At 44.1% G+C, this 55,208-nt stretch carries 56 protein-coding genes, 1 tRNA gene and 1 other RNA gene; 33 read left to right on the plus strand and 25 right to left on the minus strand.

All coding sequences use genetic code 11. The features are described 5' to 3' along the window. Nucleotides 1-205: 205 nt before the first annotated feature. Nucleotides 206-625, minus strand: a complete 420-nt coding sequence (locus HYU97_03960; GenBank protein ID MBI2335899.1) for a septal ring lytic transglycosylase RlpA family protein — start codon at nucleotides 623-625, stop codon at nucleotides 206-208. A 515-nt stretch (nucleotides 626-1,140) separates the two neighbouring features. Between HYU97_03960 and HYU97_03965 the strand changes: the two genes are divergently transcribed. Beyond that, entirely contained in the window at nucleotides 1,141-2,382 is a 1,242-nt protein-coding gene (locus tag HYU97_03965) for a TolC family protein (protein MBI2335900.1), read from the plus strand. Between the two features lie 14 nt (nucleotides 2,383-2,396). After that, the gene (locus HYU97_03970; GenBank protein ID MBI2335901.1) at nucleotides 2,397-5,606 is read left to right on the plus strand and encodes an efflux RND transporter permease subunit; all 3,210 of its coding nucleotides are present in this window, start codon (nucleotides 2,397-2,399) and stop codon (nucleotides 5,604-5,606) included. Here HYU97_03970 and HYU97_03975 read toward each other — a convergent pair. From HYU97_03975 to HYU97_04000, 6 genes are read right to left on the minus strand one after another with little or no spacing between them, the layout of a single operon-like run. Beyond that, entirely contained in the window at nucleotides 5,536-6,192 is a 657-nt protein-coding gene (locus tag HYU97_03975; protein MBI2335902.1) for a 4'-phosphopantetheinyl transferase superfamily protein, read from the minus strand. The genes HYU97_03970 and HYU97_03975 overlap by 71 nt on opposite strands. A gap of 10 nt (nucleotides 6,193-6,202) precedes the next feature. Beyond that, the gene (locus tag HYU97_03980; protein MBI2335903.1) at nucleotides 6,203-7,219 is read right to left on the minus strand and encodes a hypothetical protein; all 1,017 of its coding nucleotides are present in this window, start codon (nucleotides 7,217-7,219) and stop codon (nucleotides 6,203-6,205) included. Between the two features lie 8 nt (nucleotides 7,220-7,227). Further along, on the minus strand, nucleotides 7,228-8,787 hold the full coding sequence (locus tag HYU97_03985) for an RDD family protein (protein ID MBI2335904.1): 1,560 nt from the start codon (nucleotides 8,785-8,787) through the stop codon (nucleotides 7,228-7,230). After that, nucleotides 8,748-9,530, minus strand: a complete 783-nt coding sequence (locus tag HYU97_03990; protein MBI2335905.1) for a hypothetical protein — start codon at nucleotides 9,528-9,530, stop codon at nucleotides 8,748-8,750. Before HYU97_03990 ends, HYU97_03985 begins: the two co-directional genes overlap by 40 nt. Then, nucleotides 9,517-10,239 carry a 16S rRNA (uracil(1498)-N(3))-methyltransferase gene (locus HYU97_03995; protein ID MBI2335906.1) on the minus strand — a complete coding sequence of 241 codons (723 nt, stop codon included), beginning with the start codon at nucleotides 10,237-10,239 and terminating at the stop codon, nucleotides 9,517-9,519. Before HYU97_03995 ends, HYU97_03990 begins: the two co-directional genes overlap by 14 nt. Nucleotides 10,240-10,249: 10 nt before the next feature. Next, a complete protein-coding gene (locus HYU97_04000) occupies nucleotides 10,250-11,263 on the minus strand; it encodes a 50S ribosomal protein L11 methyltransferase (protein ID MBI2335907.1) in 1,014 nt (337 codons plus the stop codon). Nucleotides 11,264-11,286: 23 nt separating this feature from the next. Between HYU97_04000 and HYU97_04005 the strand changes: the two genes are divergently transcribed. After that, nucleotides 11,287-11,952: a YIP1 family protein gene (locus HYU97_04005; protein ID MBI2335908.1), complete on the plus strand. Its 666-nt coding sequence runs from the start codon at nucleotides 11,287-11,289 to the stop codon at nucleotides 11,950-11,952. Nucleotides 11,953-12,147: 195 nt separating this feature from the next. Here the strand turns inward: HYU97_04005 and aceE are convergent, their stop codons facing one another. Then, nucleotides 12,148-14,802 (minus strand): pyruvate dehydrogenase (acetyl-transferring), homodimeric type, encoded by a 2,655-nt coding sequence (gene aceE, locus HYU97_04010; protein MBI2335909.1) that lies wholly within the window; start codon nucleotides 14,800-14,802, stop codon nucleotides 12,148-12,150. Between the two features lie 20 nt (nucleotides 14,803-14,822). Continuing rightward, nucleotides 14,823-16,553: a PQQ-binding-like beta-propeller repeat protein gene (locus tag HYU97_04015; protein MBI2335910.1), complete on the minus strand. Its 1,731-nt coding sequence runs from the start codon at nucleotides 16,551-16,553 to the stop codon at nucleotides 14,823-14,825. A 188-nt stretch (nucleotides 16,554-16,741) separates the two neighbouring features. Here HYU97_04015 and HYU97_04020 point away from each other — a divergent pair, with 188 nt between their 5' ends. Further along, nucleotides 16,742-17,125 (plus strand): hypothetical protein, encoded by a 384-nt coding sequence (locus HYU97_04020; protein ID MBI2335911.1) that lies wholly within the window; start codon nucleotides 16,742-16,744, stop codon nucleotides 17,123-17,125. Here the strand turns inward: HYU97_04020 and HYU97_04025 are convergent, their stop codons facing one another. From HYU97_04025 to HYU97_04035, 3 genes are all read right to left on the minus strand, one after another. Next, entirely contained in the window at nucleotides 17,126-17,494 is a 369-nt protein-coding gene (locus HYU97_04025) for a type II toxin-antitoxin system PemK/MazF family toxin (protein ID MBI2335912.1), read from the minus strand. After that, nucleotides 17,460-17,693 carry a hypothetical protein gene (locus HYU97_04030; protein MBI2335913.1) on the minus strand — a complete coding sequence of 78 codons (234 nt, stop codon included), beginning with the start codon at nucleotides 17,691-17,693 and terminating at the stop codon, nucleotides 17,460-17,462. Before HYU97_04030 ends, HYU97_04025 begins: the two co-directional genes overlap by 35 nt. An 89-nt stretch (nucleotides 17,694-17,782) precedes the next feature. Then, nucleotides 17,783-17,865: transfer RNA gene (locus HYU97_04035), tRNA-Leu, on the minus strand. 200 nt (nucleotides 17,866-18,065) lie between these two features. Here HYU97_04035 and HYU97_04040 point away from each other — a divergent pair. The 13 genes from HYU97_04040 to HYU97_04100 all read left to right on the plus strand — a co-directional run bounded on the left by HYU97_04040 (nucleotide 18,066) and on the right by HYU97_04100 (nucleotide 27,710). Beyond that, nucleotides 18,066-18,500, plus strand: coding sequence for a winged helix-turn-helix transcriptional regulator (locus HYU97_04040; protein MBI2335914.1), 435 nt, complete (start codon nucleotides 18,066-18,068; stop codon nucleotides 18,498-18,500). Then, on the plus strand, nucleotides 18,497-19,069 hold the full coding sequence (locus tag HYU97_04045; GenBank protein MBI2335915.1) for a hypothetical protein: 573 nt from the start codon (nucleotides 18,497-18,499) through the stop codon (nucleotides 19,067-19,069). The genes HYU97_04040 and HYU97_04045 overlap by 4 nt, the downstream gene beginning before the upstream one ends. Continuing rightward, nucleotides 19,056-21,068 (plus strand): ribonuclease R, encoded by a 2,013-nt coding sequence (gene rnr / locus HYU97_04050; protein MBI2335916.1) that lies wholly within the window; start codon nucleotides 19,056-19,058, stop codon nucleotides 21,066-21,068. The genes HYU97_04045 and rnr overlap by 14 nt, the downstream gene beginning before the upstream one ends. Nucleotides 21,069-21,163: 95 nt before the next feature. Continuing rightward, entirely contained in the window at nucleotides 21,164-22,675 is a 1,512-nt protein-coding gene (locus HYU97_04055; protein MBI2335917.1) for a glycosyltransferase, read from the plus strand. A 223-nt stretch (nucleotides 22,676-22,898) separates the two neighbouring features. After that, the gene (locus tag HYU97_04060) at nucleotides 22,899-23,189 is read left to right on the plus strand and encodes a cell division protein ZapA (protein MBI2335918.1); all 291 of its coding nucleotides are present in this window, start codon (nucleotides 22,899-22,901) and stop codon (nucleotides 23,187-23,189) included. A 159-nt stretch (nucleotides 23,190-23,348) separates the two neighbouring features. Next, nucleotides 23,349-23,561: non-coding RNA, 6S RNA (ssrS, locus tag HYU97_04065), on the plus strand. Between the two features lie 7 nt (nucleotides 23,562-23,568). Next, nucleotides 23,569-24,132 carry a 5-formyltetrahydrofolate cyclo-ligase gene (locus HYU97_04070; protein ID MBI2335919.1) on the plus strand — a complete coding sequence of 188 codons (564 nt, stop codon included), beginning with the start codon at nucleotides 23,569-23,571 and terminating at the stop codon, nucleotides 24,130-24,132. 26 nt (nucleotides 24,133-24,158) lie between these two features. Then, on the plus strand, nucleotides 24,159-24,377 hold the full coding sequence (locus HYU97_04075) for a hypothetical protein (GenBank protein ID MBI2335920.1): 219 nt from the start codon (nucleotides 24,159-24,161) through the stop codon (nucleotides 24,375-24,377). Further along, nucleotides 24,355-24,708 (plus strand): type II toxin-antitoxin system PemK/MazF family toxin, encoded by a 354-nt coding sequence (locus tag HYU97_04080; GenBank protein MBI2335921.1) that lies wholly within the window; start codon nucleotides 24,355-24,357, stop codon nucleotides 24,706-24,708. The genes HYU97_04075 and HYU97_04080 overlap by 23 nt, the downstream gene beginning before the upstream one ends. Before the next feature lie 256 nt (nucleotides 24,709-24,964). Continuing rightward, on the plus strand, nucleotides 24,965-25,750 hold the full coding sequence (locus HYU97_04085) for a TIGR00282 family metallophosphoesterase (protein ID MBI2335922.1): 786 nt from the start codon (nucleotides 24,965-24,967) through the stop codon (nucleotides 25,748-25,750). 31 nt (nucleotides 25,751-25,781) lie between these two features. Next, the gene (locus tag HYU97_04090) at nucleotides 25,782-26,990 is read left to right on the plus strand and encodes a tyrosine--tRNA ligase (GenBank protein ID MBI2335923.1); all 1,209 of its coding nucleotides are present in this window, start codon (nucleotides 25,782-25,784) and stop codon (nucleotides 26,988-26,990) included. 96 nt (nucleotides 26,991-27,086) lie between these two features. Further along, nucleotides 27,087-27,323 carry a prevent-host-death protein gene (locus HYU97_04095; protein MBI2335924.1) on the plus strand — a complete coding sequence of 79 codons (237 nt, stop codon included), beginning with the start codon at nucleotides 27,087-27,089 and terminating at the stop codon, nucleotides 27,321-27,323. A gap of 3 nt (nucleotides 27,324-27,326) precedes the next feature. Continuing rightward, nucleotides 27,327-27,710, plus strand: a complete 384-nt coding sequence (locus HYU97_04100; protein MBI2335925.1) for a type II toxin-antitoxin system VapC family toxin — start codon at nucleotides 27,327-27,329, stop codon at nucleotides 27,708-27,710. A 215-nt stretch (nucleotides 27,711-27,925) separates the two neighbouring features. Here HYU97_04100 and HYU97_04105 read toward each other — a convergent pair whose 3' ends face one another. Then, the gene (locus HYU97_04105; GenBank protein ID MBI2335926.1) at nucleotides 27,926-28,657 is read right to left on the minus strand and encodes a hypothetical protein; all 732 of its coding nucleotides are present in this window, start codon (nucleotides 28,655-28,657) and stop codon (nucleotides 27,926-27,928) included. Nucleotides 28,658-28,814: 157 nt separating this feature from the next. Here HYU97_04105 and HYU97_04110 point away from each other — a divergent pair, with 157 nt between their 5' ends. The 7 genes from HYU97_04110 to HYU97_04140 all read left to right on the plus strand — a co-directional run bounded on the left by HYU97_04110 (nucleotide 28,815) and on the right by HYU97_04140 (nucleotide 36,939). After that, the gene (locus HYU97_04110) at nucleotides 28,815-30,131 is read left to right on the plus strand and encodes a hypothetical protein (protein MBI2335927.1); all 1,317 of its coding nucleotides are present in this window, start codon (nucleotides 28,815-28,817) and stop codon (nucleotides 30,129-30,131) included. Between the two features lie 100 nt (nucleotides 30,132-30,231). Continuing rightward, nucleotides 30,232-31,527 carry an adenylosuccinate lyase gene (locus tag HYU97_04115; GenBank protein MBI2335928.1) on the plus strand — a complete coding sequence of 432 codons (1,296 nt, stop codon included), beginning with the start codon at nucleotides 30,232-30,234 and terminating at the stop codon, nucleotides 31,525-31,527. 7 nt (nucleotides 31,528-31,534) lie between these two features. Continuing rightward, nucleotides 31,535-32,251, plus strand: a complete 717-nt coding sequence (locus tag HYU97_04120; GenBank protein MBI2335929.1) for a phosphoribosylaminoimidazolesuccinocarboxamide synthase — start codon at nucleotides 31,535-31,537, stop codon at nucleotides 32,249-32,251. Further along, the gene (gene purS, locus HYU97_04125; protein MBI2335930.1) at nucleotides 32,248-32,475 is read left to right on the plus strand and encodes a phosphoribosylformylglycinamidine synthase subunit PurS; all 228 of its coding nucleotides are present in this window, start codon (nucleotides 32,248-32,250) and stop codon (nucleotides 32,473-32,475) included. The genes HYU97_04120 and purS overlap by 4 nt, the downstream gene beginning before the upstream one ends. A gap of 90 nt (nucleotides 32,476-32,565) precedes the next feature. Next, nucleotides 32,566-33,246 (plus strand): phosphoribosylformylglycinamidine synthase subunit PurQ, encoded by a 681-nt coding sequence (gene purQ, locus HYU97_04130; protein ID MBI2335931.1) that lies wholly within the window; start codon nucleotides 32,566-32,568, stop codon nucleotides 33,244-33,246. A gap of 103 nt (nucleotides 33,247-33,349) precedes the next feature. Next, a complete protein-coding gene (gene purL / locus HYU97_04135) occupies nucleotides 33,350-35,578 on the plus strand; it encodes a phosphoribosylformylglycinamidine synthase subunit PurL (GenBank protein ID MBI2335932.1) in 2,229 nt (742 codons plus the stop codon). Continuing rightward, on the plus strand, nucleotides 35,563-36,939 hold the full coding sequence (locus HYU97_04140; GenBank protein MBI2335933.1) for an amidophosphoribosyltransferase: 1,377 nt from the start codon (nucleotides 35,563-35,565) through the stop codon (nucleotides 36,937-36,939). The genes purL and HYU97_04140 overlap by 16 nt, the downstream gene beginning before the upstream one ends. Before the next feature lie 14 nt (nucleotides 36,940-36,953). On the opposite strand, the gene HYU97_04145 is transcribed toward HYU97_04140, so the two are convergent. Genes HYU97_04145 through HYU97_04155 form a run of 3 tightly spaced genes read right to left on the minus strand, consistent with a single transcriptional unit; the run spans nucleotide 36,954 to nucleotide 39,031 of the window. Next, the gene (locus HYU97_04145; protein ID MBI2335934.1) at nucleotides 36,954-37,346 is read right to left on the minus strand and encodes a hypothetical protein; all 393 of its coding nucleotides are present in this window, start codon (nucleotides 37,344-37,346) and stop codon (nucleotides 36,954-36,956) included. Continuing rightward, nucleotides 37,343-37,558 (minus strand): hypothetical protein, encoded by a 216-nt coding sequence (locus tag HYU97_04150; GenBank protein MBI2335935.1) that lies wholly within the window; start codon nucleotides 37,556-37,558, stop codon nucleotides 37,343-37,345. The genes HYU97_04145 and HYU97_04150 overlap by 4 nt, the downstream gene beginning before the upstream one ends. A 42-nt stretch (nucleotides 37,559-37,600) precedes the next feature. Continuing rightward, nucleotides 37,601-39,031 carry a hypothetical protein gene (locus tag HYU97_04155; protein MBI2335936.1) on the minus strand — a complete coding sequence of 477 codons (1,431 nt, stop codon included), beginning with the start codon at nucleotides 39,029-39,031 and terminating at the stop codon, nucleotides 37,601-37,603. A 255-nt stretch (nucleotides 39,032-39,286) separates the two neighbouring features. On the opposite strand from HYU97_04155, the gene HYU97_04160 reads away from it, so the two are divergent. Genes HYU97_04160 through HYU97_04180 form a run of 5 tightly spaced genes read left to right on the plus strand, consistent with a single transcriptional unit; the run spans nucleotide 39,287 to nucleotide 42,665 of the window. Then, nucleotides 39,287-39,565 carry a type II toxin-antitoxin system Phd/YefM family antitoxin gene (locus HYU97_04160; GenBank protein MBI2335937.1) on the plus strand — a complete coding sequence of 93 codons (279 nt, stop codon included), beginning with the start codon at nucleotides 39,287-39,289 and terminating at the stop codon, nucleotides 39,563-39,565. Continuing rightward, nucleotides 39,549-39,863, plus strand: coding sequence for a type II toxin-antitoxin system RelE/ParE family toxin (locus tag HYU97_04165; GenBank protein MBI2335938.1), 315 nt, complete (start codon nucleotides 39,549-39,551; stop codon nucleotides 39,861-39,863). Before HYU97_04160 ends, HYU97_04165 begins: the two co-directional genes overlap by 17 nt. Before the next feature lie 50 nt (nucleotides 39,864-39,913). Next, nucleotides 39,914-41,062, plus strand: a complete 1,149-nt coding sequence (locus HYU97_04170; GenBank protein ID MBI2335939.1) for an iron-containing alcohol dehydrogenase — start codon at nucleotides 39,914-39,916, stop codon at nucleotides 41,060-41,062. Nucleotides 41,063-41,087: 25 nt separating this feature from the next. Further along, the gene (locus HYU97_04175) at nucleotides 41,088-41,501 is read left to right on the plus strand and encodes an SCP2 sterol-binding domain-containing protein (protein MBI2335940.1); all 414 of its coding nucleotides are present in this window, start codon (nucleotides 41,088-41,090) and stop codon (nucleotides 41,499-41,501) included. 15 nt (nucleotides 41,502-41,516) lie between these two features. Next, nucleotides 41,517-42,665, plus strand: a complete 1,149-nt coding sequence (locus tag HYU97_04180; GenBank protein MBI2335941.1) for an acyl-CoA dehydrogenase family protein — start codon at nucleotides 41,517-41,519, stop codon at nucleotides 42,663-42,665. Nucleotides 42,666-42,667: 2 nt separating this feature from the next. Here HYU97_04180 and HYU97_04185 read toward each other — a convergent pair whose 3' ends face one another. The 3 genes from HYU97_04185 to HYU97_04195 all read right to left on the minus strand — a co-directional run bounded on the left by HYU97_04185 (nucleotide 42,668) and on the right by HYU97_04195 (nucleotide 45,600). Next, a complete protein-coding gene (locus tag HYU97_04185) occupies nucleotides 42,668-43,231 on the minus strand; it encodes a hypothetical protein (protein MBI2335942.1) in 564 nt (187 codons plus the stop codon). After that, nucleotides 43,228-43,815, minus strand: a complete 588-nt coding sequence (locus HYU97_04190; GenBank protein ID MBI2335943.1) for a hypothetical protein — start codon at nucleotides 43,813-43,815, stop codon at nucleotides 43,228-43,230. The genes HYU97_04185 and HYU97_04190 overlap by 4 nt, the downstream gene beginning before the upstream one ends. Nucleotides 43,816-43,983: 168 nt before the next feature. Beyond that, a complete protein-coding gene (locus tag HYU97_04195) occupies nucleotides 43,984-45,600 on the minus strand; it encodes a hypothetical protein (GenBank protein MBI2335944.1) in 1,617 nt (538 codons plus the stop codon). A 248-nt stretch (nucleotides 45,601-45,848) separates the two neighbouring features. Between HYU97_04195 and HYU97_04200 the strand changes: the two genes are divergently transcribed. Next, on the plus strand, nucleotides 45,849-46,055 hold the full coding sequence (locus tag HYU97_04200) for a hypothetical protein (GenBank protein ID MBI2335945.1): 207 nt from the start codon (nucleotides 45,849-45,851) through the stop codon (nucleotides 46,053-46,055). Then, entirely contained in the window at nucleotides 46,039-46,437 is a 399-nt protein-coding gene (locus tag HYU97_04205) for a PIN domain-containing protein (protein MBI2335946.1), read from the plus strand. The genes HYU97_04200 and HYU97_04205 overlap by 17 nt, the downstream gene beginning before the upstream one ends. Nucleotides 46,438-46,695: 258 nt before the next feature. Here the strand turns inward: HYU97_04205 and HYU97_04210 are convergent, their stop codons facing one another. Next, the gene (locus HYU97_04210) at nucleotides 46,696-47,895 is read right to left on the minus strand and encodes a hypothetical protein (protein ID MBI2335947.1); all 1,200 of its coding nucleotides are present in this window, start codon (nucleotides 47,893-47,895) and stop codon (nucleotides 46,696-46,698) included. A gap of 605 nt (nucleotides 47,896-48,500) precedes the next feature. Then, entirely contained in the window at nucleotides 48,501-48,668 is a 168-nt protein-coding gene (locus HYU97_04215) for a hypothetical protein (protein MBI2335948.1), read from the minus strand. Nucleotides 48,669-48,791: 123 nt separating this feature from the next. On the opposite strand from HYU97_04215, the gene HYU97_04220 reads away from it, so the two are divergent. After that, complete coding sequence (locus HYU97_04220) at nucleotides 48,792-49,328, plus strand: hypothetical protein (GenBank protein ID MBI2335949.1); 537 nt, start codon at nucleotides 48,792-48,794, stop codon at nucleotides 49,326-49,328. Here HYU97_04220 and HYU97_04225 read toward each other — a convergent pair. Both HYU97_04225 and HYU97_04230 read right to left on the minus strand, forming a co-directional pair. Next, the gene (locus HYU97_04225; GenBank protein ID MBI2335950.1) at nucleotides 49,279-50,214 is read right to left on the minus strand and encodes a DUF882 domain-containing protein; all 936 of its coding nucleotides are present in this window, start codon (nucleotides 50,212-50,214) and stop codon (nucleotides 49,279-49,281) included. The two genes, HYU97_04220 and HYU97_04225, sit on opposite strands and share 50 nt — an antisense overlap. Then, complete coding sequence (locus HYU97_04230) at nucleotides 50,159-51,061, minus strand: L,D-transpeptidase (protein ID MBI2335951.1); 903 nt, start codon at nucleotides 51,059-51,061, stop codon at nucleotides 50,159-50,161. Before HYU97_04230 ends, HYU97_04225 begins: the two co-directional genes overlap by 56 nt. Before the next feature lie 265 nt (nucleotides 51,062-51,326). On the opposite strand from HYU97_04230, the gene HYU97_04235 reads away from it, so the two are divergent. Continuing rightward, nucleotides 51,327-52,298 (plus strand): hypothetical protein, encoded by a 972-nt coding sequence (locus HYU97_04235; GenBank protein ID MBI2335952.1) that lies wholly within the window; start codon nucleotides 51,327-51,329, stop codon nucleotides 52,296-52,298. Nucleotides 52,299-52,366: 68 nt separating this feature from the next. On the opposite strand, the gene HYU97_04240 is transcribed toward HYU97_04235, so the two are convergent. Continuing rightward, entirely contained in the window at nucleotides 52,367-53,560 is a 1,194-nt protein-coding gene (locus HYU97_04240) for an acyltransferase family protein (protein ID MBI2335953.1), read from the minus strand. A 6-nt stretch (nucleotides 53,561-53,566) separates the two neighbouring features. Further along, nucleotides 53,567-54,562, minus strand: a complete 996-nt coding sequence (locus HYU97_04245; GenBank protein ID MBI2335954.1) for an NAD-dependent epimerase/dehydratase family protein — start codon at nucleotides 54,560-54,562, stop codon at nucleotides 53,567-53,569. Nucleotides 54,563-55,208: the final 646 nt, after the last annotated feature.

Genomic DNA, 55,208 nt, shown 5'->3' on the forward strand with positions numbered 1-55,208 from the left:
CTCTTATTGGGCTAACCAGCGCCCGGTGGCAAGTGCTGAGGTCATCCATATCTTCTCATGGGGCTAGCCGGCACGGAAGCCTTCCGCGTTCCCGCCTGCGGCGGGCCTCGGCTTTCCATGCCGGCTAGCCCGCATGGGGGCCCCGCCGCTTCAGCGATGGCTTCCTCAACAACCCAAGCGCTCTCCCTGCAAGACTGAAGCATTACTACTGGGTGATTTGGAGCGAGACGGGTGCGGTGCCAGAGCGTAGCATTCCGATTTGTTTGGCAGCGGCGTAAGATAGGTCAACGATTCTTCGCTTAACAAAGGGCCCACGATCATTCACTACTACCATCACGGTTTTCCCGTTATTTTGGTGGGTGACTTTTAGCCTGGTGCCAAAGGGCAAAGTAGGGTGTGCACACGTGAGGTCGTGTTTGTTAAATCTCTTCCCAGAAGCCGTTCTTTTGCCATGAAAGCCAGGCCCATACCAAGAGGCTAGCCCCACTTGGGTCGGTTCAAGTTCCATCGCATTTTCTATAGCCGGCGATAGGTTGAGTTTAGCCTTGCTGTGTTGTGAAGTGGCACAAGAGATTAAAGTCACGGCTAGTCCACAGCAGACTAGGCACCTATAAGCATTTTTCATGAGTTTCATTTGCATCCGACGGTTTCTATTCTAAGAAAGCGAGTTTTAACAAGAGGCTTTTTATGACTTTGAAACTCTATTTCAAATGATGTGGTAAATTCTTGAAATCCATTTATTTTAGTGCCATCGTGAAGAACAATGGTTTTCCTGAAAAAAACTCTACCAAAAGTCGCAATGATTCTTCTCATCGCGTTTTCTTGCATGTCGGTTGAATGGTGCTGCGATCATGAACTAAATGCTCAGATACCAGCCCAACAGCATAGCTGCCTTCAATGTTGCCTCTCTCATAACCTGGCACCTTTGTCGAGCCCTGGTGTTTGCTTGAGTGCTCCACCCGTAGTGATCGGATTAGTTGAGTGGATCAATTCTTTCCACCAAGATCCTATTTCTTCCCAAATTTATCGGCCTCCTATTGGCTGATTTTTACTAATCTCTCTCTTAACGCTGACCCAAGACAACATTGTTTGTAGAGTCGGTGTCTTTCTGCATCAAAATTTTACTGGAAAGGTCTTTATATGGGACGATCCATCGTTTTGGCCGTCTTTATCATGATTTTTCAGGCATCGATATCCTTTGCGGAAGAAGAATGTCTTGTGTTGAGTGCTCAGGATATTTTGCGATGTGCGCTGAACCAACATCCCGATGTGCTCAATTCTCAGGCTGAAAAATTTCGCGATGAGAAACTTGTGGATATTGCCAAACAGCGGCCCAACCCTGAACTACAAAGCCGTATTCTGGAAGGACAAAGCGCTGACGATACTCATCTAAACACCGAAACCTCTCTCCTGCATACACTGGAGTTGGGAGGCAAGCGAAAATCTCGGATTCTCCAAGCCAAGGTGCTTGCTGAAAAATCGGGTATTGAGGTGAAGCGTAATAAAGAAGAAGTGGCTCTTCAAACTGTTTTGGCCTTGTATCGGCTCCGGCAGATGAGGTCGGAGCTGGGTCGGGTTGAGGAAACCATCTTGACCTTCGGCAAAATCCTTTCCGCACTCAAGTCCCGCCCCAAACTGACACCGGAACAAGAAGTTTCCCAAGCCTCCTTCAGCCTTGCCAGGGAGGATTATAAGCTCAAGAAGATTGCATTGACGCAAGAACAGGCGGGTCTTATCGCTTGGCTCGAAGTGGCAACCGTGGTTTCTTCCCAAACCATTCTGCGGCACTTGCCTTCTCCCAAAACCAAGTGGCCCGATTTTCCCGCAGCAATGGAAACGGAAAAGTTGTCTAATTCCACCCTTGAACTTGCGCATTCCGAAAAAAATATTGCGGATAAAAACCTGGGCCTTGCGAAATCCAAAGCCTGGCCGGATTTAAAAATCGGTCCCAGCTTCGATACCGAAGCCCTGGATAACGGCGGGACGAGATGGTTGGGCGGTGTTAACTTTTCAATTCCACTTCCCATCTTGAACCTCAATCGCGGAGAAAAAGCCTTTGCCAAGGCAGACCAGTTTCGCGCCCAAACCAATTTGGAACTGACTATCAGAAAAACAGAGTCGGAAAGAATTCTACAATTGAAACGGTACCAAGCCTCCCTCAAGGCCTTGCGTTCCAGTCGATCGATAAGCGGCTTGGCGGTCGAGCATCAAAACATCGAAGCCTACTTTGAAAAAGGGTTGGTGCCCAGTACCCTGGTCATCGAAATCCACAACCAATTGTATGACATCACCCGAACACGCAACGAGCAGGAATTGATCGGTGTTGATGCCCTCTGGCGTCTCTACATCATCGACGGAAAATTCCTCGATTCAAAAATTTAGGTGGGAGTTTTTTTATGATTAACAAGATGATTCGATTTTCGGTCAAAAACCGTTGGATGGTTCTTCTTCTTGCCTTTCTGGTTGCAGTGACGGGATGGATTGCTTTTGAGAACCTGGCTATTGATGCCGTACCGGACATCACCAATGTTCAAGTGTCGGTGAGTAGTATCGTGGAAGGGTTGGTGCCCGAAGAAATCGAGCGGGCGATTACTTACCCCATTGAGGCGACGGTTAACGGTATTGCCAACGTGACTCATATTCGCTCGCTTTCAAAATTTGGCCTCTCACAGGTGACCGTGAATTTTGCGGACGGAACGGATATCTATTGGGCCCGTCAGCAGGTCGCCGAGCGGTTGTCGGTTGTTTTAAGCGAGTTGCCTAAAGGTGTTCAACCGAAATTGGGGCCAATTTCCACCGGTCTTGGTGAAATCTTTATGTACACGGTAGAAGCGGATCAGCCGGCCACAGGCCCTGAACAGAAAACCCAACTTATGGAGCTTCGGGCCATACAGGAATGGATGATTCGCCCCCGATTGATGACGGTACAAGGGGTTGCTGGGGTTGATACTACGGGTGGTTACGAGAAACAATATCACATCCAGCCCCACATCAAGGCTATGAAGGATTTGGGTTTGAGTTTCGAGGATTTGCATGCCGCGCTCGAGGCCAGCAATAAGAATGTGGGAGGGGGATATATTGAGCAGGGCAAGGATCTCTTTCTGGTTCAGGCTGTGGGGCTTTTCTCTTCAGCCGATGAGATCCGAAAAGTTCCTGTCAAGACGATGGAAAATCTGCGCGTCGTTACCATTGGCGATATCGCTACGGTTATGGTGGATAGTGGTTTACGAGTCGGATCTGCGCTGGTTAGCAGCAAGGAGGCGATTCTGGGAACTGTTTTTCTTCTCACGGGCGAAAACAGTCGGGCAGTGGCCAAAAGGGTGGCCGAGCGTCTCGATGAAATCAAAAAAAATCTCCCGCCGGGAATCAAGATTGAACCTCTCTATAACCGGGCGGAGGTGGTGGATGCTACTTTGAATACGGTGATCCACAACCTTTTCACGGGTGCGATCCTGGTTATCATTGTTCTTCTGTTGCTTCTGGGAAACTTTCGGGCTGCCGTCATCACAGCGATCACGATTCCGTTTGCCCTCCTTTTTACCTTCCTCCTCATGAAGGCCCGTGGCTTATCCGGAAACCTGATGAGCCTGGGGGCCCTCGATTTTGGCATTATCGTGGATGGGGCCGTTATCGTGATGGACAATTGCGTTCGGCTTGCCCACGAAAGAATCAAAAAAATCGCCCGTCCCCTAACAGGCGAAGAACTCCAGGAAACGGTGGTCGATGCCACCATCGAAACGCGAAAGGCGGCCGGTTTTGGACAGTTGATCATTGTTACGGTCCTTCTGCCCGTCTTTGCGTTGACTGGTATTGAAGGAAAAATGTTCAAGCCGATGATTGCCTCATTCTGCTTCGCCCTCCTGGGGGCCTTGATATTTTCTTTTACCGCCGTCCCGGCACTTGCGTCTCTTTTCATGGGCGGGAAGGTTGCGGAAAAAGAACCCTGGCTCATGCGGGTGACGCGCCAAGGTTATCACAGTCTTCTTTATTGGAGCCTGAGGCACCGCAAGTACGTTTTGTCAGGGGTCGGAATCGTCTTGATTGTAGGGCTTGCCCTTTTTACCCGTTTGGGCGCTGAGTTTGTTCCCCAGCTTGATGAAGGATCGATCGTTGTAATGCTCCAGCGAGACGTCAACATTAACATGAGTGAAGCGGTTCGTATGCAAGAGCAATCAGAAAAAATCATCATGGATTTTCCCGAGGTGGCTAAAGTTTTCTCTAGGACCGGAACTGCCGAAGCAGCCACCGATCCGATGGGAATTTATCTGACAGATACGTTTGTGATGCTCAAACCAAAAAAAGAGTGGCCAAAAATAGAAGGCCATAGACGCAGCAAGGACGAACTGGCCGCAGTCATTGCCGAAAAACTAAAGAAAGAGATTCCAGACCAGGAACCGATTCTTACCCAGCCGATCCAGATGCGGTTTAACGAACTCTTGGAAGGGACGCGTGCGGACGTGTCGGTGAAAATCTTCAGTGATGATCTGGACCAATTGCTCGAACAATCTGAAAAGGCCGAGACGATTTTGAAAGCAATCCCAGGGGCCGGGGATGTGGAGGCCGAGGTTTCTGAAAAATCAAAACTTTTAAAGATAACCCCAAACCACGCCTTGCTAGAAAAAATGGGGCTTCCTGTTCAAGCCGTTCTTGACACGGTTTCTACGGCAATTGGCGGTTTAGAAGCGGGCACCCTTTATGAGGGGGTGAGACGCTTTCCCATTGTGATTCGCATCAACGAACAGGAACGTTCTGATATCGAGCAGATTAAAAATCTCCCCGTTTCGATCGGTCCCTATTTGAATGTGCGCCTCTCTGAAGTTGCTGATGTGAGTCTTACCGACAGTTTTGGGCTCATCATCCGTGAAAATACCAAACGGCGGGCTGCTATCCTGATCAATCCGAGGGGAATCGACACAGAAAGTTTTGTGAAAGCGGCAAGGGCCATCTTGGAAAAAGAGATTCCTCTTCAGGCTGGCTCTTACTTTGAATGGGGTGGAAATTTCAAAAATTTAGAAAATGCAAAAGCAAGGCTTTTTATCCTGATGCCGTTGATTCTTCTTCTGGTGCTGGTGATGATTTATGTTGTCTTCCGGAATCTTTTTCAAACTTTATTAATTTTTAGCGGGGTTCCCTTGGCAATGGTGGGGGGCATCATCATGCTGCTGATCACTGGTTTGCCATTCAGCATTTCCGCTGGTGTTGGTTTCATCGCTCTCTCCGGAATTGCCATTTTAAATGGAGTAGTGCTGATCAGCTATATCAATCTGCTTCGCCAAGAAACCGGGCATTCCGGGGTCACCCTTGTTTTTCAAGGTTGCTTGATGCGCTTGAGGCCTGTGCTCATGACGGCCTTGGTCGAGATCTTCGGATTCTTGCCGATGATGTTTTCCACGGGGCTTGGAGCCGAAGTCCAACGTCCACTGGCAACGGTCGTCATTGGTGGTGTTTTTTCTTCCACGTTATTAACGCTGATCGTTCTGCCATTGGTTTATTTGATGTTTGAAGGCTCAAAAAACTTATTAAAACAAGCGCCGGTTAAAGATAAACAAGGCTTGCTTTTGAAGGCCCTGCTTGAGGAAAGAGAGGTTCGGTCCCCGCCAAGGTAAAGTAATGCCCTTCATAAACCGCCGTTTGCCAATAGAGAGTTTGATTTAAGTAAACAGCTTGTTTCTTCATAAAATTTACTTTTAATTTTTGGGTATGTTGAGCGAGCCCTAGGCCAAGGGCTTTAAGACAGGCCTCTTTGATGGTCCATAAATGGGTGAATATTTCTTGCGGGTTTTCATTTTTCAGTAGATCTAATTCTTCGGGTACGCATAAAAATTTAATGAGCGAAGGTTTTAATGCCTTGGTATAAATCGATTCTATGTCAACGCCAATCTTACCTGTAGTGCTCATAGCTGCAAAAACCCAGGGGGCTTTGTGGCTCACATTCACATCGATATCAGTCAAAAGTTTCCCTTGATAATAACAACGCGGTTTCTCATTAGGTTTGGTTCCATAAATAGCAAGTTCGGGTAAATTAAATTGCGGATACTGCTGCAGCACAAGCTCTTTCACGAATTTTCTGCCCCATAAAAATTGCTGGCTGCGTTCGCTGTGGTGCAGGGACTTAAAAAGTTTTTGTTCTTCAGGCGACAAGTCATCGGGCGATAGAGCCGCTTTGATTTTTTGAATTTGGTATCGAAGCATGATGAGCCCTTTAATCTTGAGCCCAAGGCAGCATGAGATGGCGGATCGAAGCGAGGTTAAAGATCCCCTGGATATCTTCATCGGGGGGTTCCAGGCTAATACAAGTATGAATGCGCCTGCCTAATTGAGTTTTGAAGCGCTGGCGGGTTAACCAACGTTGAAAATAATGGGCTGGGGTTTTGGGTAAGAGCGATTCCATGGCAGCGAAAACTTGGCGAATTTGATTGCCTCTTAAAAACACCATCGTAGGGCGAGAATATCTTAAATTTTCTTGATAAGCATAAGCTGGGTTCAGAAAGATGGTTTGAATACCCGCTAAAATCGGCCAATAAATCGATAAAATTAAATAATCAGTAATGGCTAGATCTTGATCAAACAACAGCGATTCTTTTTTCCCTAATTTAAGTCGTTTAACAAGCTCGGCTGATTTTTGATTAATTTCTTCGTGATAAAGAGGTTGTTCGATGAGTTCATATTCCGATGAAAAACGAAGCGGGCTTACCAAGTGTTGTGGGGTGATGCTGCGGCGCGAGGCATTAAAGGCATTAAAGTGTTGGCGCTCCTGATAAATTCCCAAATTAAAAATTTCTCGAAAGGTAAGGCTAGCGGGCAATTTATTTTTAAGCTCTTCGTTTAACACGATCATTTGTTTAAAATGGTGAATTTTTAAAATGTGATCAGCCACGGGCACGTAAGCCTCATGGCTTAAAAAACAAAAGCTAGGCGGGTATTTTTTTAATAAAGTCGGCAGTAGATCAGCACGGTCCGTCGGTAGTGCAATGAAACGTAGGCCCAACGAAAGGGCGGCAAGGTTGGCAAACACCCATTCTGGGCATGCCGGACCCAATAAATAAAAATATTGGTTATCTTGAGCCCCCTTATCAATCAACCCCAAGGCAAAGTGTTTTACCTTACTTTTGTAATACCACCACGGGAGGTCATGTGGATGCCCGTCGACCGCAAAGCGCAAGGCCTTGGCTTCGGCCTGAATTTTGGCGATTTCATAAAAACGTTGAATCAGTGTCATGCGGTTCCTTAGTAAATCTCAAATTCCTTTTCAAAGGCTAATTGCCCTTTGGCTAACAGATCGCGAATAATGAACACAGCCCGATATTTCCCCTTAGGGGCTGTTTTAGGAAGATCGATTTTATTAGGAAAGAGATGAAATTTTACATTGGGGTCAACGGGCTTATCAATCACTACGCGATCGGGGCTACTGATCATTAACTTTCCACTAGGGTCATACACCATGAGGTGTTCTCGCAATTGAACATTTTGCCCTTCGACATGATTAAAACCCTCAACTTTAAAAAAGGCGTAAATCAGATCCCCAGAGCGAAATTTACCATCGGCATGAATGGCCTCAACGCCCGGGCCACTGGCAAAATAAAAATCGCTAAACTTCAAGCTTTGATGCGTGGTGGGTGGAAGTTGGGTTTTGGTAGCCGTGGGATTTTTTAGATTAGAGCGCTGCAGCGGCGGGGTGATGGTTCGTGGTTTGGGATGGTTACTAGGGTAAAGAATTCCCAACGTAAAAATTAAAAGGATCATGAAGCAAGCCGCCAGGCACACCAAACCTGCTTTTTTCTCACGCCGTGCGCCAATCACTAAAGTGTGGGCGAGCCAGTCACCTAAGCGTTGTTTGTTTTTATTGAAGGGGACGACGATCCACCCCAGTAGACAATCTAAGGGTCGGTAGAGATTGCGGAGGATGCTGGTCTCAAGGTTAAGGGCCGTGCCTTTTTCGCTAACCACCTTTTGGCCAAGGATCCATTTGCCAGGGGTTGTGCCTATGAAAAATTCTAGAGCGATGTAATAGCTTAAATAAACGAAGGGGAAGTTGACCAACAAGGCATAGGAGAGCAAAGGGTGATTGGGGCTTAGGCGAAGATAATAACCATAAGCCAAAAGCAGCATCAATCCAGAATCCAAAACATGCCCTACCGCACGCAGAAAAGTGGGGGTTACAGTGCAGTGTTTTAAATCAACAAGGGCAGGTAGCGTTTGGACGGATTGTGCCACAAAGGTTTTGGCAAGGCGGTCGCCCCAGCGTTCGTAATAGCGAGACGATTCCATGTTGTAGAGTACAAAGGGGAACAGCAGTGCGTCGAGGGGGCGGAGGAGATTGCGCAGCAGGAGTTGGTTCCAAGATAGGGGCGAAGGGGTTTGGCTCATCACCTTTAAACCGCAGAGATACTTCCCTAGGGTGGTGTGGAGACCGCCTTCCATCAAGAGGTAATAAAGTAGCCCCATGAGCATCGTTAGGCCATAGTGGGTCCAGCGGGCAGTAGGATTTGCGTGCAGGGCACGAATAGATGAAACCGAAAAAACATAGCTTAAACAAAAGATCCAAAACCAGTAGATGAGATAAATGACTAAGCCATCAATCACCGTGGCCACTGCCCGGGCTTGGGGAGGGCTGGGTTGGTATTGGGTTTTAACCGGGGTTTGCTTGGATGGAGGTGGGCCTTGGCTAGGTAAGGTTGCAAAAGGCACGGTGATTTCGTCGTGAACCAGTACGGTGCTTTTTTTGCGCTTACGAAGCTCTAAAACGGTTAAATCTTCTTCGTCGTCATCGTCCCAATCCAATGGCATAAGGTTCCTTCCGCCCAATCGGGGTCATCCGTAATCAGCCCATCGACCCTTAATTCTACGCATTTTTTAAGGAATTCTAAACTGTTAACTGTATAGGGATAAATTTTGAGCCCATGGCGATGGCCGCTTAAAGTTAAAGTATTACTTAAAAGGTAGTCAGGAGGATGGAGGCTGGTGGCCTTAAGCCACCACGTCAAAAACCCTCGGCTTAAAAGAGGGAGCTGCCGCCGATGTAACAATAAACCTCTTTTAATTTCAGGTAGTTTTCGTTTTAATCGGGACAAGATGATAGGGTTAAAACTGCTGATGGTTATTTTAGAACGCAAGGGATGATTTTGTAAAATGGCAGCCAGTCCCTGTTCAATCCCAAAGCTTCGGAAATGGGCTGATTTAACTTCAATATTAATAAAGTCGAGGGGGGAAACGACCTCAAGAACTTCTTCTAAAGTGGGTAAAGTCTCTTTTGACGCCCATTTTGGTTGGTGATAGGCAAAATTAAATTCCCTTAATTTTTTTAAAGGTAGGTGGGTGATAAAGCCGGTGCCATTACTATGAAGTGAAACGTCTCGATCGTGGCAAACCACAATTTCACCTGAGCCACAGCGCCAAACATCAAATTCAACTCCCTTGGCTTTAGATTGTACCGCTAAGTGAAAAGCCGGTAGCGTGTTTTCGGGGGCTTTAGCTTTGTAGCCCCGATGGGCGATAATGATGGGTTGATAGGTTCCCTCAGTGTTGTTCATATTTTAATTTTAATAAACTCATGGCATAAAGGGCAGCCGTTTCTACTCGCATGAGGCCCGGCCCTGCCCAATGGGAGGGGAAGCCCTGTTTTTGTAATAAGGCCACTTCTTGTTCGTGCCAGCCTCCGGGTGGGCCAATAAACACCCAGGTGGGATTTTTTAAATTGAGTTCAGGAAAACTTGTATCAGGCTTTGAGCTTTCCCAAAGAAAAAGCCGATTATAAGGTAGGCTTAAGTTCACGCAAGTTTCGAGGCTAGAAGAAAAATGGATATTTAAACTTTTAAAGCGCTCACATTGTTTAAGGGTTTCTTCGCAAGATTTTTTTAGTTGGTTTATTTTGCGCTCGGCTTCAGTTTTTTTCCACGCCATCCCTGAAAATTTTAAATTCATGAGATAAAGATTTTCGCAACCTAGCTCGGTTAACTTTTCAACCAACCATTTCAAGGTGTTGGTAGGCAGAATGCTCGTGGCCACCGTGATAGGATGGATATTCATTAGCGAACGAGGGCAGGGTTGTAAAATTTGCAATTGGGCCTTTTTTTTATCAGCAAGAAGACGAGCCTGATAGATTTGTGGTGTTGCACCTACCACATCCAATAAATCTCCCCGCCGGTGACGTAATACTTTTAAGACATGATGAGATTGAGCTGCATTGAGCTCGACAATCTGATTGGAAGAGAGGTTAGTTTCGACAAAAAATAATGGCATAACACTACGATTAATGGCTTAGTAAAGCTAGGGCTGTCCATCCTTTTTTATTAAGAACTTTCGTTAATTTAAAATCCGAATAGGCTCGTTCAAGTTCATGGCGTTGCGAATAAGTAATGCCGCTTAAAATTAAGATCCCTTTTTTAGTTAAACGTTGAAGGAGGAGGGGCTTTAATTCAATCAAAGGGTTCAAGAGGATATTGGCTACAATCACATCAAATTTTTGACTCACCTCGGTTAAATCTTTTTTCAACATAATTGCCCGGCGAGCCCTATTAAGGCCAAGCGTTTCTCGCGCCACTTGAAGCGCCTCAGGGTCATTATCAAGGGCCACAATCGGTTTGGCTCCATAATGCCACCCCACCAAGGCCAGGATACCCGTGCCACAACCGACGTCTAAAAGAGAACGACCAGGTTGATCTTTTAAAACAATTCTTAAAAGTTGGGCACAAAGTTGCGTCGTAGCATGTTCCCCCGTTCCAAAAGCCAGACCATAGGGGACGATCAATTGAGCAAGCCGGTGCAGCCTTTGCGTTGGCCTTGCCGAAGCGGCGGGCCCTTCATGCGCATCAGCAGGCATGGAAAGCCGCGGCCCGCCGCAGGCGGGAACGCGGAAGGCTTCCATGCCCGCTGATGCCATGAAGGTCGCCGCGAGAGGCATCAGCCAATGCAAAGGCTGCACCGGCTTGCTCAATTGATCGTTATGTGCCCGTACCTGAATATCCGAGGTAATCATAAAAGGCTTAAGCGACCGTTGAAATTTTTCATTCCAATTTTCATTTTTAAGAGTTCTAAAAGTGACTTTTTTAATTTGCGCGCACACTTCTTTTGGCCAGCGTTTAACCTGACTCCTCCATCGACTTTTCGGCACATTAAATTCCCATTCGATGAGATTTTTGCGCTCGCGTTGCAAAGAGTGGGTTGCACCTAAGGTTTGCATTAAGCCGGGTAGAATTTCTGCAAGCAATTTTGAGGTGGTAAGGTACAAGGCCGAGTAATTTTTGATTTGCTTGACCTTCTTCATTGAGACTTTCATAATATCTCTCTATGCAAAACTATTGGGAAGAGCGGGGGAACTTAGGGCTGGTCCCGGCTTTTTTTAAAACTTTTTTTGACATCTTGGGCGCACCGGCGCGGTTTTTTCAGGCCCCTTGGCCCAAGCCCGGATTTTGGCATCCTCTACTTTTTGGGGTTACCTGTCAAACAATTGGTACCTTCTTTCAATACCTATACAGTATTTTGTTCGATAGTTTAGGTGCCATGTTGTTCACCTTTTTTGGTGCTAGTTCCACCGAGGTTTTGATGCAAACCGGTGTGAGCATTATCATTGCTGCGATCATCATTGTGTTTGCTCCGCTGGGTGCGGTGGTCAATTTATTTCTCTTCACATTTATTTATCACGTTTGCCTCATGATCGTGGGGGGTAATAAAAAAGATATGGAGGCGACTTTTCGCGCCATTTGTTACAGCCAAGGCCCTAGTTTGTTTCTTGTTGTCCCTGTGATTGGCGCGGTGATTGCCTTTGTTTGGCAACTGGTGTTGATGATTATTGGCATTAAAGAAATTCATGGCACCACTTACCCCAAGGCTATTTTGGCGATTATCATTCCACTTATGGTTTGTTGTTCGTTGTTAGTGATGGGAATTGCAGGGATTATATTTTTAATCGCCTATCTTCAGACGTCTACGAGTTCTCCACCCTTAAGGATATGAATATTATATTATTCTGAGGCATGTCATCCCTGCGAAGGCAGGGACCCATGATGGTGAAGAATCTTCCAATTCATCTGCAAATCGAGTCACGTCTTTTCGAATCCGGCAGAGGCTCTCTCAACCCCAAGCAAAGGGGTTTCGAGTAGCCTCTTCCGGCTTCGAAAAGACTTTGTGTAAATAAAAGAATCTTCCATTTTATGCAATCCGCGGATTAATTTTTTCGGGATTGATTTTTAGATCTTCAAAGGCCTGGTGGAGTTGTTCCTTTGAAAGTTTATTTTCTTGGAATAAGAGATAAAGGCTTGTTGCCACAATGTGTTCGGCGTCAATTTCAAAATGACGGCGCAAACTTTCTCGGGTGTCGCTTCGCCCAAAGCCATCGGTGCCTAAGGCCCAATAGGGTTGCTTCATCCAGGGTGAAATGAGGTAGGGCAGGGTTCGCACATAATCGCTAGACGCAATAATCGGGCCAGATTCATTTTGAAAAACCTGCTGAATATAAGCGGTTTGAGGGGCTGCTTCGGGATGCAAGCGATTCCAACGTTCAACGTCGTAGGCATCGTCGCGCAATTCTTTATAACTCGTCACACTCCATACGTTGGCGCCGATTTGATACTGACTTTCCAAAATTTCTTGGGCGCGCAGGGATTCGCGCAAGATGGCTCCACTGCCTAGCAATTGAACCGTTAAGTCAAAAACTTTAGTGGGCCCGCGAAATTTATAAATGCCTTTCAAAATTCCTTCTAAGCAACCCTCAGGCATGGGGGGCATGGGATAATTTTCGTTGGTGACGGTTAAATAATAAAAAATATTTTCTCGGTTTTGAAACATGCGTTTCAAACCGTTTTGAATAATGATGGCAATTTCATAAGCAAAGGCTGGGTCATAGGCCTTAAGATTAGGGATATTGCAGGCCAAAACATGACTGTGCCCATCTTGATGTTGCAAACCCTCTCCCTGTAAAGTGGTGCGACCTGCGGTGCCTCCGACGAGAAAACCTTTGGCGCGTTGATCGGCACAAGCCCAGATTTGATCGCCGGTGCGTTGAAATCCAAACATGGAATAGTAAATATAAAATGGGATCATATTGACCCCATGGGTGGCATAAGCGGTGCCTGCAGCCGTGAAAGTGGCCATGGATCCGGCTTCGGTGATGCCTTCTTCCAAAAGTTGCCCATCTTTGGTTTCGCGATAATAGAGGAGGGCGTTCGAATCAACGGGTTCATACAACTGCCCCAACGAGGAATAAATCCCATGGGCCTTAAAAAATGATTCCATCCCAAAGGTGCGTGCTTCGTCGGGAATAATGGGCACGATATATTCTTTTACTACTTTGTCTTTTAGTAAGGTTGCGAGAATGCCCACAAACGCCATGGTGGTAGACACCGCCCTGCCTTCAGAACCTTTTAAAAAACTTTCAAAGGTTTTGATCTCGGGTAAATCCATGGGTGGGTTACGCACCATGCGGCGAGGTACGAAGCCACCTAAATGGCGGCGATGGTCTAAAAGATATTGAATCTCAGGGCTATCTTCAGCCGGGCGATAAAAGGGCGCATCGGCCAAATCTTTATCGGTGATAGGGATCTGATAGCGATCGCGAAATTTTTTTAATTCTTCAAAATTTAATTTTTTTTGTTGGTGGGTGACATTGCGGCCTTCGCCCGATTCACCTAAGCCATAACCTTTAACGGTCTTGGCTAAAATAACCGTGGGCCGATCGGTGCTGGCCATCGCTCGTTGATAAGCTGCATAAACTTTTTCAGGGTCGTGCCCGCCGCGGCGCAATTTTTGAATTTGATCATCACTTAAATGCTCGACCAGTTTGAGAAGTTCTGGGTGTTTGCCAAAAAAATGTTGGCGGGTAAAGCTGCCCGGTTCTACAGAATATTTTTGATACCAACCATCAACCGTTTCATTCATGCGTTCCACGAGCAACCCTTGTGGGTCGTTAGCTAAGAGTGGATCCCAATCATTGCCCCAAATAACTTTAATCACATTCCAACCTGCGCCACGAAAGATGGCCTCTAGTTCTTGAATAATTTTACCATTGCCTCGCACCGGGCCATCGAGGCGTTGCAAATTACAATTCACCACAAAAATAAGATTGTTCAAATGTTCGCGACTCGCCACGGTGAGTGAACCTAAGCATTCCGGTTCATCGGTTTCACCATCCCCTAAAAAGGCCCACACATGATTTTGATTGGGCTTGATGAGCCCACGGTGCTCTAAATAGCGATTGAACCTGGCCTGATAAATGGCATTAATTCCCGCGAGCCCCATCGACACCGTGGGGAATTCCCAAAAATCTTTCATGAGCCAAGGATGAGGATAAGAAGACAAGCCCCCACCTTGGGCTAACTCGCGACGAAAATTTTCCATTTGAGTTTGTGAAATTCTGCCTTCCAAAAAAGCGCGTGCATAAATGCCGGGCGAGGCATGCCCTTGAAAATAAATTTGATCACCCATGCTAAAGCCCGATTTTCCTTTGAAGAGATGGTTAAAGCCTACTTCTAATAAGGTAGCAGCACTGGCATAAGTTGAGATGTGGCCGCCAATGCCCTCAAAATGGTTGTTAGCGCGTACCACCAGTGCCATGGCGTTCCACCGCGCTAGGCTACGGATCCGCCATTCTAAATAAGAATCACCCGGATATTTGGGTTCGGCTGCTTTAGGGATGGTATTGATGTAAGGGGTGTTGAAACGTTGGCTGTCAATGCCCTGGTGATGGGCATGCTCCATGAGTTTAGTTAAAATAAAATGGGCCCGTTCTTTTCCTTCGGATTTTAAAACAGCATCGAGGGAGTCTAACCAATCTTTTGTTTCTAAAGGGTCGTTGTCAGGGAGGCTCATAGTCTTTAAGTCAATCTTTCTCAATATTGGTAGGCGTTTAATTTATGCTCATCGTCGCACAGCAGCGCCATTTGGCGAAAAGCTTGATAAACCTTTCGGTTTACAGGGTCAATGAGAACTTGTGAAACACAGGCAGAGGATGATTTTTGGATATCTATTTCTGTGACCACTTGCCCTGAGTCTAAATCAACCAGGACTGCATCGGCATCTTCAGGAGACTTGATAAAAACGAGCCTAAAACCATGATGTCGATAAAAACTAGCGTATCTGTTTTCTAAACGACGGTTGATAAGATTAAGATCACTTTCCAATCTTTTTAAGGTTTGTGACCATGAATTGGCTGCCTGCTGTGCCCGTTGCGACATCTGAGCGTTATGTTGGTATTGTGCCAGGGTTGCTGTCATGGCTGCACTTGAATAAGAACTAGCCCCTGAACGATAATCACTCCATGCCTTGGAGGCCCCTGGTGCGGTGCTTGAATAGGCAAAGCTAAAGGCCAATTGCAAAGTTGCTTGTCTGATTTTTCTTTGTTCTAGAATAGGATCAATAAACCCGGTTTGTTGCCAAAGGGGTTGGCCCGAATCTTTTGAAAAAGCATAAGCCCCTTCATATCCTACCATCACAACATGGTCTCTTCTGGGGATGAGAGATTCGGTTAATTGAAAGGCCTGCGATTTTTTTCCGCTTTGCTCATATAAAACTTCGCCCGAAGAAAGCCTTAGGCCGATGATTTTCCCATCAGCGGTTAAAACAATTCGATCGTCAAAAACTCCCACTCCCCTTTGCCAGGTGCCAAATTTATTTTTTTTCTCTTTAAAAGATTTTTCCCATATTACCTTTCCCTGAGCGGGATCTAGAAGTTGAACGTAAACCTTGCCTTTATTATTGCTAACCAAGGCGAGCCCAGCTGAAGTTGAAGCCATCGTTTGGAGTTCGCTGCCTTTAGGGAGTTCCGTTTGCCACAAAAGCCCTTGTGCCTTTGCAAAGGCCCACACCCAATGTCCGTTCGAGGCAAAGGCGCCCCCAGCCTTAAAAGTCCGATGATCCTTGCCTGCTTCAAAATCTTCAGGAAGCGGGGCTTGCCAGAGGGGATTGCCTGTTGCAGCGTCAAGGGCCATGGCATTCCTCCCCCCGATCCACCATAGGGTTTCATTTTGAAGTTCTATGTCACCACCAAAATTTGCCAGATTACCTTGCAAGGTTCCTAGCTCGCGAGACCAATTTTGATTTCCGGTTAGCATATTGAGCGAAATTAAACGGGCGGCGTAAGGGCTCTGCATGTCGGTCATCCATTCGTAGGGCAGGACTGCAAGGTAGAGGGTGTTGGTAGAGGGACTACTGAAGGTTGAGATGGGGAGCCCGCCTGAGAGAGGATATCTCCAGCGTGAGCCTCTGGAGGGATGGATGCCCTCCAAGGTAATGCCACCTTCGCTTGCAGATAAAATCACAAAATTAGGTTCGTCAGCGAGCAGTGCGGTGGCTTTTCCATTGCCTTCCCAAATAACCTTGCCACCCGAGTCTAGTAAATAGCGGCGTTCTGGCCAATCTTCTTTTTTAACACCTTCGGGCTTCTTTTTTCCATCGCGGGTCACAACATGGAGGGCCCCATTATTTCGAAGCAGTTCAAAGTGGAGCAGGGTGCCTGAAAATTCTTTATTCCAAAGGATAGGGCTCTTGGCTTCAACGCTATGCCACAGCCCTAAGCAGGAAATTATAAAAAACAAAAAGAGACTTAATGGTTTTCTTTTCATGATTTTTTTCCTTAAGGGTTAAACCCGAATCATAATGCTACTAGGCTTGATTGGGAAGCAAGTTTTTTACGTACAAAGCATGGCCTCTATTCGCAAAGCCCTGCTCAAAAAAAGGCTGGTAGAGATTTGAGATAATAGATACAATTAACAAATATCGTTGTGGCTTAAATTCAAAAAAAGGGGAGATTATGCAACTCGTAGCCATCGTATTTTTATCGATATTGGTGCTTTTCATAGGTGGGGATTGTGGGGGTGGAGGCTCTGGCAGCGGGTGCAATGAAGTCGAAAGTGGTGATTTAAGCGTGGCCTGTTCCAGTTCCGATTCTCCAGATATTAGCGAGGCCAGCACTTCTGATAGAGTAGACGTAGGTTGTGCCGGGCATTCTTCGGGAAGCGCCACCATAACCTGTGCCAGCACCAGCGATTCACTCACCGTGTCGTGCAGCGACGGAATCATCGAAGACGATGATGGCGTTTCAGGCTTTGCCTCTACTTCAAACTGCGAAGATGGTCAGGTAAGCTGCTTTAACGGTGCCATCAATACGACTTGCGTTGATACAACCACAGAGTAATTAGAAACTAAGCAAAAATCGAACCCCTCTTTCAACTTTCTCAAAATCAGTAGGGTTGAGTGGGCCCAAATCCCGCAGCAGCAAGCTACGGTCTAGGGTGTGTATTTGGTCTAAAAGTACATCAGATGGTTTTTCAATCTTAAGTTTTTCAGAAGGGGAAAGTCGAGTTCTTAAGATGTTTGCATCATCCAGCCGAGTGGTTAAAGGCACAATAACAACCCCAGGGCTTCCCATGCGAAGGGTGTCCGATGATTGAATAACCACCACAGGTCGGTGTTTTCCAGGTTTTGATTTGCGTGGGGGGTTCATGTCAGCAAGGTAGCAACGTCCCTGTTCAATCAATATTTTTTCGGAGTCGCGAGAATTCACTCAACACCTTTTGGCCTTCTTTTTGATAGGATTGAAAGTAGACTTGCAACTTAGCAAGCTCGATTTCACGTTTTAATTTCCGATTATACTCTTCGATAGCACGGTTGATATACTCCGTTTTTGAACGTACTTTAGCCTTGGAAACAAGTATTTCCATCTCTTTTTCCAACTCGGGGCGAATTTTAAGTTTAAGTGCCATATAATATGCCTAATTTAGATACATAATCATGTGCTAATTTAAGAGATAAATCAAGGGACTATTTTTGGGTGACCATAAAGGCAACAATGTGCGAGAGAGGGGACTTGAACCCCTACGTCCTTTCGAACACTAGATTCTGAGTCTAGCGCGTATACCATTCCGCCACTCTCGCTTTCCACCGCCTTCCATAAATCGGCTAGCCCTGCGTTGTCCGCCTAAGGTGGACGCTTTCATTTATTATAGTAGCCGATTTCTGAAAGGCTATCATCGAAAATTTATAGCCGAGCAAGAGATGTCTTGCAAGTTTAAGGGTAGAAAGCCAATTGACATAAAAGTATTGACAATTATCATAAAAAATATTACACATAATTTATGGACTTAAGTTTTCTCATTCCTTCTAAAGTTAGGCGAAGTGTTTTGGCCTATTTTGTTGAAAATCCTGAGGCTAAGGTTTACGTGCGGGAACTCGCTAGGAACTTAAGTTTAAGCCCTCAAACCGTTCATCGAGAACTGGTGAACCTTGAAGGGTGGGGGTTTTTGTTTTCTTCAAGTCAAGGTAACCAAAGGGTATTTCGAGTGAATCAAAAATTTCCCTTAAAACCATCGATCGTCGATATGTTTGTGAGATTTAAACAACACGAGTCGATTAAATTAGAAACCGTAAAAACTCTTGATTGGAAAAAACTTCGCTCGGAATATCGCAAAATCCCTATTCCCCCTTCTCTTATTCCAGGCTTAACTTCTAAACGAACAAAACCAAGGGCATGGGATGAAGAAATTTTGCTGAAGAAAAAGAGTCTCATATGAAAAATATTCAAGATGAATTAGAACGTATTGCAAAACTTCCGAATCCTATTCAGCCGATTGAACTAGCCGCTATGATTTCCTCTCATTTTCAAAAGCAGGGAGTCCTTGCTTCGGTGGTAGGAGGAGCTACTGTTCAATATTACACAGATGCTGAATACGTTACTAAAGATCTAGATATGGTTCTCTATTTCGATACGAAAGAAATTGTAGAAAAAACAATGAAAGGATTGGGTTTTGTTAGGAGCTCCAGTTATCGTCATTTTGAACATCCAAAATTACCATTTGTGGTTGAATTTCCACCAGCTCCTGTTGAAATAGGTGGGAGATTTATTAATTCTTTTGTTACATTAAAGATGAATAATCATGAAATCCGAATCCTCCGAGTAGAAGATATTATTATGGATCGGCTTATAGCGGCACTTGTTTGGAAAGATCGGCCTTCTCTCGACCAAGCAAAATTAATATGGATCAAAAACCAACGTTACATTGATTTAGACTATCTAAAAGATTTTGCTAAATCTGAAGGCTGTAGTGTGTTATTGAGAAAAGTCATTGATGAAAAAAAATAAAACATCTTCCCACGGTGGTGCTAAATCCCATCGTAATAATAAACGTTCTTTTCAACAGCGCCGTGCCCATGGTGATCGTAAGCCGGCTGGCATGCTGGAAGGTGAAATCACCATGCACCGGGATGGCTATGGTTTTGTGATCCCGGATGATCCCAAATCTCCTGACGTCTTTATTCCGCCTCATCGCTTGCAAGGTGCGATGCACCTCGATCGGGTGAGAGTTAAGGTTTTTAAAGATCGTAGTAATCGCTTAGAAGGTGAAGTGCAGGCCATCCTCAAGAGAGGTTCTGAAAATGTGGTGGGCGAATTTCGGGTTTATGGTGACCATGCTTATGTTGAGGCGCGCCTACCCGGCAAAGAATTATTGGTGCTGATTCCTAAATCGGCTCAAGGTCGGGCCAAAGATGGCCATGTGGTGTTGGCTAAACTAACCGAGTATGGGGCCCATCCTAAGGGTATGATTGTGAGGGTGTTGGGGGGAGCGGGTGAAAAAGCAGTTGAGATCGAATCGATTATTGCCAAATTTGGATTAGCGGTTGAATTTACCCAAGACGCCAAAACCGAGGCCAAAGATTTAGAACGAGTCGGGGTTGAGATCGATGACGCCAGAGTCGATTTGCGAAATCTACCTATTGTTACGATCGATGGCGAAAGCGCCCGTGATTTCGACGACGCCGTTTGTGTGCGACGTGAAGGTGAGCATTTTCGTATTTGGGTAAGCATTGCCGATGTCTGTCATTATGTGCAAACCGGTACAGCCCTTGATCGAGAGGCCTATCAACGTGGCACGAGCGCTTACTTCCCTCATTTTTGTATTCCCATGTTACCCGAGGAGTTGAGTAACGACCTGTGTAGTTTGGTGCCTAAAGAAGATCGCCTTACCTTTACAGCAGAAATGACTCTTTCCCAACATGGCGAAGTGTTGAGTAAAAAGATTTATAAAAGTGTGATTCGTAGTCAAGCAAGGCTCACCTACACGTGGGTTAATCAGGCCATTGTGATGAATGATCACGAAGCGCAGGCGAGCTTCCATCACGTGGTGCCCATGCTGCAAGAGGCCGTAGAATTAGCCAAACTCTTGCGAAGTGTTCGTAAAAAAAGGGGTAGTATCGATTTTGACCTGCCCGAACCCCAATTTGTGTTAGGCGAAGAAAACGAGACTCTCGACATTGTGCGCACGAGCCGCAATTTTGCCCACATGATGATCGAAGAGTTCATGATTCTCGCCAATGAAACCGTGGCCCAATATGCTCAAAGTCATCAACTGCCTTTTGTGTATCGTATTCATGAAGAACCTGACCCTGAGAAAGTTTATGTTTTGAGCGAATTGCTTCATAATTTAGGAGTGGGTTATAACTTGAAGGCCGGGGCCAAGCCCAAAGATTTTTCCCGTGTAACCGAGATTATTCAAGGGCGACCTGAAGAAAGACTCATCAATCATGTGATGCTTCGCACCATGAAGCAAGCCGTTTATTCCGAAGAAAACGTCGGTCACTTTGGTTTGGCTTCGTCTTGTTATACGCACTTTACCAGCCCTATTCGGCGCTATCCCGATTTGTTGATTCATCGTATTCTTTCTGAGTTTCTTAAAAAACCAGGCAAAAAACGGCGGGTTCTCTATGGTAAAAATAAACTCCACGAAATGGCAACCCATTGTTCTAAACGAGAACGCAATGCCATGGAGTCGGAATGGGAAGTGCAGGCCCTCCAAGTGGCGTTGTTTATGCACGATAAGGTAGGTAACATTTATACCGGGCACATTGCTCGGGTGGCCCGCTTTGGATTATTTGTAGAACTCGACGATTTTTTTGTAGAGGGTCTACTGCACGTCGAAGATTTAGAAGATGATTATTATGAATACGACGCCACCCATCATCGTATGGTTGGGTCAAAACATAAAAGAATCTTCAAAATCGGGGACCCCATGACGGTGATGGTCAAAGAAGTGTCTATTCCAGAGCGGCAGGTACGATTGTCATTAAGTATTGAAAATCAGTGATTTTATAAGCAGTATGCTTCCCTTGACAGGCCTTCTTAAATTCAATATAACCCCCACAACTTATTTCTAGAATCTACGATAGGCCATGCAGTCTTATGGAGCTATTTCAAATCCTTATTTTGTCGGTTTATTTTTCGGTTCTGGTTATTCTGGCCGTTTATGGGTTGCATCGCTATTATCTTTCTTATTTATTTTACCGTCACCGCGATAATTACCCTAAAAATTTAAAAAAATTTACCGACCTCAAGAATGTTCCTTTTCTTACCATTCAGTTGCCTATTTTTAACGAACGATATGTAGCCGGTCGCCTGATTGAATCAATATGTGAGTTGTCTTATCCGGCCGATAAATTAGAGATTCAGGTGCTCGATGATTCCACCGATGATACGGTTAATATTGTGGCGGGCGTGGTGGAGAGGTTGCAGACGCAAGGGTATGATATTGTGCACCTCCATCGCAAAGATCGGCGTGGGTTTAAAGCCGGGGCTTTAGCTGCCGGGATGAAAGTTGCAAAGGGTGAATTGATTGCGGTGTTCGATGCTGACTTTCTGCCCCAAGTTGATTTTTTAGAAAAATTAATTCCCTATTTTGAAACTCACCCAAAAGTTGGGATGGTACAAGCCCGTTGGGGTCATATTAATCGGGAGTATAGTTTGCTTACTCAAGCCCAGAGTATTTTCCTGGATGGGCATTTTGTGATTGAACATACAGCGCGCAATCGTTCTGGGCGATTTTTTAATTTTAATGGTACGGCCGGGGTTTGGCGCAAAGAATGTATCATCGAAGCAGGGGGGTGGGAGCACGATACTCTTACAGAAGATCTCGATCTTTCCTACCGTGCCCAAATGAAAGGTTGGCAATTTATCTTTGTGCCCGATGTCATTGCCCCTGCCGAATTGCCAGTAGAAATTAATGCTTTCAAATCCCAGCAACATCGTTGGGCCAAGGGTTCTATTCAAACAGCCATCAAGTTGGTTCCCAAAATTTTACGTGCACCTTTACCACTACGAGTGAAAAGTGAAGCCTTGTTTCATCTCACCAACAACTTGGCTTATCTATTGATGGTTGTATTATCGATCTTAATGCCCATATCTTTAGCAGTTCGCTATGATGTGGGTTGGGTGGAGACCATCTTTATTGATTTGCCTTTTTTCATGTCAGCGACTTTTTCAGTAACCTTCTTTTATTGCTGTTCACAACGGGCTATTTATTCTGATTGGACTCAACGCCTCAAATATATTCCCTTTAATTTGGCGTTGGGGATTGGTTTATCAGTCAATAATGCCAAAGCCGTATTAGAAGCGCTTTTTCAAAAAGAATCTGAATTTGTGCGTACCCCCAAATATGCAATTTTGAAAAAGGGTGATGATTGGAAAGATAAGAAATATAAAAAGAAAGTCAGTTTGGTTACCGTGTTTGAGTTTGTGTTGGCAGGTTATTTCTTGTTTGCGATTTACTATGCAGCGACCCATGCACTTTATGTCTCGATTCCATTTTTGCTTTTGTTTTTAACAGGTTATCTTTATCTTGCCTTGCTTTCGCTTTTTCAATCTAAAGCGGTTACCGCTTTTTTCCCAGTTCTGCGTAGCCAAAAGAATTTTTATTAACCGGTCAGTGAACGGGTGAAACAAAGCGTTGTGTCATTCCTGCCCCCGATCAGGTCGAGGGTAAACTCCGGCAGGAATCCAGTCTTTTTTCAGTATTTCTGGATCCCCGCCTTCGCGGGGATGACAGCCGACCATCCGTTCGCTGACCAGTTACAATTTTTATTAATTCTTCCTTGACCAAAATTCGTCCCAACAATATATTGGTCTTTGAGGATTGAATTTCATGAACAAGAAAGCATACGAAGTTAAAATTTTAAATCAAAAATTTTTATTACAAACCGATTCTGACGAACGCTACGTGAGAAAAGTGGCCGATTTCGTTAATGAAAAAATTTTTAATATTCAACAAAAAACCAAAAGTGTTTCCAGCCTAAACGTAAGCATTTTAGTAGCCTTGAATATTGCCGATGATTACTTTAAAATGAGAAAGAAGAAGGGTGAGTCAACGGCACACATGGAAGCTAAACTGAAAGACCTTGTGCAGTTGATCGATAACCACCTACAGCTACAGTAAAAATTGCTGTTCTTTGAATAAATGGCAACTTTAACGACTTGGATTTTTTGGGACCTCTAAAAAGGGCCCAGATGCAAGGCTCGCCTACGGCGAGATCCTTCGCTTGTGCTCAGGACAGGCTCTGCAGATGGGTCGTTTTTAGAGGTCCCATAAAGAATTTTTTCCCTGCTCGGTTCGTGTAAGGGTGCATAGCATTCTGAACTTGACTGATAGAACGGGAGCCCTGCCTTTTCATGGTGTGCAAGCCTACCAAGGTGGGTCAGGCCTTATGGCTGATCAACTTTGATTGTAGGAAGCCTAAAGTGAAAATAGGGAGCCCACCTTTTTGGGTGGAGTTCGAATCGGACCCCTCACGGCTGAGGTGGGGAAAAAATTTTTTATGAGCTTCATTTCTAATAAACCTAAGGCCCGTGAATTTTTTAAAAAATCCCGCGATTCCTTAACCCCAGAACAAATCCAGCAAAAATCCCAAACCATTTGTAAGCGCTGCTTGCAACTTTCTCAAGTTCAGCAGGCAAAACACATTGCTCTTTACGCGGCAACTTCCTCTGAAGTTCAAACCGATCCACTCTTCAATGCCCTTATGCAGCAGGCTAAGAGTATTTATTATCCCAAGGTATTAAATAAAACTGAAGTGGGGTTATTTTTGGTGAAAGATTTAAAAGAACTCATGCCGGGTTCTTACGGTATTCTAGAACCCTTAGGGGATTCTGCTTTGCAAGTATCTCCAGACTTGATTGAAGTTTTTTTTGTGCCAGGGCTTGCCTTCGATCATCGAGGGCATCGCTTGGGTTTTGGCAAAGGTTATTATGATCGGCTGCTCTCACAAACTAAAGCTTTAAAAGTAGGGTTAGCCTTTGCTGTACAGCTGACAAGTGAGCTCGAGCTTGCTCCTCATGATGTTAAAATGGATTTTATTCTCTCTGAAAAGTCATTGACATAAAGGCTATAATATGTTTTTATGCTTTTATGCAAACTCGCATTACCGTTGATCTTAAAGATTCAAAATTGTTATCCATCCTTAAGTGGGAAGCTGCTCAAGAAAATAAAACCATTCGACAGATTGTTGAAGATGCGGTGCGTAGCTATTTTTCCCATAAACTTGAAAATGAAATGCTATTAAAAGCAGCTCAAGCCACCTTTGCTCAGTGGGATAATCCTCAAGATGCCGACTACGACCACTTATAAGCCGGGGGAAATTGCTCTCGTTGGGTTTCCTTTTACAGATTTATCGAGTGCTAAAAAACGGCCTGCCTTGATTTTACGTTCTTTTTCAGTGCCTAGTTTGCCACGTCTCATCATCATCGCTATGATCACAAGTCAACTTGAAGGAATAAAATTAGAAGGTGATTATGAAATTCGTCAATGGCAGGCGGCGGGGCTACTTCATCCTTCTAAATTAAGGTTGGCCAAATTGGTTACTCTTGAAGAAAAGTTAATTTTTAAGAAATTAGGCAGTTTGACTGAAACCGACAAAAAGCCGGTGCGGCGAATTTTAAAAAACTTTTTTCAATTGTAGCTCTGTCTGTCATTGCGAGCCCAACGGGCGTGGCAATCTCACCAGTTAGACAGAAGGGATTGCTTCACCCTACTGGGTTCGCAATGACAGAGGAGCCACACTGCGGGCCCTGTCCTAAGGCACATGCGCTGGAGCGCGGCTGACGAAACAATCTAAGCACTCTCACTACCAAAACTGAGGCATTACCTCATATCCGCAGAGCTCCTTGCCTTCCCTCTAGGCTTCTGTTAGTCCCATGAACTTTAGGAGTTGAACGGTGCGAATTTTATTTAGTGGTGATGTGTTTGGTGAAGTGGGCAGAAAGGCGATCGCTAAACAGGTTCCTTATTATCGCCAAAATCATAAAGTAGATTTTGTAATCGTTAATGGCGAGAACGCTTCAGGTGGTGTTGGGATTAGCCGAAAAGATTGCCAATTTCTCTTAACTTGCGGCGTTGATGTGATCACCGGGGGTAACCATTCTTTTAAACAAAAAGATATTATTACTCATATTGAGCAAGAGCCTCGTTTGCTTCGCCCCGCTAATTTTCCCAAAAAAACTCCGGGCCGTGGTTATGTGATTCGTGAAGTCTATGCCGGGGTTAAAATCGCAGTGGTGAGTTTATTATGTAAGTTATTTATGGAACAAAGTTCTTCTCCCTTTGAAGAAATCGATAAAATTTTAGCAAACTTACAAGGCCAAGCTGAAATAATCTTTGTGGATGTGCACGGCGAGGCCACGAGTGAAAAGCGTGCCCTGGGTTGGTATTTAGATGGTAAGGTAGCGGCTGTGATTGGCACTCATACCCATGTGCCCACCGCCGATGAAGAAGTTTTGCCGAAAGGTACAGCTTATCTTACCGATGCGGGGATGACCGGGCCCTATGATTCGGTGATTGGTATCAAGAAAGAATTGGCGATTCGTCGCTTTACCGAAGGTGTCCCAGTTAAATTTGAACCTGCAACTCAAGATGTGCGTTTTTCTGGGGTGATGATTGACATTGACGAGTCTAGTGGTAAAGCGAATAAGATCCAGCGTATTTTTGAAAAAGTAGAAGTTTAGTATGTCATTGCAAATGGAGTGAAGCCAGCTCATGCAACTTAAAGAGCAAATTGAGATTATTAAACGAGGGGCCGTTGAGATCATCGGCGAGGCCGAACTCATCAAGAAATTAAAAAAAGACTGTCCCTTGCGCATCAAAGTTGGTTTTGATCCCACCGCAGCCGATCTTCATTTAGGCCATACCGTGCTTTTACAAAAGTTAAGACAGTTTCAAGACCTGGGCCACGAAGTTTTATTTTTGATTGGAGACTTTACGGCTTCGATTGGCGATCCCAGTGGTCGCAATGAAACTAGGCCCCCACTATCGACTGAAGACATAGAAAACAATGCCGCTACTTATAAGCAACAAGTGTTCAAAATTTTAGATCCTCAAAAAACCAAGGTGGTTTATAATTCCCAGTGGCTCGAAAATTTAGATTTAAGAGATACTATCAAGCTTGCTTCTAAATATACGGTAGCTAGAATGTTAGAACGTAACGATTTTGAAAACCGTTACCACGCCAATGTCCCCATTTCTATCCATGAATTTATCTACCCCTTGTTGCAAGGTTATGATTCGGTGATTTTACGCGCCGATATTGAGCTGGGGGGTCTTGATCAAAAATTTAATTTGCTCATGGGTCGGCATTTACAAAAAGAAGAAGGTATAGAAGCGCAGGTAGTTTTAATGATGCCGCTTTTAGAAGGCCTTTCAGGTGGCCAAAAGATGAGTAAGTCTTATAATAATTATGTTGGCATTACCGAAGCCCCGGAGGTGATGTTTAACAAACTCATGTCGATCTCTGATGATTTGATGTGGAAATATTATGAATTGCTAAGCGCGCGCAGTTTACAAGCCATCAGCGAGATCAAAAGCGCTTGTCAGTCGAATAGTTTGAATCCTCGCGATGCCAAAATCGATTTAGCTAAAGAAATTGTGACAAGATTTCATTCGGAGTTTCATGCCGAAAAGGCTAAAGAAAATTTTATTCGTTCTTTTAGTGAGCAAGAATATGAAACCTTGCCCGACATCCATTTAAGTTTGGGTACTCTTGAGTTACCACTTTATAAATTAGTTAAAGAGGCTGGTTTTGCCGAAACCGGCAATGAAGCCAAGGCAAAAATAAAGGGCGGGTCGATTTCAATGAATGATCAGATCATCAAAGACCCTCTGTGGAAGGTCATCAATAGCGGGCAGGGGGCCTTGCTTCGGGGTAAGATGAACAAGAAGAGGGTAGAGGTTCGCGTGTTCTGGGCCTGATCTTTTGTTTCGTGTAAAAACAAACTTTACTTCATGATTGTCTCATGTTAATATGACTATGGTTATGACTATGGTTGTATATATAAAGAGAATTTTATGTTAACCAGTTCTAAAGCTCAATTAAAGGCAAAAATGCTTGAAATCTTTAGGCGGATTGAGAAAACGGGTGAGGAGCTTATCGTTACAGATCGCCAAAAACCTGTATTACGCGTTATCCCCTATCATCAAAAAAAATCAGTCCATGAGGTTTTTGCTGATTTGAGAGGCAAGGTTCGCGCCCCTAAGAAAAAAGACCTCGAACTTCCTACTCTTGGGGAATGGAAAGATTTATAATCTATGCTGCTCCTCGACACCTGTACGCTCATTTGGTGGACTTTATTTCCAGAAGAGTTATCGAAAAGGGCAAAAACCTTGCTTGAACAAAGAGATATCCTCGTAGCTGTTTGTTCTATATCCATCTGGGAATTTGGCATTAAAGTGAAGAAGCGGCAACTTGCCTATCATCAATCCGTTGGCCATTATGTAGAACATTTACAGCAGATCGAGAATTTTAAGATCATCCCCATGGATGAAAAAATTTGGATTAAAACACTCGAACTGAACTGGAAACATAAAGACCCTGCTGATCGTTCGATTGTAGCAACGGCCCTTATCCACCAAGTTCCGCTCATTACTCCTGACCGAGCCATTAAGGCCTTCTATTCCAAGACAATTTGGTAATCAGAGTTGGAGATCTCAAGCTATTACGTAAAATTATTGGGGAATAGCCTGCATATGCACTTGACGCCACTCATTCCATTGCCATTTTTCCTTGTCATCCCTGCGAAGGCAGGGATCCAGTCTTTTCAAACACTTCTGGATTCCCGCTTTCGCGGGAATGACAACGGTGGCGTCAAGTGCATATGCGGGAGGAATAGGTAAGTTGGGAGTGTCGATTAGCCTCGTAACTCCGAACGTACGGCAATGCCTGAAAGCTCGTAGATTTTTCGATCAAAGGGGCTTTTGCCCACGGCGAGGCCTTCTTCGTTAATCACGAGTTCACCTTTGTTTTTAGTCGATCGGCCCGTGCCGGGGTCTAAGAAGTAAAGCTTAGTGATTTTTCCGGTCAACTGGTCGAGTTCCATCCCTGAAATCACCACCCAATGGTTGGTGCGAGTGGGCCTCATACCGCGATAGCTCACCACTGCGCCAACCGGTCGATTTGCCAATAATTCGGTTTTGATAATTTGTAAAACCCGAAAATTGGCCACAGGATTTACTTGTAAACACCCCTTTAATTTTTTGAAGTTGGTATAGGCCACGTTGCTATTACAATAGGCATCAGAGCCCAATAGGTGAGGGCTTTTACTCCCAAATATTTTATTAAAGTATAACCTTAACATTTTTTTCGTAGCGTCTAAGCAGTGAAATTGAGCACGTTCAGCGGGGTCATCACTTAGATTTTGCCGAACCCAGGGGATTTGATCGGTTAAGTCATGAACCCGCGTGGTTAAATGTTTCCACACGCCCATGAGTAGCGGTGTCGGATTAAGAGGATTTGAATCACTTAAAATCTTCGTTGTGGTAGTTGACGGCCTTGTTTTGGCAGCCGTTGGTTTTTCCGTTGAACCCAAAACAGCATTTTTAAAGGCAATGGCTATGCCTAGTGGTAAGAGTAACGGAATCATTTTTCCCCATACTTTCTAAATTATTATCGTCAAACCCATTAGAAAAGTTGCATTTTTAAATAGCCCGTCAAATCGGAATATGAGTGGGCTTGACTCGCTGTGGCATTTATTAGAGAATACTTAGGTCAGGTAAAAGGGGCAAAAAAGAGGGGGTTTTATGGGGTGTTTGTGTTGTCGGCCATCCAAGGCCGTTCTTTTTTTGGTAAGTTTAGCCATCTTGCCATTTTCGGGTCTTTTGTCCTGTGGTTCAACGAGTGGGGTAAATCTTTCGGATTTAACCTTTTCCGAACTCAACGAAGCCGTCCAAACAAAATACTCTGACTTGAACAGTACCTTGGTAACCTATGTGCAGGCCGATCAAGATCTGGCAACCAGTCTTGCAGCCTCGAGCACTTCAGGTTCACAAATGATCTCCGATTTAGAGGCGGCTTTGGCGGCAGGCGATGCCTATGTCAGTGCGGTGGATAGTTACACCGACTATATGGAGGAATATGGGAGTCGGCTGACTTCGGCCTCTATTTCTTCGCTGAATCCCCTTACTTCACAGGGGGAAGAGGGGAGTATGATCTCTTTTCAAGGCGTCGACCCGATTGGTGCAGCCCAAATGGCTGCTATGATGTCCAATTGTCGACAACAAGTTGAGGCTTGTATTGCCCTGGCCCCCAATGACCCTGAAGATGTAGACAGGCTCATTTGTCTCCATGCACTTACGACGAAGTGCTTGGCAAAGTCAGCCAGTATGATGATTAGTGGTTTAGTAGGGACGGGGGCTGCAGCTCTTACAGGCTTGGCATTAGCGCCCTTGGTTCCTGTAACAATCACTGTGACCGCAGCGGCAGGAATAAGCCTGGGGGTAGGTGTTGTAGTAGGGGTGGTTTGGGATTTTTGTACTTCTTCCAGTAGTATTTCCGCAGGCAATCTTACCAACCTTGATTCGAATTCAGGTTCTTGCGCCCATGCGACCAGGAATTTAAGTTATTCCGGTAGTAATTTGGCAACCTCTCTTCCTCAAGGTACCGGAACCCTGCGTGTGCACATTGCCGGTTGTGCGGCCATTTATCAAACGGCGACCGTTGGGTCGGGTGGGCTGCATGTGAATGTAAAATGCGTTGATGATGGTACTTCAGAAAGTGCAGCCAATGACAACAATGACGATACAACAACCGAATCCAGCGCCCAAGATTCTGGCGATGGAACTTGCTCAACAGTTCAGACTATCGGGCTTTCTCCTAGCCCCTCGGATCCTGCACCCAATCAAGCAGTGGTTGTAACAGCAACTGTATTTCCTGTGGCCTCGAGTTGTACCATAGCCTTCAGCATTTCGGGTACCGATGGTTATTCGAAGAGTGAGTCTCCCACAACGTCGAGTAGTGGTGCGGCTTCTTTTACGATTCCCGGAGGTGCTTCAGGGGTGGTGGATACCGTCACAGCAACTTCGAATGGACTTAGCAACACGGTGGTTTACGTTTTTTGATTGATCACCGGTGCAACAGTTTAATTGGGTGGTTTTTCTCCTTGTAAGCGGCTAAATTCTATAATATTTGTTTTTTGCATTAACCCTTGGAGAACCACCCTTGATTCCTCGTTATAGTCGTCAAACAATGGCTCAACTTTGGGAGCCGGAGTATAAATTCCAAAAATGGTTAGAGATTGAAATAGCCGCTTGTGAGGCGTGGAGTGAATTGGGGAAAATCCCAAAATCCGATTTAGATCAAATTAAGCAAAAAGCTAAATTTTCGATAGCTCGTATTGATGAGCTGGAAAAAGAAGTTAAGCATGATGTGATTGCTTTTGTGAGTTGTGTGGCCGAAAATGTGGGCGATGCCGGGCGCTTTATTCACATGGGGCTTACCAGTTCTGACGTTTTAGATACGGCCTTGGCCTTGCAACTCAAAGAAGCAGGGTTACTCATTCAAAAGGGTTTAGAGGGGCTGGCAGAAGTTTTGAAAAAGCGTGCGCATGAATTTAAAGACACTTTGCAAATGGGGCGCTCCCACGGCATTCATGCCGAGCCCATTACCTTTGGGTTGAAGCTGGCTATTTGGTACGATGAAATCCGGCGGCATCAAGAGCGGTTGAATTTAGCCTTAGAGCAAATTGCTTACGGGAAAATTTCGGGGGCGGTGGGTACCTTTGCCAATATTCCTCCCGCTATCGAAACTTATGTGATGAAAAAATTGGGATTAAAGGCCGCGCCTGTTTCTAATCAAATTGTGCAGCGCGACCGCCATGCCTTTTATTTTTCAGTGTTGGCCGGCATGGCTGGTTCTATTGAAAAGTTTGCTACTGAAATTCGTCACCTGCAACGTACCGAGGTTTTAGAGGCTTGTGAATATTTTAGCCCGGGGCAAAAGGGCAGCTCGGCCATGCCCCATAAAAAGAATCCTATTTTGTCAGAGAATTTGTGTGGTTTGGCAAGGCTGGTGCGAGGTTATGCGGTCGCGGCTTTAGAAGATATAGCGCTGTGGCATGAGCGCGATATCTCGCATAGCAGTGTTGAACGGGTGGCAGCGCCCGATGCGACTATTTTAGTCGATTTTATGCTAGTTCGTATGACGGAGATTTTGGCCAAACTCATCGTTTATCCCGAGAACATGAAGAAAAATTTAGAGAAGTTAGGTGGGGTAGTTTTTAGTCAGCGAGTTTTGTTAGCTTTGATTGAAGCGGGCTTGAGCCGTGAAGAGGCTTATCGAGTGGTGCAAGATAATGCCATGAAGGTATGGGATGAGGGTGGTCATTTACAAGATTATTTAAATAAGGATAGTCGAGTAAAAGGAAAATTAAATTCCAAACAATTAGCAGAACTGTTTGATTATAGTTATCACACCCAACAAGTGGCCACGATTTTTAAAAGGGTTTTCAAAGAATAGGTGACTTATGTTTGAAAAAAAAGAAAAGTTATACGAAGGCAAATCCAAAATTGTTTATGCCTCCAATGACCCAGATATTAACATTCTTTATTATAAAGACGATGCCACCGCCTTTAATGCCAAAAAAAAGGGGACGATTCACAACAAAGGTATCTACAATAATAAAATTGCCAGTGCGATTTTCCAAATGCTCGAAGCCAAGGGGGTGAAGACGCATTTCGTAAAATATTTATCAGAACGAGAAATGGCGGTTAAAAAACTAGAGATCATTCCGGTAGAGGTGGTGGTGCGTAATGTGGTGGCTGGTTCGCTCAGTAAGCGCCTGGGGATTGAAGAGGGTGTGGAATTACCCGAACCCTTGTTAGAGTTTTTTTATAAAAGCGACCCTTTGGATGATCCCATGATTGCAGAACAGCATATTTTATTATTCAAGTGGGCCACGGCCGATGAGATTGCCATCTTAAAACGCGAGGCCTTTCGAGTTAATCAAATCTTAAAGCAATACTTTAAAGATCACGGGATCGACTTGGTTGACTATAAACTCGAGTTTGGCCGACATAAAGGCCAGGTGTTGTTGGGTGATGAAATTACTCCCGATGGTTGCCGGCTCTGGGATAGCCAGACCAAAGAAAAACTCGATAAAGACCGGTTTCGTCGTGATTTAGGCAAAATTGAAGAGGCCTATCAACGTGTTTATGCCACCGTATGTGGGGGTGCGATGTGAAGGCCAAGGTTTATGTGACGTTAAAAACCGGGGTGTTGGATCCGCAAGGCAATGCGGTGTTACATGCCGCTCATGCTTTGGGTTTTGAAGAGGTTCAAGATATTCGAGTGGGGAAGGTTTTTGAAATCACGCTTAAGCAAGTCGATGAGGCTAGGCTTAAGAAACTTTCGAGTGAATTGTTGGCGAATACGATTATTGAAAATTTTAAAATTGAAATTGAATAAGACTGTCATTGCGAGGCAAAGCCGAAGCAATCTTCAATATTATAAAAAGGAAGATTGCTTCGCTATGGCTCGCAATGACAGTTGTTTTTTATGAAAATTGGTGTTGTAGTCTTTCCTGGGTCTAATTGTGATTATGATTGTTATTATGTTTTGAGCCAAATCCTCAAAGTTGAAACAGTGTTTTTGTGGCATAAAGATCATGATTTGCAAGGGGTGCAGGCGGTGGTGTTGCCGGGGGGGTTTTCTTATGGGGATTATTTACGTTGTGGGGCGATTGCTAATTTTTCTCCTATTATGGCAGAGGTGCGACGTTTTGCTGAGCTTGGGGGGTCGGTGTTGGGGATTTGTAACGGTTTTCAAATTTTGACCGAATCAAAATTATTGCCGGGGGTGTTGATGCGCAATAAAAGTTTAAAATTTATTTGTGACACCCCTTATCTTCGCGTCGAAACAAAGCATTCGCAATTTTCCAAATCCTATCAAGTCGGCCAAGTTTTACAAATTCCCATTGCCCATATGGAGGGGAATTATTTTATTGAAGCTGAAGGCTTGAAACGGCTTGAAGACAATGACCAAGTGGTGTTTCGTTATGTGAATGCCACGGGGGAGGCCACGGCAGAATCTAATCCCAATGGGGCGTTGAATAACATTGCGGGGATTAAGAATGAGCAGGGGAATGTGGTGGGGATGATGCCGCATCCTGAGCGGGTGAGTGAAAGTATTTTAGGTAGTGTGGACGGGATAAAAGTTTTTGAGTCTTTATTGAGTTAAATGATAAGTGCCACGTCTTTTCGAAGCCGGCAGAGGCTCTCTCAACCCCGAGCAAAGGGGTTTCGAGTAGCCTCTGCCGGCTTCGAAAAGACTTCTTATAAATATGAAAAACATAACTCCTGAAATAATTATGCAGCATGGCTTGACCTCGGAAGAATATCAAAAGATTCTTCAAATCTTGGGGCGGGAGCCCAATCGGGTGGAGTTGGGGATTTTTTCGGTGATGTGGAGTGAGCATTGTAGCTACAAAAGCTCTAAAATTTATCTCAAAAAATTACCCACCGAGGGGCCGCAGGTGATTCAAGGCCCGGGTGAAAATGCGGGTGTGGTTGATATTGGTGATGGTTGGGCGCTGGCTTTTAAAATGGAATCCCATAATCACCCTTCGTTTATTGAGCCCTATCAAGGCGCTGCCACCGGAGTAGGGGGAATTTTGCGCGATGTGTTCACCATGGGGGCACGGCCTATTGCTAATTTAAATTCATTGCGTTTTGGTATGCCTTCGCACCCTAAAACTAAAAGCCTGGTGAATGGTGTGGTTGCTGGCATTGCGGGTTATGGCAATTGTATGGGTGTGCCGACGGTGGGAGGCGAAGTTTTTTTCGATGAATGTTTTAATGGAAATATTTTAGTGAATGCCATGACCGTGGGTTTGATTCGGGCCGATCGCATTTTTAAAGGCGTGGCCAGTGGAGCGGGGAACCCAGTTTTGTATGTGGGTAGCAAAACCGGCCGGGATGGTATTCACGGGGCCACCATGGCAAGTAGTGAGTTTGATGAAAAGAGCGAAGAGAAACGCCCCACCGTGCAAGTGGGGGACCCCTTTGTTGAAAAATTGCTGTTAGAGGCTTGTTTAGAAGTCATGTCGCACGATTATCTGGTGGGGATTCAAGATATGGGGGCGGCCGGGCTTACCAGTAGTTCTTTTGAAATGGCTAGCCGAGCAGGTAGTGGGATTGAATTGAATTTGGCAATGGTCCCCACCCGCGAAACGGGTATGACGGCTTATGAGCTGATGCTCAGCGAATCCCAAGAACGCATGTTGATGGTGGCAAAAAAAGGTTATGAACAAAAGGTCATTGATATTTTTAAAAAGTGGGATCTTGACGCGGTAGTCGTAGGTAGGGTCACAGATGATGGCAACATGACCTTAAAGATGAATCATGAAACTGTGGGTAAACTTCCTATTGCCCCCTTGGTGGCTAGCGCGCCGGTTTATGAACGGCCTCTTAAAAAACCAACCAATCGTGGATTTTTAGCAGAATATAGTGAAGCAAAAATTTTAAAAGAATTCCCTGAACCCAAAAATTACGAAAAAGTTTTTTTGCAAATGCTCTCTAGCCCCAATTTATGTTCTAGGCATTGGGTGTGGCGGCAATATGATCATATGGTGATGACCAATACGGTAGTGTTGCCAGGTTCTGATGCGGCGGTGCTGCGTATCAAGGGTTTAAAACAGGCAGTGGCGATCACCACCGATTGCAATAGTCGCTATTGTTATTTAAACCCATACGTTGGGGCAAAACTTGCGGTGGCCGAGGCGGCTCGCAACCTAGTTTGTAGTGGGGCCAAGCCCTTGGCGGTGACCGATTGCCTTAATTTTGCCAGCCCCGAGCGCCCCGAGACCATGTGGGAATTTGCAGAAGCCCTGCGAGGCATGGGGGAAGCTTGTCAGGTGTTAGGCACGCCCATCGTCAGTGGCAATGTGAGTTTTTATAATGAAACGCAAGGGCGGGGGATTTTTCCCACCCCTACCTTAGGCATGGTGGGTTTATTGGAAGATTCCAACCATTATTTAACGACTGGTTTTAAACAAGCTGGGGATGTTATCTATTTGTTGGGTAAACCACAGGCCCACTTAGGTGGCAGTGAATTTTTGAAATATGTGCATAATAAAACTTTAGGCTGCCCGTGCCCAGTTGATTTAAAGCAAGAGTTGCAATTACAAAACTTAGTGTTGAAACTTCATCAAGCAAAACTTTTAAATTCAGCTCACGATGTGTCGGATGGTGGCTTAAGCATCGCGTTGGCAGAATGTGCTTTGACAAGTCGTTGCGATTTAGGTTTCGAGGTTTCACTCGAGGGTCAAGGGCGTGGTGATCAAATACTTTTTGGAGAAGGGCCGAGCCTTATCATTGTTAGCGTAGCTCCAGTGCAAGTAAAAGATTTTGAACAGATAGTAAACGTGGCTCAAATTCCCATGCAAGCATTAGGGAAAGTGGGTGGGGCCAAAATTAAAATGGGAAGCTATTTTGATTTGATGTTAAGTGAAGTAAAAGAAATTTGGAGATCAGGTTTTGAAAGGGGTGTCCTAGCATGTGCGGTATCGTAGGGGTTTATAATCATCCTGAAGCTCAAAAGATTGCCTATCTAGGGCTGTATGCCTTGCAACATCGAGGGCAAGAGTCGGCGGGCATTATATCAGCCGATGGTAAAGAGTTGCATAATTATCGTGGCATGGGTCTGGTCGCTGATATTTTCACCGAGCCCGTTCTCAATAAATTACCTGGTACTGCAGCGATCGGTCATACTCGTTACTCAACCGCCGGTGGGTCTCATTATAAAAATGCCCAACCTTTTTTGGTGAATTACGCCTTAGGTGAAATTGCCGTGGCCCACAATGGCAACTTGGTGAATGCCCTAAAATTGCGGGGTGAGTTTGAGGCCTATGGGTCGATTTTTCAATCCACCATGGATACCGAAGTCATTATGCATCTCATTGCCACCAGCCGTGAAAAAACTTTAGAAGATCGCATCATCTACGCCTTGAAAAAAATCGAAGGTGCCTTTTCGTTAATTTTTCTAACGCCCGATAAAATGATTGTGGCCAGAGACCCGCATGGGTTTCGCCCGCTGGCTTTGGGTGACATTAATGGGTCCCCGATTGTGGCTAGCGAAACCTGCGCCTTAGATTTAGTAGAAGGGAAATTTGTCAGAGAAATAGAACCAGGCGAGGTGGTGGTTTTTAGTAAAAATAAAGTTAAATCACTATTTCCTTTCCCCGAAGTTAAAAAGGCCTTTTGCATTTTTGAACATGTTTATTTTGCCCGCCCCGACAGTTTGGTTTTTGGCCGCAATGTTTATGAGATTCGCAAAGGTTTTGGCCGACAATTGGCCAAAGAAGCCCCAGTTAAAGCCGACATTGTCGTGCCCGTGCCCGACTCTGGGGTGCCAGCGGCCTTAGGTTTTGCGGAGGAATCAGGGACCCCTTTTGAGCTGGGGCTCATTCGTAATCATTATGTGGGTCGTACTTTTATTGAGCCAACGGATCAAATCCGTCACTTTGGTGTCAAAATCAAACTCAATGCGGTTCGCGAATTCGTGCAAGGCAAAAAGATCGTGTTGGTCGATGACTCCATTGTGCGGGGCACCACTTCTAAAAAGATCGTGAAGATGCTCTATGATGCCGGCGCGAAAGAAATTCATTTTCGTATTTCAAGCCCGCCCACCCAATGGCCATGTTTTTTTGGGATCGACACCCCTAATCGCAAAGAGCTCATTGCGGCTAGCCACTCTATTGAAGAAACAAGAAAGTTTGTAGGCTGTGACAGCCTAGCCTACCTTTCGCGCGAAAGCCTTTTTTATTTTCAAAAATACAAAGGCGAATATTTTTGTGACGCCTGTTTTTCAGGCAAATTCCCAGCCCGCCTCACCGACTGGCCTGAAGTGGAAAAGTTAGCGAAGAAGGTCTAAAGTAAGCGGTTATTTTAATATAGTTTAGTAACTTGTAGAGTGCTATTCCTATCGTTAAAACAAAATCGAAACCTTTGAAAAAAACTAGCCCGCCCCATCAAATTAAACCCTGCCCCAAAATCACTCGAAAAAGCTATTTTTGCTTTGAAAATGTTGTTTGCAAAACGCACATCGAGTGTATGCAAATAAATTTCCATATGATCCCCATCTCCTACTGTCACTATTTTTCTTTCACCTGTCTTTATTTCTAAACCAAGTATTCTAGCTACTACCCCATGAAAAACGCTGTAATCAGCTCCCGTATCAACAAAAGTATTAAATTGAACCCACCGAGTTTCACCTTTCAGGTGAAGGGGGACGACAGGCCCATAAGTTTGATCGGTTAGTTTTTTGTATGGGAAAATCATCGAATCTTTAAAAGTAACGGCAGGTCTGATTTAGCAGGAATATAAAAAATACTAATCTCTTTATCTTTAGCAATTCCTTTTTCGGCTTTTCTAAAAACCTTTAGTTGATCCTTTCCCGAAGCAACAACATGGCCATCAACAATACCCACATATCGGCCTGGGTATCGTGGTTTGAGTCGTTCCATAAGTTTTGAAAGCTGATCTTTTTTCATCCTGTCAATTATTATAAGGAAACCTAGGGGTTTGACAAGAGGTTATTGAAGTCTTGCCACGAGCCCTTCACCCCAACTTTCTAGTAGGGCTTCTACGCTGAGTTTCCATTGAGGGCCTACTTTCTGAGCGACGGCCCCAAATAATGCAATAGCTACTCGCAATTGGAAATGGGCATTACCGCAGGTATGCTTTTCAGCAGCAAGAGTTTTTAAAATGTCTAGTGTGTCTTGAATGAGTTGAGATCTGCTTTCTTCATCACGGGGTAAGGTATTGGGTTCAGAAGGAAGGTGACTAAATTCGTTAATGTGAGTGGCAAGAGTTATGACGACAGAAAGGGCCGCCTGACGGAGCTGCGCTTCAAAATCATGGCGGAAATGTTCGGCTAAACTGCGTAGAAAGGCTGGTTTGCTACTTGCCCCCAGGTTACGTAAATCTTCCGGTGTTGCTTCGTACACCCCAAGCAAATCGCGTAGCACAAGTTCAGCTGCGAGTGATCCAAAAAAATTAGGGGAATTTCGATTCTCTGCTGATCTCCTACAAGCGATCCACAAAAGATTGAGGCGTTTGCCCTTCGCAGGGTCTTCTTCATAGGCGTCGGCAATGGTGTCCATAATGTAAGTATCAGTAATCGTTTCAATATAAGTAAAAAATATTTTTCCATTTTCAAACATCGATAAATAAGTTCGGTATAAGGGTGAGCAGCGTTGATCGATCAAAAAATGGCCTTCTTCATGAACTTTAACCAGTTCTAAGGCCTCGTTGACCATGGTGTCGGGGATGCGTTTATTTTTATCTGCAGCCCCATACATGGCAAAACAATCTTGCAAAGCTTCAAAATGTTTCTGCTTCAACCACGGTGCTACATTTGAGCGCACGAGCCCAATACTTGAAGCATTCCAGCTGCGACGGTCTTCAAGGATGGTTCGAATATGTTCTGGAAAATAGGCAACAGAATCGAGTGAGTTATTAAAGGCAAGGTGCCCGATGGGGTCGCCTTCTAAAGCGAAGAATTGTGGATTTGTTCCAAAGACAAATTCTTCAACTGTTTGAGCTCCAACTTTTTTTGTGCCTTCGGATTCAGCCATGCCCATCACCCCTTGAAGTTTTTTACCATTAAAGCTCAGCACGACTCGGTAAGGGGAACTTATGTTGCGAAGGTATTGATTCAAGGCGGCAGTCCCATCGCATTTTCCAAAATCGATATTCAAATCGGGTAAGTTTATTTTGGGATCACCTTTGGCAATTTGGGCCCGCAAAGATTGTTCAATGAGTTTTGTTCGCAAGGCACTAGCCTTGCTAAAAAAATCTTTTACCAGCCCCGAGCTTGTATTAACTAAAAATTCAGGGAGATTGTTAGAGCGGCGGACATCTTCAGAACAAAGCCCAGCACTAGGAGTGTTTTTACAATATGCCTTAACTGCCTGAAACGCCTCTTCAAGACCTGCAAGATAAGAAATGGCTGAAATGAACATTATTTTCCCCTATTCTCCCACCCGTACTTGCTTTAAATATCGCCCTTTTTACAAAAGAGTTGCCATTTATTAACCATTTCATTGCCCGCTGGGTTTGTTGAAAAATGCCTTTCCTCTGTCATCCCCGTGAAAACGGGGATCCAGAAATATTTAAAATAACTGGATTCCAGCTTCAATAAACCACCACTGTTAAAAATGAGCTTGAAAATACACCTAATAAGATGCTAAATTAAGCACATTAATAGGAGCTATTTTATGACCCTGCATCTCACCGAAGATATTCGGTCCGTGACCGATTTAAAAAGAAAAACTCGTGAAATGATTGACCATGTTCAACAAACCGGGCGGCCTATGATTTTAACGACGAATGGGCGAGCCGATGCAGTTTTAATGGATGCCAAGACCTATGAAAAGCATTTAAAAGCTAGCAATTTATCAACCTTGCTGATGCAAGCAGAAGAAGATGTTTCTTCCAAACAAACTCGCCCCATGCGAAGTTTTCTAAAAGCATTCAAACATGCCCATAAAATTTAAGGTACTCATCACTCAATCGGCTGAAAGAGATGTTGAAGCAATCTATACCTTTATTGCAGAAGATAGCCCAATGCGAGCCCAAGAATTTATTGCCGAGCTTGAACATCAGGTGAAAACCCTTGAACATTTTCCAAGGCGTTGTTCTCTCATCCCAGAAAATGAAATATTAAAGGCTGAATATCGACAGCTTATTTATGGAGATTACAGAACTATTTTTAGAATTCACAAGAATTTTGTCTATGTTCTTCGCATTATCCATGGTTCGCGGCTTTTAGAAGACTCTAGTTTAGAAGCATAAAATTGCCCGCTTGCCAAAGCCTGCGAAATAGGCTTATTTTATGGTTCCCTATGCACGAGTTTTACCAATTTTACTTACCTACCAAAATCGTTTTTGAAGTGGGGATTGCAAAAGATTTTAGCAGCGAATTGCAGGCCTTAGGGGTTAATCGCTATTTCATTATTACCGATTCATTTCTCCATAAAAGTGGGATGTTAGACCCCATTATCCATGGGATAAGCGCCAATGGCTTTGAAGTGGTGGGCATTTTTGACCAAGTGCCGCCCAATTCTGAGGTGAAAGTTGTGGAGGCTTGCGCCAAAGCGGCCAATGCTCAGCATGCAGAAGGGATCATTGCTATAGGTGGTGGGAGCGTGTTGGATACCGCCAAGGCGGCCAATATTCTATTTACCCTAGGGGGAAGCCTGGTGGATGATTACTCCGGGGCTCAAACCATTACTTCAATACTCAATCCCTTCGTTGCTATTCCGACGACATCGGGTACCGGTAGTGAGGTTACGAGTGCGGCGGTTATTTATGATGAAGCCACTTCTCGTAAACTTTCTTTTACCGACGATCATCTTTATCCAAGGCTTGCCATTTTGGACCCTGAACTTACCTTAGGCATGCCGGCTAAATTAACCGCCATGACGGGCATGGATGCCTTGACTCATGCGGTAGAGGCCATCACCAGCGTGCAAAAAAATGCTATGAGCGATGCCTTGGCTAAAAAGGCCATTGTGCTCATCAAAGAAAATTTAGAAGCGGCCATTTGCGATGGTAAGAATTTAGAAGCGCGATCGGCGATGGTGATTGCATCAAATCTGGCGGGCATTGCTTTTGATCACGCTATGGTTGGAGTAGTGCATGCCATGGCTCATGCCACCGGTGGTATTGCGCATGTGCCCCATGGTTTGGCCAATTCAATCCTTTTGCCTTATGGGATGGAATATAATTTACATGTTGTTGAAGATGAATATGCCAGTTTGGCCAATTTGTTTGGCAAAGCTTCAGCGGCATCCGCTATTGAAGAAATTTTTAAATTGCGCAAAAAAGTTTCAGAGGCAGCAGGGATTCCCATGCGCTTACGGGATGCCGGGGTTAAAGAAGAACAATTAGAAACGATTGCTCAGGTGGCGGTGGAAGATGGGGCAAGTTTTTACAATCCACGCGAAGTTGAATTAGCTGGAGTTTTAGAAAAAATCAAAGCAGCCTTTTAATAATCTTTAATGATGGAGGTGATGAGTGGGATATTTTAAATCGTCTGAACAATTGCAAGGGGTGTTGGGGGATTTTTTTCAAAAATTATCCCAGCATCCTGAAATTGGCCCCAAACTTTTGGCCGCTAAAGTTATTGTTAAATTCAGCTATCGTGAACCCGATCTGACCATCACCATCAATTGCAGTGGGCCACAAGTGCAAATTACTTTTAATGATGCTGAAACAAAACCCGAAGTAGAAATGGGGATGAAGGCTGACACCGCCCATAAATTTTGGTTTGGCAAAGTTAATCTGGTCGCGGCCCTTACCCGGCGTGAAATTACGGCCAAGGGGCCTATTCCAAAAATCTTAAAATTATTACCCGTAATCAAACCTGCCTATGCAATTTATCCTAAATTTTTAGAAGAAAAAGGGCTTGCTGAAGAATTAAAGCTCTGAATTTGAGGTTTTTATATGCTAAGTTTTGACCTGACCCCTGAACAAGAGGCTATGCGCCGCACCGTGAGAGAATTTGCCGAAGAGGTGATTAAGCCAGTTCGTCATGGGTTAGATGAAAAAGAAGAATTTAGTTATGACCTTACGGCTAAAATGGGAGAGCTAGGTCTGTTTGGCATGACGGTGAGCCCAGAATACGGTGGTTTGGGGGTGGATTATTTAACTTATGTAATTGCGGTAGAAGAATTGGCCAGGGTTGATGCCAGCCAGGCGGCCACGGTGGCGGCAGAAAATTCGTTGGGGATTGGGCCCATTTATCATTTTGGTTCAGAGGAACAGAAACGAAAATACCTGCCTGATTTATGTGCGGGGAAAAAATTGTGGGGCTTTGGTTTGACCGAAGCAGAAGCGGGCAGTGATGCCGGGAGTTCTAAAACCCGCGCAGAATTAAAAAATGGCAAGTGGGTTATCAACGGTAGCAAAATTTTTATCACCAATGCCTCAACCAAAATTACCGCAGGGGTTACGGCTCAAACGGTGACTGGCACAAAAGACGATCGTAAAGAGATTAGTTGTATCATTGTTGAAGCAGGCACCTCGGGTTTTACCGCCAAAACGATGCATCACAAAATGGTGTGGCGAGCTTCCAACACTTCGGAGTTGTATTTCGATAATGTAACTGTACCCGAAGAAAATTTATTGGGCCGCAAAGGTGCCGGGTTTCAACAGATGCTACAAACCTTAGATAGCGGTCGTTTGGGTATTGGCGCTATGGGGCTAGGGGGCGCACAAGGGGCCTATGAGGCTGCATTAGAATATGCCAAACAACGTAAGACCTTTGGTTTGCCTATTATTAAACATCAAGCCATTGCCTTTAAATTGGCGGACATGGCGATGGAAATTGAAGCCGCCCGCAATCTGCTTTACAAGGCCTGTTGGCTTAAAGACCAAGGCCGGCCCTTTGCCAAAGAGGCCGCCATGGCCAAGCTTTATTGTTCTGAAGTCATGGGTCGCGTGGTAGACCAAGCCGTGCAAATCCACGGCGGCTACGGTTTGATGGAAGAATACCCCGTGGCCAAATTCTACCGCGACCATAAACTCTTAGAAATCGGCGAAGGCTCCAGCGAAGTCCAACGCATCGTCATCTCGCGTCATTTGGGTGCGTAAAGTTATCTTTTGCTGAGTTTAAGAGTCCCTTGGCCGAAGCTGAGTTTTAATCCAAAAATTTCATTAAACAGAAGAAGGGCATTATTACGATATTCTGTTTTTTTAAATTCTTTTAAGTTTTGTTTTAAGCGTTCTAATAAAGATTTTGGATTCAATAGTTTTCTTTGAGTGATGGCAATAATGTCCTCGAAATCTTTTGGTTCCATTCTAGATAATTTGCCAAGGACAATATCTTCAACACAGGGAATAAAGACACAAAGATTTTTTAACTTTAACGATAATTTTTTTGATTTGCTTCGCCAGTCCCCAGGCACGCTGAAGACGATTTCTGGTAATGACGAAATATACACATGATATTTCTTTGCAAGTTCAGAATTTTCATTTCCTTTTCTGGCGATGTTATCAGGAGGATCAATAAAATCTAGATCAGCGGTTCTGTTTTGTGGATCATAGGCTAGGGTGATGGCACCACCTCCTATCAAATAAAGATCAACTGGATGGTTAAACTTACATTGTTCATCTAATTCTTTCAAAAAGGCTAAAATGTTATCCAGATGTGCGGTCATAGAAAAGAGGCTCTTAATTTAGCCAAGGGACAATCATAGATCTTCCATTTTTTGCCAATGGATGTTTGGTAACGGCGAAGAAATTTTTTAGCCGTATCACTAAGAGGGAGGTTTAATACTAATTGATTGGGAACTGACTTTATTGGCTTGAAAGTGACTTTCTTTTCGGAACTTTCTAAAAGCCAACCCAGACGATTTTTGAGATTCAGATCTACCGGTATTTCGAAATTAGGGGAATATTTTTTTACAAAATAAGAAAGTAGAGCCAAGATTCGTGAGTCCAACGTGCTTTTAGAAAGTACGTTGAGAATGATGTCAGGGAGAAGTTTAGTTAGTAAGGGCTGATGTTTGTAGTAGCAATCCCATAAATATTGCACCCATTTTTCTGTTTTTTTATCAGTCCGATTTTGATTGAGAAGAGATGAAATTTTTAGTGCATGTTCGCCTGACGGTAATTGACGCCCCGCTAACCAGTGGGAAAGGGTAAGCGGAGGTATCTTCAATTGATCTGCCCACCACTTTTTTCTTCGGTAACCATGTTCAATACAATCATGGTTGAGTTGTGTAATAAGTGTGCTAAGCATTATATTTTTTATATATGATATCATATATAAAATCAATACATAATTTTTATTTTACCCGCAACTATTTGGCTTTTATTACGATAATTCTCCCATCAATCAAAATGGGGGAAGGGAGTCGATATGGCTGGGTTGTAAAAACCCATGACGAAGGAACACTTTGATTTATCATTAATCATTAAATCGTATCTCGAATTTCAATTTTTCTGTTTGGCGAAGTTTGCCAACGTGAAAAAAGGCAAAGGCTCCGTGCATGATACTATCAATAAATCCATCATTTCCTACTAATTTCAAAGCCCATTCTTCATGGTTTTTCCATTTCACTATCACTTTAGTTCCTTCTTGATATTGTTTGCCTTGAACTGTTTGACTCTCGGCCAATGTACCGTGAAACTTTTCGCACGTACTCAACCATCCACAACGATAAGTTTCGGTTGCAAATATTGTTCCTCCTTTGAATACAAATCTGCCTGTTTCACGGGTACGTTGATCCCTTTCCAATGTGCCTATTCTACCATCATATTCCTCTATAGTATCTTTTTTGATTTGCACATCTCCGTGAGGAAAAAAAAGGGTTCCACCTTTGAAGATGATTCCTTCTGGGGTTGTTGTATCTTCTGCCAAAACTCCACCGATTACTCGAAATTTTTTTTCTAAATCCCCCGGATTTGCTTCTAGATTTACCTTGATTACTGTTTGCCCTTTATATTTGATTCCTTGGATGGTCTGATCTTTGGCCAGGGTTCCGAAGAAGTACTCAGCCATAAGTCCCCGCATGACTTTGATTTCAGACCCACCTTGAAATTCAATGCCTCCGATCCACTGATCATTGTTCAAGGTTCCGCGTTCAACCCTGAATTCATCATTAAAAAAAATTTCTGTTCCTTGTTGGAATTCAGCACTGAATATGGGAGCGACTGAGGTTCTGCCATATCGGATAATAGCTGTACGAGCATTTGATTCGATACTGTGTATGGTTACATTTAAGGCCAAGGTGCCATGTTTTACATAACCGAAGTCATATAATTCTAATTCTGTGCCACGCGCATACTCGATTCCATCAAATGTGAGATTTTCTCCAGGGGTTATTTTTCGGAGGGAGGTATTATCATGGAGTTCATGAACAATTGTTCCTTTTGGGAGAAAAACGTAGTTCAAATAGGGAACTTTGGAATTCAGACAAGCTTCATTTTTCTTGATTCCACATGCTTTCAAAAAATATTGGGTCAGTCTTAGAAGGTTGGCATGTTTATGATAACCGTTGTCCCACATTTCGGTGGCAATGAGGTCAACCTTTTTTCTCGGATTTAACTGTCTTTTCTGGGTGCCAGAGATTAACTTATAATAAGACGCTGATACCTCATCTCGAAATTGACTCTCTGATGTGAAGGAAGCGTTTTTGATTTTTGATAAGGGGCCTTCTTTGATCAGTTTGACCATTTCATCGGCGGCCTTGCGTGTTTCTTCCGAACCGCTGTCAATTGGGATTATTGTTGTATTTCTTTCTTCATGAACAGATGGCAAGGTTATATCAGTGCACATGGATGCCTTTTTTGATGCCTCCATTAACTCATGGCGGGGAAGGGCATTGTGTTCACGCACGAACTTTCCGGAAACTATTTCAGATTTATTGCCATCAAATATAATTCTTGGTTGTGGAGTGTTGTCATGGGCATTGAGATCAACGGTTACTTGGTACTGTAATCCTTGTTCGTCTTCAACAAGAGCAATAGTATTGCCATTCCGACAGGTCCCCAATACTGCGACAGGTGAATAGATAGTAGTCATGTATGACCCACAGCTAAAGTCAAAATGAGTTAAGATAGAACTCTGCTGCTGGCTTCGTTGTTCCATCTAAAAAGTTTCGGGAAACTTGCCCAAGGCTTGATTTTTCTGTATACAAGCAGTATACGGACCAAAATAGGGATTTTAGAAAAAGTGACCGGCGGTAGCCGGTATCTTACCACCTGGGTGTGTAGCCCTTGACAAATCTATAGTCTATAGTGTATATTTCTATAGAATATAGGAAAGATATTATGCCAACAACGATCCAAATTGAGAACAAAACGCTTTTACTTTTAAAGCGGCTTAAAACAAAATTTAAGGTAAAAACCTACGATGAGATCATTCGTAAGCTGATTTCTAAAAAAGTAGAACCCGTTTCTTCTCTTTTAGGCGCGCATTCTCATCTTCCTTCTTTTAGTGAACAAGATCATCTTTTTTCTCATGACGAAGAAGACTAGTTACATTATTGATTCCTTTGCTTGGGTTGAATATTTTCGAGGTTCTTCGCAAGGAGAACAGGCTGCCTCTTATATTGAAGAAGGGCAGGGCTTTACTCCGATCGTGGTTATTGCGGAGTTATCAGCTTATTATGCCAGACAAAAGATTTCTTCTTGGGAAAGAGATTATTCTTTTATTGAAATGAAAGCTCCCTTAATTGATTTAACGCCTGAAATTGCCAAAAGAGCAGGGATCACCCGGCAAAAGATGCGCGAAACCCGCCCTAAATTTGGGCTTATGGATGCTATTATCTATGAAACAGCGCTTTCACTCAAAGCATGGGTGGTAAGTGGAGATCCTCATTTTGAGGGTCTTGCAAATGTTATCTTTTTAAAGAATTAAAAAACCATATTTAGGGGGTTGTTTGGGAAGCGCGGTCGGCGCGTTTCTGATAAACAAAGCAACAAATGAGGGTAAAGGATGCGGCTTTAGACCTAGGGATGGGCAAAAGTACTTTAGACAAATGGGTGCGCAGATACTCGAAAGCCTGTGGATAAGGGGATTTTAAGGATCCCCTTATCCACAGGCTCGCGTCATTCCCTCAAAAATGCCTCTTGTCCACCCGTAACTGAAGCATTACCATTATTTCACTTTTTCATATTATTTTAGTTCCATAATTACACCCTCTTCAATAAGGTCCTTAATGATTGAATGTGCATTATCTGACAATTCCCTTATTTTCTTATCAATCAAGCTAATTGCATGTAGGTGATCCGATGTTGGCTTTTCTTTCAATAGAGAGTTGGCAAAAGCTCTGAGTATGTCATAGCTCTTACTTTGTTTTCCCATTGCATGATACGATTCTGCTAGCATGATATGTGTATCCAAAACTTCATCAGCATCTTCGATGAGATCTTTTGGTTGAGGAGTTTTCAGATAGAGTTCGAAATCTTGTGTGGAGTTAGGGTAATCTTTGTTGAAAAAATAAAGTTTACCGCGAAGATGCAGGCTCCTTTTACAATAACCAAAATGCCTGTATGTTTTCTTACACAGGTCAATGGCTGTTCCCAGATGAAACATAGCCTTATCTGTTTCTGATTGTTGAATGTAGATGATGCCGATATCCTCATACAAACTATAAGGCACATCTTCCTTCTGCCCATTTGCTTTTTCGATTGCCGTCTTTAAATCAATTAAGGCATCTTCCATATTGCCATTTTGAAGCTTTGCATCTGCCCGCAATCGATAATAGAAGTAATTCTCTGGATCATTCTCAATCATCAAGCCTAGTTCTTGTATAGCTTGAGAACGCTTATCTTCGTTGTGGATCATTGCCATTACAGAATATAGGCGCTCATTATTAGGATCATAATAGTAAATTTGTTTCGCCAATGATGTGATAACCGGCAACCCACAAATAGTCACAATACTAAGAACATACCAATGGATTTTATGAAGCCACTTGAAACGATTTGTGATGTTTTTCAATAAAATTGTTTTAGAAAAGTAAACCAAATAAACTAATAATAGTACCTGCACTGAAAATGCCAAAAGTGTAATTTGTGCAAATATTTTCCCAGATTCACCATAGGTAGAACTTCCAAGGCCATCCAAACTATTCATAGCCAACACTGCAATTGTAATCGATAATATGATAATAGCAAAAATGCCTGCTAGGATAGCTTGTACCTTCAGCATACAATTTCTAAAGCGCTGCATAATGAGCGCAAAAATGGAAACCCCGAGTATTACTGAGAATAAAATCCAAAGAAAAATATTGTTCTCTGATTTTTCAAATAGGGAGAGAAGAGCGTAGAGGGAAAGTAAGAGATTGATAAATAAAAACAATCTATCTTTCATGCACAAACCCCGTCTAAGTCTAACACTTTAAGCGTTGATGGTTCAAAAGCCGTCCGTTTGACCTCTCGAAAAATCCACCAAGCTCAGAAATTCGCAAAACAAACTGATATCAAAGCGATTTCCTAGTTCGAAAATCGTCTTATTGGCTCACTCAAACGTGCCCCCAGATGGACGCTTTTAGAACCGCGTGTGCCGAAATGACGCTGCTCGCGACCTGATTGAGTTTCAACTTGCACCGACCGGTTAGCCTTTGAAAGGCTGACAATGTCGAACGCCATTAATAAAATAACAATTCCTGCCCTAAAATATATTCAGGTTCTTTGCTCTTGGCTATCGTTTTTATTTTTTATTATTTTATTTTTAAATTCATGACGAAGTAAATTCATGACGAAGGAACATCCCTACTCGACACGAATTTTGGGGCAAAATGCCACGAATGGATAATAACCGGTAAAATTTAACAGAGCTGTGCTTTAAGCTTGCAGCCTTCTGAAAGGGTTTAGACTGGATTTGTGCCTAAATTAGTTTGGATTTCCAAAATGAAGGTAAAAAGGTCCCTAGCTTTTCTATCTCAAAGGCCATTTTTAGAAATAGAGTTTTTTAACTCACCCAAATTTTTCTTTGAATTTTAACTTCCAGGTGGCTTGTTGAAGAGATCGTTGTTGTTTAAGTTCTTTTGTCTTTTCTATAACCCATTCGGGATTTCCAATGGAGGGTGTTGAAGAATAAGGCTTCTTTTCCTTCCAATCGCATTGAAGAATCTCCTCTACCATCTGAAGATAAGCGGCTATAAATATAAATATTATAAATATTATTATAATAAATATTTACCCACAACTATTTGGCTTTTATTACGATAATTCTCCCATCAATCAAAATGGGGGAAGGGAGTCGATATGACTGGGTTCTCAACCTATGTGTCGGGGTTTTTCAGTGCTATTCGTAGGGGGCTTGAAGGTGGCTTTGATCTAGAAGCAACCACCCCTGTTGTTGAAGATAAGACAAATCGTATTGAGCTTGGAGCAGGAGTTACAGTTGGGGTGGGTATTATTAACGAGGACATTATTACCGGTGACGGAATATTGGAAGCAGGTAGATCCGAACGTTTAATTTTACCTCATGGTTCTATCTATTGGTACCATGCATTATCTGAAAAATTTGGCTTTAATGTTAAAATACAAGCCGGTTATGCCTTGTTTAGGGGGACATACGACCGCACTAGTTTGCAAGAACCTATTCCCAATGTAAAGGATTATAGTTCTGCTGGTTTTGGCGGAATAGGGGTGGTGTTATTGAGTTATAGGCCATTTGACAGATTGTCGTTACATTTAGGTGGTGGGGCCATGGCATTGCCTAAAAATAATTTTGATCAACCCTCAAGTGTTATTGAATTTGGGCCCGTAGCTCAGTATGGTGCGGGGCTTCATTTCTAACCCACCGGTATTCTTTTTTGAGATAAAATTCATTGGAAGAAAGCAATTCGCTGGGTTTTTCTTGGTCAAAGAAGACCAAACGGAGCTTACCATATGAGGTTGGTTTTAAGGAAAAGCGGGCAATTTGCATCGAACCTGTTCCGGTGATTCCACTCCATGTTACAGCAAGCTTATCTTGATGGTCTATCCATTTCCCACGGTGAAAATGTTGTAGACGTAAGGGTGAAAGCGCTTTGAGGTCACTGGTAAGGGGTAGTTTCAGTGTGAGTAAGATGGCGGGGATGGAATTTCCAACGTATTCGTTTTTATCGGTTTGAATTTGTAACCTGGCCTTAGGGTTTAAGACCCCAATCAATTTACGTTCGTTCGGTAAGGCATCAGACCAGGTGCGAAAGGGCCCCACATCCACGTGCACAAAATCTAAACTACCATAATAACCAACGCCGCCTAATTTTAATTTCAGCAAATAATCCCGCAGGGTTTCTTCACGAATCTCATCGATATGAATATCGATGGCTTTACCTTGCATATGTAAACTTTGCGGGCTTACCTTGTGGCCCGTTTTAAGTAGATTTTCATTGAGCTCAGGGCTGCGATAGCCCGAAATAATTTCGACCGTATCGGCGCCAAAATGATCTTGGAGATGATCGAGTAGGTCTAATAAACGTGGTTCAATGTTAATAGGTTGGCCGTTATCGCGGGAACGCAGTAAATGATTGGCCTTGTTGATGCCATCTAACCGATAGCTCTTTTTATCTCGAAAGGTAACTTGGCTGAATTCATTGAGGTGGTAATTAAACAAATTGAGGGTGCCATCCCCCGTGGGCCAATTAGAAGTTTGACTCCATAGCGGAGCTGGCAACAAGAGTAGGATCGCCAGCCACATCGTTTTGCACCTGACAAATCGGATCCAAAGAAAAGTTAAGGGCGACAACATCGGGTGTACCATAAAACAAATCTTCTAACGCTACAATCGCTCCGTTGGTTTTAATTGTTGCTCGCAAGTTTTTAATTTTTTCTAAATCCAAGGGTGCGGTGTAAACTCCTTGGGCCAATAGATGTTCAACAATGGCATTTAAAAGTTCTTCTTTGCGACCATAGAAATTAGGGTGAAGAGTGAGCTCTGTTTTATAGAGTTCAAAGGGTTCGTAGATAGTTCGCACGCGAACGGCCTTGGGCAGATTTTTGACCACGGTTTGCCAACGAGTTTTGCTGTATTTGTTTTCCCAGGTATTATTTTCATTAGGCAACAATTCTGTTTGCAAAAAAGTTCCCAATTCGATCGCATCTTTGCTATTCATGCGAATGCAACCATGACTTGCCGGATGGCCAATGCTCCAAGGTTTGCTGGTGCCGTGGATGAGGACTGCTTGTTGCATGGGTAATTTGACTGGGCCTAAAGGATTGTTGGGGCCAGGGGGTTCGGGCTTGGCATTTTTTGCCCAAGGGCTATCGGGAGGGTTCCAACCTGGGTTCCAAATGATTTGTTTAAAATGGAACTTAGTGACGGGAGTGGGGAAAGCCGGCGCTCCTACCGCGACTTTAAAATGTCTGATGGGTTTTCCATTTTTGTAAACGGTCATTTTGGTGGCGGGAATATTGACGACGATTTGAAGATTTTCGGCAAACTCCATCCCTAAGCGCTTTTCTTCAGCATAAAGGGAAGGACTTAGGAGAAAAACCCCCAGTCCGAGAATAAAAGCTAAAAATGTGAAAATGGCCTTTTGCGACATTTCTTCTCCCCATGCCCTCAATAAAATTATAGACGAAGTAAGTCCCCTATAGGAAGCTAAATTTCTATTAATGACGCAATGCAGAAATTTCCTTGCGCAACTTTTGTAGGGACAACACGAGAATTACTTAGGGATTAAAAGGGTTTTAGGGGCCCACAGGGGAGCTATGAATTTAAAAAAATCATTTTATCATCATGGATCCCGGGCCTGCCCCGGACTTAGATCCGGGGTCCCCGGATCGGGGTCCGGGGCAGGCAAGCCCGGGATGACAATGTGGGTGCTATTGTTGCTTGCTTTAGTTGCTTGTGAAAGTTCGACGAATCAAGTGGGTGGCTTGATTGGCCAGGTAAATTATCAAACCTTTGCCTGTTTGCCGCAAGATCAAACCCTTATGGTTCGCAACGACAATATGCAAGAACCCCAGCGAATTCAGGCTGTGATGTTTGAGCTAGGGACCAACAAAGACAAATTTTATAAAATCAGCAAGGTTGTTTCGAATGGGGTGGAATATAAGTCGATGGGGGATATTGCCAATGAGATTATCATCCCACCCGGTGGTACGATGGAAGTTACGGTAACTTATAAACCTCGTAAGGTTACTTTTTCACCCGACACTCATGTGACTTATCTCGATATCGTTTTAAATGGGCCAAAATTGGGCATTCTTCAGTTGAAGCTAAATGGCACAGCCGAAAAATCTTTGCCTGGTTGTGGGCAAAGCAGTGGAAGCGAGTTTGAGGTCATTGATATGACAACCTATATGATTCATGAGGCCTCTTTTGGTAGTAACAATAATAAAACAAAATTAGGTGCGGAGGCTGTGGAGGGGAATTTCTCATTCGAGTTAAATGAACAAAAAGGCACAGCTAAAATGACCGAAGAAGGTTGGCCTACGGTTGCAATCCCCTTGCCCCCAGGGCAAGCCTTGTCAGAATTAAAAGTTGATTTGTTGGTGGGTGAATATGAAGGGACTTTTGATGGAGTGGATTTAGAAATTCCGGGGCTTATCTTAGATATCCCGGCGATTGCTACGATTGATGGGGTTACACTTACTTCTAAATCAGTAGATTTGACGACCGAGGGCGGACATCTAGCATTAACAGGTTCGCCTTTGAGCGGTGCCAATGATATCACTCTTGTGCTTGCGGTTGAACTCGAGCAAACCACCTTTCCAGCCCTTCCGGAAGATCTTAATCATGCGATCTTTGGTGCCGAGATTAAGCTGCATAAGAAGTAGTTACAATGTTATGAATTCCTGCCCCCCGATCGGGGTCGAGGGCATGCTTCGCAGGAATGACAGTGTCATTATCCAAAAAATATGGATTTGCGGCGTTTGAGGCCGTCGACTAACATCTCTTGAATGGTGTGGCGCACCTGTTCAGAAAGTTTATGAATGAGCAGATCATCGTCTAAGGCCTTTTTGCCGTATTGGGCGACATTGATGGGTTTGCCAAAATAAATAGTCCATTTGGTGGGTAGGCCAAAAAATCCCAAGGGGCCAAACCATGGCATGGTGGGGGTAATCGGGACATACGGAATACCAAAAGGCTTGGCCAAGAAGCTGGCTTTATAAAGCAGGGGATGAGTTTCTTCAGCGCCGACCACGGCTACCGGAATGATTGGAGTGTTGGTGCGAATGGCAAGCTTAATAAAACCACCACGGCCGAAGCGTTGCAATTGATAACGTTTGTTAAAAAGTTTGCCGATCCCTTTTTGACCTTCAGGAAAAACCGCCACGAGGTGATCTTTATTGAGCAGCCGTTCGGCGTTATCTTGCGAGGCTCGCACGCCACCGACGCGATACATAAACGTTCCCACAAACGGTAAATAATAAACAAAATCTTCTACTAAAAATCGTGCGGCGCGACGGGCGGGGTGGTCGTTGTTCACAGCCAAGCGAATCATGGGGCCGTCAAAGGGAAGCGTGCCGCTGTGGTTGGCCACTAGTAAAGCTCTGCCTTTGTGCGGGACATTTTCAACTCCGTGGGTTGAGACGCGCCAATATTTATAATAAAAAAAGTCAGAGATAGGTTTTATTTTGGCTTCAAATTTATAATCTCGGCCAAATTCGTCAACTTCTTCGGTAGCAGGGTTAAGATTAATATCGTTGGCTTGTAAAATTTTTTCTGATTTGAGTTTGCGATAACCCAAGATACGGCGAAAGAGGGCACGGCTGAGTTGAGACCTAAAATCCGAAGCAACATGGTGAGTGGCCAATATATTTTTTGGTTTTATGGGTTCAGAGCCGGTAGACAGTTTGGCAATTTCTTCGCGGAGTGCCTTCAATTCTTGTTGCAACGCCTTGGCATCGGCCGGATGCTTTTTGCTGCCCACCTTCGATAATTTATTTTCAATCTGGTCTAATTTTTTAAGTAATTTAGTTTCACCTTCGCGAATCTGTTCTTCTAAACTTTTAGCAGGCTGAGATGTTGCTTCAGCAGGCGAGGCATTAAAGTTAATGAGTCTTAGTTTTGGATTAAAACTTTTAGTCTTTGCCATAAGTTTTTAAGCCTCCACCAGGTGAACGCGACGCAGCCGTTCAGCGCCTATAAAAGATAAGAAGGCCTCTCGGGTCGTATATTTGGCGACAAAACCCATTTCTTGTTCAGCCTTGTCACCGGCTGCTACACAGATGTATTTGAGAAAATCAATATAGCTCGCTGGGGCAGGCAAGATATCTAAAAACCAAAGTGTCTGCACAAAGGCCTTGAGCCCGATCATGCTCAAAGGGATGCGGTACTTTCCGGTTAATTCAATCACCTTAGATAACGGCAATACCCCTTGGCCTACAATATTGTAAATTCCCGGCCAATCTTGATAAACAGCCAATTCTACCGAGCGAAACAAATCGTCTTCGTGAACAAATTGCATGAGGGGGTCATATCCCATCACTGTGGGAATAATAGGCAGATTATAATAAGCGGTTTTAAAACTATCGACCGTGGGGCCCATGATAGTGCAAGGTCGCAGGATGGTAACAATAGTTTTGGGGTGCTTGCGAGCAAAGCGCAAAAAACCATTTTCGGCATCACATTTATCTTTAAGAAAACTATTTTTGCGAAAAGCACGGGCCGGATGTTTTTCGGTTAGATAATTGGGATTGTCGGCAAAGGGGCCATAGACATCGGTGGTAGACGTTAAAATTAGTTTTTTTACTTTGGCCGCCGAGGCTGCATTGCAAACATACATGCTCCCCACCGAAATGAGTTCATGGGCAAAAGATAAATTTCGGGGTGGTGTGATGGGAAAGGCGGTATGAATCAAGGTGTCGACTTTTTCTTTTTTTAAAATTTCGGCAAGTTTGGCATCGGCCAATTCTTCGGTCAGATCTAAATGGATATATTTAGTACGACTCAAACGGAGTTTTGGAGTTTTGTAGTATAGCGAGATAACTTTGTGAATCGAGCGGTTGCGATCGAGTCGCTGTAAAATGTTAGTGGCTTTGAAGCCACTGCCGGTGACGGCAACGACTTTCGGAAGTGAGTTTGCATTAGATGCCATGAGGTATTCTATGGGGATAAGTGGCTTAAAATCAAGATAAAGATGTCATCCCCGCGAAGGCGGGGACCCAGTAATGTTCTCTGTCATTGCGAGCGAGCCCCGTTGGCGAGCGTGGCAATCTTCTTTTTCATTCTTCAATTCATTTGCACATTCCCCCACGTCTTTTCAAGGTTAGGAGAGGCCAATGGAGAGCCCGCGCCCGGTCGGCCTAGTCGGACTAAAAAATTCTTTGTTTTTAGTTGAATTAGAGTACTCCTCTGTCGTCCTCTAATTCAAAAAAACAATAGAATTTTTTAGCCCTCTTACGGCCGACCTCCTGCGCTGAAAGGCTCTCCCTTGGCCTCTCCTAACCTTGAAAAGACTTCTCTGCAAATATTTGGGATTATATAAAAAGAGAGTTAAGCGACTTTGCCGTTGAGTTAGCTTTTTCGACCCATCGCGGAATCGCCGGGGCCCCCAATGCGAGTTAGCCGTCATGGAAAGCCGAGGCCCGCCGTTGCGGCGGGAACGCGGAAGGATTCCGTGACGGCTAACTCCATTAGAAGATATGGATGACCTCAGCACTTGCCACCGGGCGCTGGTTAGCCCAATAAGAGAGTGCAACAAAATGGTTTGTTGCAACAACACTTAAGCAAAGGAGGCCATC

Source organism: Deltaproteobacteria bacterium (assembly GCA_016183235.1).
Taxonomy (GTDB): Bacteria; UBA10199; UBA10199; order DSSB01; family JACPFA01; genus JACPFA01.

Excerpts from the sequence above, each read along its gene's own strand:
- HYU97_04040 (MBI2335914.1), top strand. The coding sequence starts at position 18,066 with ATGGACTTAAGTTTTCTCATTCCTTCTAAAGTTAGGCGAAGTGTTTTG.
- HYU97_03990 (MBI2335905.1), bottom strand. The coding sequence starts at position 9,530 with ATGAACAACACTGAGGGAACCTATCAACCCATCATTATCGCCCATCGG.
- HYU97_04090 (MBI2335923.1), top strand. The coding sequence starts at position 25,782 with ATGCAACTTAAAGAGCAAATTGAGATTATTAAACGAGGGGCCGTTGAG.
- HYU97_04070 (MBI2335919.1), top strand. The coding sequence starts at position 23,569 with ATGAGCTTCATTTCTAATAAACCTAAGGCCCGTGAATTTTTTAAAAAA.
- HYU97_04240 (MBI2335953.1), bottom strand. The coding sequence starts at position 53,560 with ATGGCAAAGACTAAAAGTTTTAATCCAAAACTAAGACTCATTAACTTT.
- HYU97_04005 (MBI2335908.1), top strand. The coding sequence starts at position 11,287 with ATGCAAAACTATTGGGAAGAGCGGGGGAACTTAGGGCTGGTCCCGGCT.
- HYU97_03960 (MBI2335899.1), bottom strand. The coding sequence starts at position 625 with ATGAAAAATGCTTATAGGTGCCTAGTCTGCTGTGGACTAGCCGTGACT.
- HYU97_04215 (MBI2335948.1), bottom strand. The coding sequence starts at position 48,668 with ATGGTAGAGGAGATTCTTCAATGCGATTGGAAGGAAAAGAAGCCTTAT.
- purL (MBI2335932.1), top strand. The coding sequence starts at position 33,350 with ATGAAAAACATAACTCCTGAAATAATTATGCAGCATGGCTTGACCTCG.
- HYU97_04235 (MBI2335952.1), top strand. The coding sequence starts at position 51,327 with ATGACAATGTGGGTGCTATTGTTGCTTGCTTTAGTTGCTTGTGAAAGT.
- aceE (MBI2335909.1), bottom strand. The coding sequence starts at position 14,802 with ATGAGCCTCCCTGACAACGACCCTTTAGAAACAAAAGATTGGTTAGAC.
- HYU97_04055 (MBI2335917.1), top strand. The coding sequence starts at position 21,164 with ATGGAGCTATTTCAAATCCTTATTTTGTCGGTTTATTTTTCGGTTCTG.
- HYU97_04225 (MBI2335950.1), bottom strand. The coding sequence starts at position 50,214 with ATGTGGCTGGCGATCCTACTCTTGTTGCCAGCTCCGCTATGGAGTCAA.
- HYU97_04160 (MBI2335937.1), top strand. The coding sequence starts at position 39,287 with ATGACCCTGCATCTCACCGAAGATATTCGGTCCGTGACCGATTTAAAA.
- HYU97_04145 (MBI2335934.1), bottom strand. The coding sequence starts at position 37,346 with ATGATTTTCCCATACAAAAAACTAACCGATCAAACTTATGGGCCTGTC.
- HYU97_03980 (MBI2335903.1), bottom strand. The coding sequence starts at position 7,219 with ATGACACTGATTCAACGTTTTTATGAAATCGCCAAAATTCAGGCCGAA.
- HYU97_03970 (MBI2335901.1), top strand. The coding sequence starts at position 2,397 with ATGATTAACAAGATGATTCGATTTTCGGTCAAAAACCGTTGGATGGTT.
- HYU97_03995 (MBI2335906.1), bottom strand. The coding sequence starts at position 10,239 with ATGCCATTATTTTTTGTCGAAACTAACCTCTCTTCCAATCAGATTGTC.
- HYU97_04170 (MBI2335939.1), top strand. The coding sequence starts at position 39,914 with ATGCACGAGTTTTACCAATTTTACTTACCTACCAAAATCGTTTTTGAA.
- HYU97_04110 (MBI2335927.1), top strand. The coding sequence starts at position 28,815 with ATGGGGTGTTTGTGTTGTCGGCCATCCAAGGCCGTTCTTTTTTTGGTA.
- HYU97_04045 (MBI2335915.1), top strand. The coding sequence starts at position 18,497 with ATGAAAAATATTCAAGATGAATTAGAACGTATTGCAAAACTTCCGAAT.
- HYU97_04200 (MBI2335945.1), top strand. The coding sequence starts at position 45,849 with ATGCCAACAACGATCCAAATTGAGAACAAAACGCTTTTACTTTTAAAG.
- HYU97_04190 (MBI2335943.1), bottom strand. The coding sequence starts at position 43,815 with ATGCTTAGCACACTTATTACACAACTCAACCATGATTGTATTGAACAT.
- HYU97_04180 (MBI2335941.1), top strand. The coding sequence starts at position 41,517 with ATGCTAAGTTTTGACCTGACCCCTGAACAAGAGGCTATGCGCCGCACC.
- HYU97_04165 (MBI2335938.1), top strand. The coding sequence starts at position 39,549 with ATGCCCATAAAATTTAAGGTACTCATCACTCAATCGGCTGAAAGAGAT.
- HYU97_04210 (MBI2335947.1), bottom strand. The coding sequence starts at position 47,895 with ATGAAAGATAGATTGTTTTTATTTATCAATCTCTTACTTTCCCTCTAC.
- HYU97_04105 (MBI2335926.1), bottom strand. The coding sequence starts at position 28,657 with ATGATTCCGTTACTCTTACCACTAGGCATAGCCATTGCCTTTAAAAAT.
- HYU97_04230 (MBI2335951.1), bottom strand. The coding sequence starts at position 51,061 with ATGTCGCAAAAGGCCATTTTCACATTTTTAGCTTTTATTCTCGGACTG.
- HYU97_04100 (MBI2335925.1), top strand. The coding sequence starts at position 27,327 with ATGCTGCTCCTCGACACCTGTACGCTCATTTGGTGGACTTTATTTCCA.
- HYU97_04030 (MBI2335913.1), bottom strand. The coding sequence starts at position 17,693 with ATGGCACTTAAACTTAAAATTCGCCCCGAGTTGGAAAAAGAGATGGAA.
- HYU97_04155 (MBI2335936.1), bottom strand. The coding sequence starts at position 39,031 with ATGTTCATTTCAGCCATTTCTTATCTTGCAGGTCTTGAAGAGGCGTTT.
- HYU97_03965 (MBI2335900.1), top strand. The coding sequence starts at position 1,141 with ATGGGACGATCCATCGTTTTGGCCGTCTTTATCATGATTTTTCAGGCA.
- HYU97_04140 (MBI2335933.1), top strand. The coding sequence starts at position 35,563 with ATGTGCGGTATCGTAGGGGTTTATAATCATCCTGAAGCTCAAAAGATT.
- HYU97_04095 (MBI2335924.1), top strand. The coding sequence starts at position 27,087 with ATGTTAACCAGTTCTAAAGCTCAATTAAAGGCAAAAATGCTTGAAATC.
- HYU97_04075 (MBI2335920.1), top strand. The coding sequence starts at position 24,159 with ATGCAAACTCGCATTACCGTTGATCTTAAAGATTCAAAATTGTTATCC.
- HYU97_04015 (MBI2335910.1), bottom strand. The coding sequence starts at position 16,553 with ATGAAAAGAAAACCATTAAGTCTCTTTTTGTTTTTTATAATTTCCTGC.
- purQ (MBI2335931.1), top strand. The coding sequence starts at position 32,566 with ATGAAAATTGGTGTTGTAGTCTTTCCTGGGTCTAATTGTGATTATGAT.
- rnr (MBI2335916.1), top strand. The coding sequence starts at position 19,056 with ATGAAAAAAAATAAAACATCTTCCCACGGTGGTGCTAAATCCCATCGT.
- HYU97_04185 (MBI2335942.1), bottom strand. The coding sequence starts at position 43,231 with ATGACCGCACATCTGGATAACATTTTAGCCTTTTTGAAAGAATTAGAT.
- HYU97_04205 (MBI2335946.1), top strand. The coding sequence starts at position 46,039 with ATGACGAAGAAGACTAGTTACATTATTGATTCCTTTGCTTGGGTTGAA.
- HYU97_04080 (MBI2335921.1), top strand. The coding sequence starts at position 24,355 with ATGCCGACTACGACCACTTATAAGCCGGGGGAAATTGCTCTCGTTGGG.
- HYU97_04120 (MBI2335929.1), top strand. The coding sequence starts at position 31,535 with ATGTTTGAAAAAAAAGAAAAGTTATACGAAGGCAAATCCAAAATTGTT.
- HYU97_03975 (MBI2335902.1), bottom strand. The coding sequence starts at position 6,192 with ATGCTTCGATACCAAATTCAAAAAATCAAAGCGGCTCTATCGCCCGAT.
- HYU97_04150 (MBI2335935.1), bottom strand. The coding sequence starts at position 37,558 with ATGAAAAAAGATCAGCTTTCAAAACTTATGGAACGACTCAAACCACGA.
- HYU97_04245 (MBI2335954.1), bottom strand. The coding sequence starts at position 54,562 with ATGGCATCTAATGCAAACTCACTTCCGAAAGTCGTTGCCGTCACCGGC.
- HYU97_04220 (MBI2335949.1), top strand. The coding sequence starts at position 48,792 with ATGACTGGGTTCTCAACCTATGTGTCGGGGTTTTTCAGTGCTATTCGT.
- HYU97_04195 (MBI2335944.1), bottom strand. The coding sequence starts at position 45,600 with ATGACTACTATCTATTCACCTGTCGCAGTATTGGGGACCTGTCGGAAT.
- HYU97_04020 (MBI2335911.1), top strand. The coding sequence starts at position 16,742 with ATGCAACTCGTAGCCATCGTATTTTTATCGATATTGGTGCTTTTCATA.
- HYU97_04000 (MBI2335907.1), bottom strand. The coding sequence starts at position 11,263 with ATGAAGAAGGTCAAGCAAATCAAAAATTACTCGGCCTTGTACCTTACC.
- HYU97_04060 (MBI2335918.1), top strand. The coding sequence starts at position 22,899 with ATGAACAAGAAAGCATACGAAGTTAAAATTTTAAATCAAAAATTTTTA.
- HYU97_03985 (MBI2335904.1), bottom strand. The coding sequence starts at position 8,787 with ATGCCATTGGATTGGGACGATGACGACGAAGAAGATTTAACCGTTTTA.